The sequence below is a fragment of the Arcticibacterium sp. GJ41-1 genome (assembly GCF_055808875.1).
The window spans coordinates 3639726-3697396 of sequence record NZ_CM147888.1 but is presented as its reverse complement, the minus strand read 5'-3'; the positions used below and the strand labels follow the sequence as shown (position 1 = coordinate 3697396).

39 protein-coding genes (1 of these 39 only partly in view) are annotated in these 57671 nt (G+C 37.0%); 18 read left to right on the top strand and 21 right to left on the bottom strand.

The features are described 5' to 3' along the window. From AC0L6O_RS15365 to AC0L6O_RS15315, 11 genes are all read right to left on the bottom strand, one after another. Positions 1–4056 carry the start of a choice-of-anchor Q domain-containing protein gene (locus AC0L6O_RS15365; RefSeq protein ID WP_473303568.1) on the bottom strand. The gene continues 5475 nt to the left of window position 1, outside the view, so the window shows 4056 of its 9531 coding nt (coding positions 1–4056); the start codon lies at positions 4054–4056; its stop codon lies off the left edge, out of view. A gap of 50 nt (positions 4057–4106) precedes the next feature. Then, positions 4107–5669: a phage tail protein gene (locus AC0L6O_RS15360; RefSeq protein WP_473303567.1), complete on the bottom strand. Its 1563-nt coding sequence runs from the start codon at positions 5667–5669 to the stop codon at positions 4107–4109. 365 nt (positions 5670–6034) lie between these two features. Next, the gene (locus AC0L6O_RS15355) at positions 6035–9943 is read right to left on the bottom strand and encodes an ATP-binding protein (RefSeq protein ID WP_473303565.1); all 3909 of its coding nucleotides are present in this window, start codon (positions 9941–9943) and stop codon (positions 6035–6037) included. 151 nt (positions 9944–10094) lie between these two features. Then, the gene (locus AC0L6O_RS15350; RefSeq protein ID WP_473303564.1) at positions 10095–11633 is read right to left on the bottom strand and encodes an SDR family NAD(P)-dependent oxidoreductase; all 1539 of its coding nucleotides are present in this window, start codon (positions 11631–11633) and stop codon (positions 10095–10097) included. Between the two features lie 96 nt (positions 11634–11729). Continuing rightward, positions 11730–12314 carry a CHRD domain-containing protein gene (locus tag AC0L6O_RS15345; protein ID WP_473303562.1) on the bottom strand — a complete coding sequence of 195 codons (585 nt, stop codon included), beginning with the start codon at positions 12312–12314 and terminating at the stop codon, positions 11730–11732. A gap of 248 nt (positions 12315–12562) precedes the next feature. Continuing rightward, positions 12563–13657: a hypothetical protein gene (locus AC0L6O_RS15340; protein WP_473303561.1), complete on the bottom strand. Its 1095-nt coding sequence runs from the start codon at positions 13655–13657 to the stop codon at positions 12563–12565. A gap of 77 nt (positions 13658–13734) precedes the next feature. Further along, complete coding sequence (locus tag AC0L6O_RS15335) at positions 13735–14775, bottom strand: Gfo/Idh/MocA family protein (protein WP_473303560.1); 1041 nt, start codon at positions 14773–14775, stop codon at positions 13735–13737. 14 nt (positions 14776–14789) lie between these two features. Beyond that, positions 14790–16040, bottom strand: coding sequence for an MFS transporter (locus AC0L6O_RS15330; protein WP_473303559.1), 1251 nt, complete (start codon positions 16038–16040; stop codon positions 14790–14792). A gap of 2 nt (positions 16041–16042) precedes the next feature. Then, the gene (locus tag AC0L6O_RS15325) at positions 16043–17437 is read right to left on the bottom strand and encodes a four-carbon acid sugar kinase family protein (protein ID WP_473303558.1); all 1395 of its coding nucleotides are present in this window, start codon (positions 17435–17437) and stop codon (positions 16043–16045) included. A 1-nt stretch (position 17438) separates the two neighbouring features. Further along, positions 17439–18089, bottom strand: coding sequence for a cyclase family protein (locus AC0L6O_RS15320; RefSeq protein WP_473303557.1), 651 nt, complete (start codon positions 18087–18089; stop codon positions 17439–17441). Then, positions 18090–19148, bottom strand: a complete 1059-nt coding sequence (locus tag AC0L6O_RS15315; protein WP_473303556.1) for a tartrate dehydrogenase — start codon at positions 19146–19148, stop codon at positions 18090–18092. 153 nt (positions 19149–19301) lie between these two features. Between AC0L6O_RS15315 and AC0L6O_RS15310 the strand changes: the two genes are divergently transcribed. After that, entirely contained in the window at positions 19302–19937 is a 636-nt protein-coding gene (locus AC0L6O_RS15310) for a GntR family transcriptional regulator (RefSeq protein WP_473303555.1), read from the top strand. On the opposite strand, the gene AC0L6O_RS15305 is transcribed toward AC0L6O_RS15310, so the two are convergent. The 4 genes from AC0L6O_RS15305 to alaS form a co-directional block, all read right to left on the bottom strand. Further along, on the bottom strand, positions 19934–20344 hold the full coding sequence (locus AC0L6O_RS15305) for a PH domain-containing protein (protein ID WP_473303554.1): 411 nt from the start codon (positions 20342–20344) through the stop codon (positions 19934–19936). The genes AC0L6O_RS15310 and AC0L6O_RS15305 overlap by 4 nt on opposite strands. Positions 20345–20472: 128 nt before the next feature. After that, positions 20473–21276, bottom strand: a complete 804-nt coding sequence (gene proC, locus AC0L6O_RS15300; RefSeq protein WP_473303552.1) for a pyrroline-5-carboxylate reductase — start codon at positions 21274–21276, stop codon at positions 20473–20475. Positions 21277–21288: 12 nt separating this feature from the next. After that, positions 21289–21753 carry a GNAT family N-acetyltransferase gene (locus tag AC0L6O_RS15295; protein WP_473303551.1) on the bottom strand — a complete coding sequence of 155 codons (465 nt, stop codon included), beginning with the start codon at positions 21751–21753 and terminating at the stop codon, positions 21289–21291. Positions 21754–21768: 15 nt separating this feature from the next. Beyond that, a complete protein-coding gene (gene alaS, locus AC0L6O_RS15290) occupies positions 21769–24441 on the bottom strand; it encodes an alanine--tRNA ligase (protein WP_473303550.1) in 2673 nt (890 codons plus the stop codon). Positions 24442–24667: 226 nt separating this feature from the next. Between alaS and AC0L6O_RS15285 the strand changes: the two genes are divergently transcribed. The 3 genes from AC0L6O_RS15285 (at position 24668) to dprA (ending at position 27562) form a co-directional block, all read left to right on the top strand. Then, entirely contained in the window at positions 24668–26065 is a 1398-nt protein-coding gene (locus tag AC0L6O_RS15285; protein WP_473303548.1) for a leucine-rich repeat domain-containing protein, read from the top strand. Positions 26066–26140: 75 nt separating this feature from the next. After that, on the top strand, positions 26141–26449 hold the full coding sequence (locus AC0L6O_RS15280) for a MerR family transcriptional regulator (protein ID WP_473303547.1): 309 nt from the start codon (positions 26141–26143) through the stop codon (positions 26447–26449). A 3-nt stretch (positions 26450–26452) separates the two neighbouring features. Continuing rightward, complete coding sequence (dprA, locus tag AC0L6O_RS15275; RefSeq protein WP_473303546.1) at positions 26453–27562, top strand: DNA-processing protein DprA; 1110 nt, start codon at positions 26453–26455, stop codon at positions 27560–27562. A gap of 1 nt (position 27563) precedes the next feature. On the opposite strand, the gene AC0L6O_RS15270 is transcribed toward dprA, so the two are convergent. Together AC0L6O_RS15270 and AC0L6O_RS15265 are read right to left on the bottom strand one after the other, a co-directional pair. Beyond that, complete coding sequence (locus AC0L6O_RS15270) at positions 27564–28424, bottom strand: hypothetical protein (RefSeq protein WP_473303544.1); 861 nt, start codon at positions 28422–28424, stop codon at positions 27564–27566. An 11-nt stretch (positions 28425–28435) separates the two neighbouring features. Beyond that, positions 28436–29623, bottom strand: a complete 1188-nt coding sequence (locus AC0L6O_RS15265) for a THUMP-like domain-containing protein (protein ID WP_473303543.1) — start codon at positions 29621–29623, stop codon at positions 28436–28438. A 66-nt stretch (positions 29624–29689) separates the two neighbouring features. Between AC0L6O_RS15265 and AC0L6O_RS15260 the strand changes: the two genes are divergently transcribed. The 13 genes from AC0L6O_RS15260 to AC0L6O_RS15200 all read left to right on the top strand — a co-directional run bounded on the left by AC0L6O_RS15260 (position 29690) and on the right by AC0L6O_RS15200 (position 49959). Then, positions 29690–29998: a hypothetical protein gene (locus AC0L6O_RS15260; protein WP_473303542.1), complete on the top strand. Its 309-nt coding sequence runs from the start codon at positions 29690–29692 to the stop codon at positions 29996–29998. Positions 29999–30077: 79 nt separating this feature from the next. Next, complete coding sequence (locus AC0L6O_RS15255) at positions 30078–31646, top strand: SulP family inorganic anion transporter (RefSeq protein ID WP_473303541.1); 1569 nt, start codon at positions 30078–30080, stop codon at positions 31644–31646. A gap of 19 nt (positions 31647–31665) precedes the next feature. Further along, positions 31666–32301, top strand: coding sequence for a carbonic anhydrase (locus AC0L6O_RS15250; RefSeq protein WP_473303540.1), 636 nt, complete (start codon positions 31666–31668; stop codon positions 32299–32301). Positions 32302–33039: 738 nt separating this feature from the next. Continuing rightward, positions 33040–36030 carry a SusC/RagA family TonB-linked outer membrane protein gene (locus AC0L6O_RS15245; RefSeq protein WP_473303538.1) on the top strand — a complete coding sequence of 997 codons (2991 nt, stop codon included), beginning with the start codon at positions 33040–33042 and terminating at the stop codon, positions 36028–36030. 80 nt (positions 36031–36110) lie between these two features. Next, on the top strand, positions 36111–37856 hold the full coding sequence (locus AC0L6O_RS15240) for a RagB/SusD family nutrient uptake outer membrane protein (RefSeq protein ID WP_473303537.1): 1746 nt from the start codon (positions 36111–36113) through the stop codon (positions 37854–37856). Positions 37857–38056: 200 nt separating this feature from the next. Continuing rightward, positions 38057–38320 carry a DUF4212 domain-containing protein gene (locus AC0L6O_RS15235; protein ID WP_473303536.1) on the top strand — a complete coding sequence of 88 codons (264 nt, stop codon included), beginning with the start codon at positions 38057–38059 and terminating at the stop codon, positions 38318–38320. 3 nt (positions 38321–38323) lie between these two features. Next, on the top strand, positions 38324–40021 hold the full coding sequence (locus tag AC0L6O_RS15230) for a sodium:solute symporter family protein (RefSeq protein ID WP_473303535.1): 1698 nt from the start codon (positions 38324–38326) through the stop codon (positions 40019–40021). A gap of 312 nt (positions 40022–40333) precedes the next feature. Next, positions 40334–43141 carry a hypothetical protein gene (locus AC0L6O_RS15225; protein ID WP_473303533.1) on the top strand — a complete coding sequence of 936 codons (2808 nt, stop codon included), beginning with the start codon at positions 40334–40336 and terminating at the stop codon, positions 43139–43141. A gap of 170 nt (positions 43142–43311) precedes the next feature. Next, a complete protein-coding gene (locus tag AC0L6O_RS15220) occupies positions 43312–44667 on the top strand; it encodes an ADP-ribosylglycohydrolase family protein (protein WP_473303532.1) in 1356 nt (451 codons plus the stop codon). 171 nt (positions 44668–44838) lie between these two features. Next, positions 44839–46740: an acetate--CoA ligase gene (acs, locus tag AC0L6O_RS15215; protein WP_473303530.1), complete on the top strand. Its 1902-nt coding sequence runs from the start codon at positions 44839–44841 to the stop codon at positions 46738–46740. A 110-nt stretch (positions 46741–46850) separates the two neighbouring features. Next, positions 46851–47594: a LytR/AlgR family response regulator transcription factor gene (locus AC0L6O_RS15210; RefSeq protein WP_473303529.1), complete on the top strand. Its 744-nt coding sequence runs from the start codon at positions 46851–46853 to the stop codon at positions 47592–47594. Positions 47595–47617: 23 nt separating this feature from the next. Beyond that, positions 47618–49531 (top strand): tetratricopeptide repeat-containing sensor histidine kinase, encoded by a 1914-nt coding sequence (locus AC0L6O_RS15205; protein WP_473303528.1) that lies wholly within the window; start codon positions 47618–47620, stop codon positions 49529–49531. Then, positions 49528–49959 carry a hypothetical protein gene (locus AC0L6O_RS15200; RefSeq protein WP_473303526.1) on the top strand — a complete coding sequence of 144 codons (432 nt, stop codon included), beginning with the start codon at positions 49528–49530 and terminating at the stop codon, positions 49957–49959. The genes AC0L6O_RS15205 and AC0L6O_RS15200 overlap by 4 nt, the downstream gene beginning before the upstream one ends. A gap of 7 nt (positions 49960–49966) precedes the next feature. Here the strand turns inward: AC0L6O_RS15200 and AC0L6O_RS15195 are convergent, their stop codons facing one another. After that, complete coding sequence (locus AC0L6O_RS15195) at positions 49967–51316, bottom strand: neutral/alkaline non-lysosomal ceramidase N-terminal domain-containing protein (RefSeq protein ID WP_473303524.1); 1350 nt, start codon at positions 51314–51316, stop codon at positions 49967–49969. A 78-nt stretch (positions 51317–51394) separates the two neighbouring features. Here AC0L6O_RS15195 and AC0L6O_RS15190 point away from each other — a divergent pair, with 78 nt between their 5' ends. Further along, entirely contained in the window at positions 51395–52216 is an 822-nt protein-coding gene (locus tag AC0L6O_RS15190; RefSeq protein WP_473303523.1) for a mechanosensitive ion channel family protein, read from the top strand. Here the strand turns inward: AC0L6O_RS15190 and AC0L6O_RS15185 are convergent. From AC0L6O_RS15185 to AC0L6O_RS15175, 3 genes are all read right to left on the bottom strand, one after another. After that, complete coding sequence (locus AC0L6O_RS15185; protein WP_473303521.1) at positions 52213–54831, bottom strand: T9SS type A sorting domain-containing protein; 2619 nt, start codon at positions 54829–54831, stop codon at positions 52213–52215. The two genes, AC0L6O_RS15190 and AC0L6O_RS15185, sit on opposite strands and share 4 nt — an antisense overlap. A gap of 426 nt (positions 54832–55257) precedes the next feature. Further along, the gene (locus AC0L6O_RS15180; RefSeq protein ID WP_473303520.1) at positions 55258–55494 is read right to left on the bottom strand and encodes a DUF3850 domain-containing protein; all 237 of its coding nucleotides are present in this window, start codon (positions 55492–55494) and stop codon (positions 55258–55260) included. Positions 55495–55701: 207 nt separating this feature from the next. Beyond that, positions 55702–57333: a CTP synthase gene (locus AC0L6O_RS15175; protein WP_473303518.1), complete on the bottom strand. Its 1632-nt coding sequence runs from the start codon at positions 57331–57333 to the stop codon at positions 55702–55704. Positions 57334–57671: the final 338 nt, after the last annotated feature.

The following is a 57671-nucleotide window of genomic DNA, read 5'->3' as shown; positions in this document are numbered from 1 at the left end:
TATGACCAAATTTTTATCAATCAAAATGTGCCCAGTAGTAAGCTTAATAGTATCGCCATCGATGGTAGGGGAGAAACGAATAGTGTCGCCAGAGAAGGCATTTTCTACAGCAAATCTTAGCGAGCCACAGCCATTGTCATTTGTGGTAGAAACTAACAATGGGTTATAATCTAGGTTGATATATTCATAAGCTCCCATATCTAGGAAGCATCCAATTAGTCTATCAGAGCCAATTAAATCTTCATTTATACCATCGGGGATAGCTGTATTTAGCCCCGCATCAATTGCTACTGAAATTGCCTGCAAACCAAAATTATTGTCCGCATTTATAAATAAAGGGTTTTGATTAAGGTTTCCAGTGCCCGTATATCCGTTTTCAATAATAGAATAGGAAACATTAAGCCCACTTGTAGGATAAATATCAGAGGCTGAAGTATTGAGATTGTTCCAAAAAATAGAATTTGTAATGGTGGGTGAAGTACCATCTACATAAACAGCGTCTCCTACAGTCCCATTATTTTTACTAAAAGTACTGTTCACAAAGGTCATATTGCTGTTTGAGCTATGAATAGCCCCGCCATTGGTAGCAGCTGTGTTATTGACAAAAAGACAATTGGTAAATGAGCAAGAATTATTGGAGCCAGCTACTGCACCACCATCCGTTAAAGCCGCATTATTTTTAAAAATGCAATTGATAATCTTAGAGCTACTGGCACTGCTTAAAAATATTCCCGCTCCGCTTACAGCCGAATTAGATTCGACGGTACAATTTTGAATAATAGCCTTAGAGTTTAGTCCTAATATTCCGCCACCACTGGTAATAGTTGCGGCGGTTTGTGCATTTCCATTCTTAACAATGAAGCCGTCTAAAATAGCGGTTTGGAGTATGTTTTCACCTTTAACTACATGGTAACTATTGTCTGAATTATCGTTTATAGTACCCAAATCACCACTTAATATGGTAGGATAGTTCGTGATATTTCTTTGAGAAAGGGCAGTTTCAGTACCTTCAAAACCTCCATAAATAGCCAAGTTGTTTTTGAGTTCGAAAGAAATGGATTGGTCGGAACCTGATGTAGGATAATAGGTTCCTTTGGCCACCCAAACTTGATAGTTAGCACAGTCTGACTCAAAAGTTTCTAAGGCGGATTGAATATCTGAATATGCATTTGTCCATGATGTTCCATCTGCTAATCCTCCCACTACTGCGGAGTCTACATAAATAATGTTTTGAGCATTAAAATTTGTAAAACTTAAAGCCGCATTTGACTGTGCATGCAAGTAATTTGAGATATTCTCCACTGCACTACTTGAAATGTTAATATTCCTTTTGCTAGCATCAAATTCGGTACGGTTTGGTGCAACAGCCGGAAAACCATCCACCACTACGGCATTACTATAGACAGACTTAGGATTCTCTTCGGGTGTTAAAAAACCTCCTGTATGATTAGATGGATACGTGCCACCAGTATTAAAAACGGCATGAATTTGTGTAATGCCATTTGTTTGGTCTTCATCATCATCTTCATATACATGGTAACGCGTACCGATATCTAAAAAGTCAAAGACATTTCCACTACCAATTATAGTAGCTGTACCGCATTCAGGGAGGTCAGAAGTATTGTTACAATTTACAGTCAAAGGCCCATTCAAGCCACCAGTAATGGTTAATACAGTTCCTTTAAGAATACAAGTATTCGGGGTAACCAGTTTGTATTTTCCGCCGCTTTCAAAAGTAAGGCTACTCTTGTCAAACTGATTTCTTAAAAAATAGAATGTTGAATTGGCCGGAATATTATCCATAGCCACCACAGACATGCTGGCGGGGCTTAAGTGATTAATGCCAATGATGGCTAGTTTTGACGTGGCATTATTAGCGTCATCATTCAAAATATTTACACTTGCATTTCCCGGAGAACCGCCATCGTAGCCTATACCTGAAGTAATGCTTATTAAAATATCCTCGGTTTTTTCTAAGGTGGCATCGGTCACAGGATTTATGGTTAATTGTGCTGAAGAGGCTCCGTTGGGAATGGTAATGCTGCCCACTGATGAAGTATAGGAATTGGCACCAGAAACGGTATAATCTGAAGGAAAAGTGGCAGTACCTGCTACTGAAAAGTTAATGGTAATATCAGAAGTGGCCGTCCCATCTAAACTAAATGTATAAACAGATGTTTCTGAGTCTTCCAAAATGGATGCAGAAGTAATTGTTACTGTAGCTTTTGGATTTGCAGAGCCTTCGCTAACAATAATATTATTAAAGGGCACAGGAGATAAATCTTGCATTGCTTCTGCGTACAACCAATTTGCTGGATTTTCAAAACCGGCTTGGTCTACCGTAGTGGCTGGTCTTAAAGTAGGTTTGTATTCTAACCTCTGAGGTGAAGTATTGGCAAAGCCATCTACCAAAACGGACCCAGGGTATAGTGTTGATAGGTCTAAGGAAGCTGGCATATTTCCACCAAAATTGGGTGATGAATATGTGAAAATCTGGCTATGTACAGCCGTAATGCCATTATATGGATTGTTGTCAGTATCTGTATGAGCTCTGAAAAAACCTTCATATTGAGAAATATAAAAGTTCTTTGAAGGGCTTAATTTTATTACTGTTCCAGCCGATGTAGCAGAACCATTTCTAGTTACTGTAAATGTATTGTGAGCCGTTTTTTTAACCACTATAACATCACCACGTGCTATGCCTCCTGTAGGAACTGTCCATTTTAATTCTGATGGGTAGGTGGAAACATTGGAAAAGAGTAGCGTGCTTTTGTTAAAGGGATTGCTAGAGAATACATACGAAGCTCCGGCCGATAAACCTTTTAAGGCTGTAAAAGAGAATTCGCTAACACCATCTTCATTATCTGTATAATGTCTGGTGCCTGTAATGGCAACATCAGGTACCACTGTTAATACATCATCATTTATAATAATTGAGCTTGCAACACTTGGACTACCAGCCGTATATTCTGAGCCAGGGGTAATGCTCAGTTGAAGTGTTTCATCAGGTTCTAAAACAGAATCTCCTGTGGGATTTATGACTATGTTTTTTGACGTAGTTCCAGACGAAATAGTTACGGTGCCAGAAGTGGAGTTCATTGAGGTAGCTCCTGTTTGGGTATAGTCTGTACCAAAATTTGCAATGCCGTTTGCCGAACTTCCATTTACTGAAAAGTTGACAACTAAATTACTTGTGGGTGCTACATCTACTTCAAATGTATATGTGAAATTACTGGAGCTGTTTTCATTTAACTGGCTTAAATTTCGGGTAAGTGTAACAACAGGTTTCGAGCCTACAAGATTAAAATTTGTAAATTTGGTGGTGGATAAATCTTGGTCACTGCCAAACATAACATAGTTGCTAGAGTTTTCTAAATCTACTTTTGTTACATCTGTTCTGTCTAAAACGGAGGTTTTATATTCTACTCTATTTAGTCCGTCATCATACGGAGAAACAGTATAATTTTGTTCAGGGAAATTATGTACCACTATAGCATTTGCAAAATCTGGGCTAGGGTTTTCTGAGGCGGGCATAGGGCCACCACTTAGGTTAGTGCTTGTTAAAGTTCCCGCGAAAAAAGCACCATGAATCTCCGTAACACCATCAGCAGGGTCTTCATTATTATCAGTATAAACGTATATAGATTCTCCAAATTTACCTAAAGAGTAGGAGCCACTGGTAGCAACATGTACCGCTGTTACAGCACCAGAACTAGGAGTAACAGATGCTGTAAAAAAATTACTGGAACTCGGTGCTGATTCTTTGAAATAGATAACACTTCCCTTTGGAATAGCAGTTGTAACCGTAATTTTCACTACAGACTCTTTTATTGGACTGCCACCACCATCTAATTCATATACAAATTGGCTGCTGGTGTTATTATAATTATTATCTGTGAAATAGTAAATCTGCCCTACAGCCAAATTATCTAAGGCTAGAATTGAAACACCATCTTCAGTGCTATTTAAGTGTTTTGCTCCTATAATGGCCACTTTTTGGGCATTAGCGGTATAAAAACTTATGCTTAAAAGTAAACTCAGTATTACTTTTTTCATTTTAATAATTATTAAAGTCCTGTTCCAGAATTATTGAAGTATGCTGCCTTTTAGTGGGTAGGTCTTATTGGGAAAGTACCATTGATACAAATGAGATAATTGATACCTAGAAAGGGGTTTCGTATATCAATTTCTTCACCCACAAATTCATGTTCTTTTATACCGGCTAAATAGGTATCGTCAGTTTCTTTGGTACTAAACATACCTGCATCCTTATTAAGAATACTATCTGAAATATTTACTCTTCTACCATCTGCCCCATGGTTAGCTGCTAATTGCACATTATGATTATGTGCAGGCAAGTTTTCAGAAGTTAGTTTTATAGTATTAGCTCCGCTAGATTTACCTACTTCATTAAGCTTAGTAGCACAAAGTGGTATTTTGTTTCTTAAATCTGGTAAATCAAAATCTGAACTTCCGTTTCCGCCATAAGAGGTGCCTAATAAACTAAACAAAGCCTGATTTGACGAAATATTTATTTTCTGCCCGCTACATAAAGTGTAGTTTGAAAATGAAGTTCGGAACCCCGCGAATAATATAATTTCACCTAATACATCCTCTCCACCTCCGTTTCTTCCTGCAGATGGGAAAATACCTTCCGTACAAATAATATAATTTAGCCCTAAAGAAAAATTTGTAACATCAATATCTTCATAACTGCCTTTGTCTTCTTGGGAGATTCCTCCCAGAGTGGCTAAGGAAGATATTTCCTCACTAAATGTTCCAGCATTACTATTAATGAAAGCATTGTTTGGCATTTGTGAGTGAGGCGTGCTGTCAGCATTATTATTTACGCCTAATTTTACCGAATGATTATGTGGAGGTAAATTGTTTTTATCTAATCTAATGTTGGTTTTACCGCCAGTTGCACCTACTTTTTCTGGCTCCGTGACTCCAGTAGCAAAGCGGTTTCTGAAATCTGGTAGTTTGAATTCGTTTCTAGCTATACTTCCTCCATAATGGTAGCCAATTATACTATACAAAGCTGAATTTTGGGAACTTGCCAATAAATCTCCATTACAGAGTCTCCAGCCATTAGGTATTGCACCAAGGCTGCCATCTGTTTTGTCATTAGGCCAGATTTTAATTTCGCCAATAGTACCTTCATAAGGATCATTTTGAATGCACATGACATATACCATTTTCACATGTGCATTTTTTATTTGTATGGGCTGAGAGTTTCCTACATTGTTTTGAGAGATACCAGCCAAAAAGGTATCAGTAGAAGGTTCTGTGCTAAAAACACCAGCTTGATTATTCAGAAAAGCACCTTTGGGCGAAATAACGGGCTCACTGCTTCCACTTATATTGTCTACCTCTAATGACACATTATGGTTGTGTTCGGGCATTTGTTCCATAGACAAAACAATTTCATCAGCCCCCTTTTTTACTCCCAATCCGTTACTTGTTTCAGGTTGAAGTACAAAACGATTTCTTAAATCAGGTATGGCAAAGGTAGTATCATCGTTATTGTCATAAGTGTATTTATCACCTACAATAAGGTGTAGTTGATGATTACTTGTTTTCTTTAATCTTCTTCCATCACACAACACATAGTTAGTAGGGATAAAGTTAAAAGCTACTATTTTAATTTCTCCAAGATGTCTTGTCATGATTCTTTTAGTTTAATTATTGAAAAAAAGTCTTTTTTTAATATGACTAAAACAATCAGCTAGACTTGACTATAGGTTTCCCTATAGTTTAAGAAGTAAATGTTTTATTCATGGCTATATAATTCCTATATCAGTCTCGATGCAACCCGTTTTGCTGAATTATGAAAGAAAATGGTTTGACTTTATTGGTTAAGTTGTCTCGTTTTCTAAATATCGTTTTTGATATAGATTAAAGGTAGTAGGGCTATGAAGGAGGCCATAGAAATACTGTGGGACAAATGTGACATTTCTCCGGAAATTTGTGACAACGAATGTTAACTTGCTTATAGTAAGTTTAGTAATTGGTGTTTGAAGGGAGGTGGGATTTAATTTAGCTTTGTGCCAAATCGGTTAAAATAAAGTTTCTTGAAGTATCTTACTTCACGGAATCCCACTTTTTGAACTACATCTTCCAATTGCAAACTCTCGGTTTCTAGCAGTTGTCTAGCCACGTTTAGGCGTATCTCTGAAATGTATTCTTGTGGATTTAGACCAATCTCTTTTTTTACTAATCGTATAAAATGTCTTCGACTTAAATTCATTTTTTCTGCCAAAAATGTGGTTGAAAACTCTACGTTACCTAAATAAGTTTTAACCAAGAATTCCAAGTTTTGGGCAAAATCAAAGTTAGAGTCAGGCTCTTGGCTTTCATCTTCTTTGTGAGCAGCTAAGCGGTTTAAATAGTTTTTATAAACAGCTCGTAATCTAAAAACGAGCTCGTCTTCGTCAAAGGGTTTAGTCAAGTAATCGTCTACACCTATACGGAAGGCTTCTAGCTTGCTTTGCTCATTATGCTTGGCAGTAAGGAAAACGAACGGAATGATACGCAGCTTAGGGTCTTGCCTAACGTGGTTTAACAGTCCCACACCGTCTAACTCTGGCATCATGATATCTGACAAAATACAATCTACCTGGACATTCTTTTCCAGAATTTTAATAGCTTTTGCTCCGTTTTCAGCCTCGATGATTTGATACTCTTTTTCTAGAATGCTTTTTACATAAGCTCTAAGTTGAGGATTGTCTTCCACCAATAGTAAATTCGGTTTTGACTGGTTCTTTACATGTTGTGGAGTTTCTTCAAGAGAGTTTTGAGAATGTTTCTCCTCTAAGGTTTCAAACTTTTCAAAATCAGTAAATTCAACATTTAATAGAACTTCAAAAAAACTTCCTTTTCCTTCCTCACTTTCTATGTGTAGTTGCCCATTCATCAAATCTAAATACTCTTTTACCATGGTTAGGCCTATTCCTGTTCCAGGATTAGCCATGGTGTTGTCTTGTTTTACTTGATAAAAACGGTCAAATATTTTCTGTTGATTTTCGTCACTTATCCCTATACCGTTATCCTTAACCGAAAAACGTAGTTCCGTATCTTTTAAAGTTGCTTTAAATCTCACGAATCCATATTCTGGTGCAAATTTAAGTGCATTGGATAGCAGGTTCTGGATGATTTTGCCAAGTCGCCGTTCGTCTATTTTTAAGTAAACCTCCGGTACATCTATTTCTATTTGATAATCAATGTTCTTTTTTTCTGCTAGCGGAATGAATATTCGGCTATTCTTTTTTAGTAATTCTGGTAAAAAGACAGTTTGACGACTGAGTTTAACTTTGTTGGCTGTTAATCGGCTAAGTTCCAGCATTTCCGCAATCCTGTCTTTTAGGATTAGACCATTCTCATGCATGAGGGTCAAATGCCGAGGGATGTCCTTTTCTGGGATTTTTGATTTTAATAGCCTTTCCAGCGGAGATATAATAAGGGTTAATGGAGTGCGAAGCTCATGAGAAATATTGGCAAAAAACTGATTTTTTAACTCATCTAATTCACTAAGTTTGAGGGCTTGGTTTTCAATGGTCTCTTTGTCTTTTTTTAGTTCATCTGTACGTTCAGCTACCGTAACTTCTAGCCTTTTGTTTTCTGTTTTTATTCTTTTATACCAATAGTATATAACGCTGATAGCAATCAAAGCTAGTATCAAAATAAACCACCATTTTTGATAATAAAAGGAATCTACGTTAATGCTAGCTTTAAGGATATTAGAACTTTTAGTGTTTTCGGAGTTTTCGGCATATATCTCTATTTCATGCTTTCCAGATTCAAGAAAAGGGAATAAAAGCTCGTTTTGTTTTCCATTGTCTATCCATGAACCATTATTTATTCGATAAAAATAATTTAGATTTTTATTATTAACAGCTGAGCTGGCCGAATACCGAAGTCTCAAATACCTTCGTTGTGCTGGTATTTCTAGGTTAATATTATCATCAAAGTACCCACTTGATTCTGCATATTCCTCTTGGTCTTTTTGACTTTGTGAAATATTGCTGAAAAACAATTGAAAGGCTGAATTCTGGCTTTCAAATTTATCGGTTTGAATAATACTTAATCCGTCCACCGTTCCAATGTACATTTTGTGGTAGGTCTCATCATAAAAAGATGAAAATCGGTTACTTTCTGGGTGACTTAAACTGGATTTATCCAGAAAGCTAAAACCTTTTGTGATGGGGTTAAAAACTGCAACACCTTCGAAAGTGGCAATCCAGAGTTTACCATCTGGAGATGCTGTGATGGTGGCTACACCACTATTTAAGTTATAGGCCTCCAGTTCTTTTAGCTCTTTTCCATTCCATTTATTTCGGCTTAGTTTTCCGTTTTCATACCCAAACCAGAATATATCCTCACTTTCCTTATATCCTGAAATTACGTCTTTAGTAGTAGTGTCTACAATGCTTATGGAACCCGCCACATCATCGTATAATAAAAAGCCTCCATCGCCAAAAAGTAAAGCTTTATTTTCATCTTTTAGCGTAATCTGGCTTTGAATATAGCCGAATGATGGATAAACGCTGGTGCCTTTTCTTACCCTAGTTATTGGGTTTATACTAAGCAAATAGTTTTTATCAATAACCGCTATAATAGACTTATTTGCCATACGGAAAGCATTACGTAAATTCTCTATTGGGATACTTTCTTTACTTTTAAATCCATCATAGAATATCGAGAACCCTTTTAAACTACTAATCCAAATGTTTTCTTTTTGGTCTTTGTAAAAACCTCTGTTCTGCGTGAAGATATCATCTGCCTTGAATTCCTCCAGAAACGCCTTCCCTTTTCCCGTTTGGCGGTCAATAAGAAAAAGGCCATCATGCTCAGAGCCCACCAAAACTTCTTCGTCGTTTAGTGGGTAAATAGCTCTTAAACTGGCACCTCGGAATAAAGTTGTAACGTAGTTATTCTCAAAACTAACTTTGAAAAGGCCACCTTCATGGCCTATCCAGACATTTTTATCAAAGTCCGTAGAGGCTAATGACAGCGGAGTATTAGGCAGTTTATGTTCTACACATCTACCTTCCTGAGATTTGAAATAAAACATTAAGTCATTGTCACAAGCGTTTTTTCCAACGGTTTGACGAACAACGGAGTTTCCATGATTATCATAGTACCATTGCCCATAATTTTCGCCTAGAGAAGCATTAAATGCTTCAAAATCCCCTGTTTCGGTATTCAGAACCTGTACAGATGGAATAATATTTTCAAAATTTAAGACTAGTTTTCCTTCCACAATTTCTTTTGTTTCAAAAAAGAAATCCGGCCTTTGATAGCGATGTTCATCTAACTGAATATTGCTCTTATTTAATTCTCTGACCTTTTTTCCTTTTAGATCAAAAACCTCTAAACCGTTTTTGTTTTTGAAAGTGTATATAAGTCCGTTGGCTTGTGCTATGTTTTGATATTGACCTGTTTTTTCAAACAACAAATGCTGTTGACCATCACGGTATTCATAAAAACTTGTCTTACCTGATTCTGAATTACCAATTGAGAAAAGGCCTTGGCTTGAAGGATGAATGGCATTGATATCCATCGTTTTTTCTCCTACTTCACTAAGAGTATTCGTTAGTATATCATAGATGTAGAGGTTAATAATTCCTTCTTTAGAAATGGCGGGATGGAAAATTAGCAGTTTGTTTTTTTTGTACGGATAAATAGAAAAACGAACTGAGGAAGGGAATGAACCAGGTAAGTTTATAAGTTCGTAAGAATGGTACCCATCAAAAAAGTTTAAGGAAGCTGTGATTTTATACTTTTTAAAAATCCTTTTTTCTAATCGGGTAATGTAATAGATTTTCCCTTGTTCGGTAGGATGAATAGCATATACCTGACTTTGGTCAATTAACTCCGTGCTGACTTGTCCAAGAGCAGATAAATTAAGGAAAACAAGACAAGCAAAAAATGAAAACTTCATTGGCATAATATAGACTCATCTTATTCTAAGCAAGAAACCAAGGGAAAGTAGAGAATTAAATCCTTAATCGGAATAACTTTCTAAAGAGATTGGGCTATTTGAAATATGCTGAATAAGGTATTTCAGTCAAGATGGTAATGTATACTGTCTATCACCAATCCGTAGGTTTATAATCTTTCAGGAACTTGCCACACCAATGTTTGCCTGTATTTATTCCATCAAAAAGTGGGTCTAAGACTCTAGCCGCACCATCCACAATGTCTAACGGAGGTTGAAAATCATGCAGCTCTTGTTTTCTTTTTGCTAGCAAAGCAGGGTCTTCGTCTGTTACCCAACCCGTGTCCACTGCATTGGTATATATGCCGTATTTAGCAAAATCAGAAGAGGAAGTAAGTGTCATCATATTCAATGCCGCTTTGGCCATATTGGTATGTGGGTGCCTGTCTTCCTTATGCCATTTATGAAATTTACCTTCCATGGCAGATACATTGATGATGTGCTTCATGCCGGTATTCTCCTTTTTCATAATATTTACCAAACGGTTGCAAAGCACAAAAGGAGCTACCGAATTAACCAATTGAACTTCTAGCATTTCATTGGTATGAATCTCGCCAAGTTTCAGTCGCCAGCTATTGGTTTTTCTTAAATCTACCTGCTGCAAATCAGCATCTAATTGACCCACTGGGAAAACCTCATCCGTTGGCAAGGAATCATCAATACTATATGGAATTTGCGAAAGCTGAGCAGAAGCACTTAGGCCTATACCAAGTTGTTTTCCATGCCAACTTACGGGCAAATTCTTTTGTTCTTTATCGGAAAAACTAGTGCTCAATGTTCTTAACTCACTTAGGCAAGCGTTGTGGTCAGATAGTAGTGACTGAGCTAAAAGTGGTAATTCATCTGTTGGCAAAAGTTCATTAGCCATCATGTGATGGTAAAAACCTGCTGGTCTTCTTACCGTTTGAGCAGCATTATTAATGAGAATATCTAATCTTGGATATCGCTGTTCTATAAAATTACAGAATATTTCCACACTAGGAATATGCCTAAGGTCTAGGCCATGAATTTTAAGGCGGTCGCCCCATTCTGCAAAATCAGGTTCTTTAGCAAAACGTATGGCAGAGTCTACCGGGAAACGGGTGGTGGCTATCACGGTGGCACCTGCACGAAGCATAATGAGCGTGATGTGATAGCCTATTTTTAGACGAGAGCCTGTTACTAAAGCAAATTGCCCTGTAAGGTCTGCGGTTTGAAAACGTTTAGCATAGTTGAAATCGCCACAGTTAGGACACATGGTGTCATAAAAGTGATGAAGTATGTCAAAAGGCTCTTTGCAAACGTAACATTGTCTAGGCGTATCTAGTTTTACTTGCTGCGTTTCTTTGCCCGTTAGGGCTATCATGGTAGGGGCAATGAAAATACTGGCTTCCCTCGCTAAGCGAATTCCCGTGGTTTTTCTTGCTTCCTTGTCTTTTTGTTTTGCCCGCTGTTTGTATAGCTTTTTGGCCTCTTTTTTTCTTCGAGAAAGCTCTTCTTTATCTGGCAGTGCAAATAAACCTGCAGCCTTAATGAGAGCAAGGCGTTTATCTTCAGGAATGTCAATAATCTGTGTAGTGTTGGTATTTAGTTTTTGTAAAACCGCCAAACACTCCTCTATCTGCTCTTGACTTACCTTTTCTGTATCGCCCATTATCTATATAAATTGAAAGGCAAAATTAGGGATAAATATGATTTGAACCTTTGAATATAACGGAACGACAGATATTTATATTCAAAGGCCTTTTCTTTAGGGACAAGCTAAAGCTGTGGCAGTTAATATACCTGCATCGCTCACTTGTATTCTAAAGCAAGAGCCATTTGGTGATTTTAGTATTACACCTCTTGTGCTATCTTTTACAAAAAAATCGCCAGACGCTACTTCTAGTTCTTTACTGGCAGCAGGAGGAGGTAGCGTTAATGCTAATTGACCTCTAATTTCACCACCGGGATAAATGGAGGTATGTAAGTTGATGTAAACGTTTCCTGCAATAAGGTCTGGTTCATCAGTTTCTGAGACCGTAAATGTCCCAGAAATCGTTCCTGATTGATTTCCCGTGGTAGGATTAAGATTTATTATTACTCCACCATTTAAGCCTGTCGGAGCTTTGTGTAAATGAGCTGAGGAAAGGGCACTGGTTAAGTTAGCGTATGTGGCATTAATAGTGATTTGATTAGTGGTAGCATCGTATGTCCCTGTCAAAGAGCCCGAACCTTCAGTTTCGGCAGCAGGCACTTCATTGTTCCCATTAACATTGGCTGTGATAGAATATGTTTGTGACATAAGTTGGAAACTCAGAAGTAATAGAGATAAAAGTAGATGTATTGATTTCATATTTGGTTTAAGATTAAATATAACGGTTTGAAATATACGCTATATGAGATATTGATGGATACTTTTTTTAATAAATCCTTTGAAATATTTATTTATGATGATGTTTTTTTATTCACCTTTTTTAGATTAACGTTTGCAATAATGTGGTTTCTAGTGGTATTGAACTAGGCTGATATTAAAAAGTCGTATAACAAAAAAAGCGACCTAGGTAAAACCTAAATCGCCTTGTTGTATACTGAAGAGTACGTTTACTCTTGTGTAATTTCTTTCATTTTATTGAAGAAAGATTTCTTTCTTTCTGAGCTAATAGCCCAGTCAACTGGTACACTTTGGAAACCATTTTCAAAACCTTCGTTTTCCATTCTGAAATCAAAATAACCCCATGATACATAATTATTAGTAGCTGTTACAAAATTGCAAGTGTCAGACTCAAAGTTAAAATGGTCGTCTTCGTTTATTACGATAGGCTTAGGTGTTTTCACTAAAGCCTTTACATTTTCAATAAAACCAAGCATTTTGGTTTGTGTTGCTACGCCGTTTCCGTGAATTAAGATAAAGTCAGATATGTCGGCAACCGCTTGCGTAGGTACTTTTCCGCCAGAGAAAGAAGTACTTACCAAAAGTTTTTGACCATTAATTTCTGTGTCTTGCACACGTTTTATCAATTCATGCACTCTTGCTGCTTGTAAAATTTCGTGGTCGTAATGAATATCAGTTTCATTATTAAGTTCAACGATAACATTGGTATAACCATGCTCCAAAATCCATTTGGTAATATTATCTACAGCGTTTATCACGGCCGCTTCGTCGTCTAAAAATTGGTCTTGACCAAAGTAGAAGTAACCAAGAATAACCACCATGTTAAGTTCGTCTGCTTTGTTTAGAATACGCTCTAGTCTGGTGATATAATCAGCTTTGAGCTCACCTTTTGCATCAAAAGTGGTGTTTATCCAGCCTTTGTTTCCGTAACCTAGTGGGCTCCCGCCTTGAAGGTTTAGTGTAAATGCATCTAGGCCATGTTCTTTCCATGAAGGCATAGCGGCTATAAACTCATTGGTGTTTCTGTCGGCATCCCATGTTTTTGTATCTGGGTAAACAAAATTATCCTTGGTCTCAGGATTGGTGTCATTAAAGATTCCCTGTACCATACGAGAGTTAAAAAGCAATCCTTCAATTTTTTGGTCTTGCCATTCGCGACCCTTATGCGTTAGTTCACCATTGATAAGAAATTGATTTCCTGAGATACTTACAGTAGTGTTTTTCTTGGCGGTAGTGCTTTCTTGAGAGTCTACACAGGAAAAAATAAAGAATGGGAGGAGAAGTAATAAAAGTGTTTTTTTCATTTGAATTGTAATTTACTAGAGTTGAATTTATTTGGCGACTAGCACCTTTTTAGAAAGATTAATTTTAAAAAGAGGTTTTATAAATGACTGGACGAAATATCAATTTCTTGTTTTGTTTTTGAGCTGAGGTAAATGGCTTCTTGTACCTGCAAATTTTTCAAATAGTCTTTGGCATTGGTTTCAAACTGATTTCCCGATATTAAGCTATTTATGAAATGTTTTTGAGTAGCGTATACGCAGTCTGACGCAAAGTTTTTATCCTCATGCTTGTAGTCAATTTTCACTTCATCTTGACCCAATTTTTGAAGATAAATGGAGCCATCTAGTTCTAGCCTAATAGAACCGCCATTCCCTTCAATGAGCATTTCACCAAAAGTGTATCTTGGGTTTTTACTTTTTGATTCGTTATAACGATTCCCATCAAAAACACCTTGACAACCATTTTCGAAATCAAATAGAATTAAGCCGCTGTCTTCACCCGCAATATGCTTGTTAAGCTTTCTAAGTCTTGAATAAATGCTTTTAACATCACCTAATAGAAAACGGAATACATCAACAAAATGAATTCCAGTCTCATGAACAAGCAGTCTTGGCATGCTTCTAAAGTAAGGTTGTCTTTCAGCATAAGCGTTGTCAGACCAGCCATCTCCCATACGCATTCTATGGTTGATTGAAAATATTTCATCACCAATAGCTTGCTCATCTAAAAGCTCTTTGATTTTTCTGTACCATGGCTGAAACCTGAAGTTTTCATGAATCATGAATCTGGTCTTAGCAGCATTCATGGCCGTAATAAGTTCCTGAGCTTCTTCAAAACTAGGCGATAAAGGCTTTTGACAAATGATATGTTTTGCTTTAGCCGAAGCTTCTGTACACAGGTTTAAATGCGTGGCAGGAGGGGTAATAATATCTAAAATATCAAAGGATAAATGCTCATAAAGCTCCGCTGTAGAGGCGAAAACCTGCTTTACATCAAATTGGTCGGCTAGGCTCTGAGCCTTTTTAATGTCTAGGTCACAGATGGCCACTAGCTCTACCTCTGGCATTCTTTTCCAGGCTTCTACGTGGTATTTTGAAAAATACCCTGCACCCACACATACTACTTTATAACGTGTCATTAATCTTAATTACTTTAATAAGCCAAACCTCGGTCTGCTTTGGTTTTTGACCATAAATACATGGCTATTACATTTAAAATGGCCGCTATGTAAAAGAAGGAATCGGAGGAACCCGTCCATGCTGCCAAATACGGGAATGCAAGAGCCGTAAGAAATGAGCCAATGTTTCCTGCCATATTCATGGTGGCAGAAGCTGCTCCTGAGCTTTTCTTTCCTATGTCTACACAGAGTGCCCATGATGGTGATATGGTCATGTCTACACCTAAAATGGCTATACTTAACATTATCACGGCGGAGAGGGGAGTGGTCATGAAGCTACATCCTATTAAGCCGACAGCTGCCATTCCAAAACCGATGATGGCTGGTAGGCTACGAGATTTGTTCCAGTTCCCTTTAGAATAAATACGGTCAATGGCGGCACCCGCTATCCAGTTGCCAAAAGCACCAGCTATAAAAGGAGCTATGGCATACCAGCCTGCTTCCATGGTATTAAGTGAATAGGTTTCTTTTAAATAAGGGAAGAGCCATGTCAAAGCAAAGAAATTGGTGAAGTTGCTACTGAAATACTGCACAATGGCAATTTTCATGTTTTTGGACTTTAGCAATTCTCTCAAAGGCACTTTTGATGATACCGTTTCATCTACCTGCTGGCGTCCTGCTAATATTTCTGATTTTTCGGCATCACTTATTTTAGCATGTTCTTCTGGTAAATCGCGGAACGCCATCCACCATAATACAGCCCAAATTATGCCTACTACGCCTAAAATTATAAAGGCATTTCTCCAGCCGTAAGAGGTAATAAGCCAAGCCACTAAAGGCAGGGCAAATGCGGCTCCAATGCGTGAGCCTGAAAAATTAAGCCCCAAAACTAAACCTCTTTCTTTAATAGGCATCCAAGAAAAAACGGCTCTAGACATGCTAGGGAAGGCTCCTGCCTCACCTGCACCAAAAAGAAATCTTACGGTTAATAATGAAATGGAATTCCAAGCCATTCCGGTGAATGCCGTAAAAACGGACCAAATGGAAACTATGCTAGTCAAAACTAATCTAGGACCATATCGGTCTGCAAGTCTACCAGATGGAATTTGGAAAAGTGCATAGCCTAAAGCAAAGGAAGAAAGTACCCATCCCATGGTTTTATCGCTTAAGCCAAGGTCAGAGCCAATGGCGTCTTTTGCCACAGAAATGCATACACGGTCAATGTACAAAAGGAGGGATAAAATAAACATCCCAACCACCACATAATGCCTTCCTTTAAATTTCATGCTTACGTTTTTAATATTTCAATAACTTGACTAAGTCCAGATTCATCTCCTACGTTTCCTGGATAAACTATAAAAGGCATGTACGGAAACTTACTTCCTTCAAATGTCTTCCAAACGGGCACTCCAGGTATCATTTGCCCCATGACCATAGCTCGTTTTATGCCTAGACTTTTTGTTGCCAAGTCGCTAGAGGTAATTCCGCCTTTCCCTATCACGTACTTTGGCGTAACTTTTAAGGCGGCTACTATGTCTGTTAAAAAAGTAGATACCACAGAGCCAATATTCAGATTGTTTTCTTTTTCAGTGGAGCTTATCAGTTTACGACTGGTGTATAAAATGACATCTTTACCAGCCGAAATTAGCTTGTCAATTTTCTCCGCAAAATCTTGAGAACTATTTACCGTATTATTCAAAAGGCTTTCAATGTCTACCTCTATAGATTTTATTTCAATGTTTTCTAAAACATGTGTGAGTTGACTTGTTGATTTTGGCACGTAAGAGCCTAAAACAGTTAAACCACCATTTTTAGAATCTAAAGGCAAGTCTTTATTCGATATTAGTTTGGGTTTTTGACCAGCTAAAGCTGCAATTAATGAGGCCGCAGACCTAAAAAATGGATAAACATTGGATGAGAATATGCAATAGATGGATTGATTAAGGTCATCATAAGAGGCAGCATTTATAATACAGACATCGCCAGACTGAAATTGATTAATTTTCTTTATGGTTTGGCGACTTGATACGTTTTGTAATTCATCCAAAGAAATAGTGTGAATTTGCGAGTCTTCTATTTCCGAAGTATACTTTTCTTTTATCCAATTTTTAAGGTTGCTGGATTTGAAACCAAAGACTTTATCTTGAGCGAAAGGCGTATTTGCTGCAGGTATCATTTGCTCACCTTCACGTACATAATGCACATTATCAATGGTGTATCGTCCTCCTTCAAAAAACGCAGGAACTATAAAATGGACACCCTTTTCTTTTTGGAATACCTGACTTAAAACGTTTATTTCTAAAGGGTAATGCCCCCTCAAAGTACTGTCTGACCTACTAATTACTAAACAGTTTTTGTTAAGGTCGTCTTGTACATGCTTTATGTTTCTAGCTATTTCTAAACCAAGTATTTCAGCCTTTTCAGCGGGTAAGGCCCTAGAATTGGTCAGAATGTAGAAAAGCTTGGTGCCGTTTAAAAGTTCGTTTGCTATTAACGTTTCAGACCATTCTGTCAATACGGGAATTTCATGAACTGTCTGAGTACCCGTAGGGTCATCATCTAAAACTATAATGGCATCAAAGGCTTCATGCACTTTTGTACTCAATTCCTCTTTGGAGTAAGAAAAGTGAGAAGTCTTAAGACTTTCCGTTAGTTGATGATATGTAAGTACGTTTTGTTCCAATTTATCTTTCTTCAAAGGCGATTACTCTGGCAGGAGCACCGTCTCCGTTTTTGATTTTTAAAGGCAATGCAATTAAAAAAACACTTTCCGATTTGATACTATCAAGCTTATTCAAGCCTTCAATGATGGTGACATAGCCACCCAATAATATTTGATGAATTTTGGTCACTTCGGCTAGGTCTTCCACATCTGCTACAGATAAGGGTTCTACGCCTAGCATTTTTACTTTGTGCTTTACGCACCAATTGGCCAGTTCTTCACTTATTCTGGGTAAGTCTGGTTTGAAATTGCTGTCTTCATACATTTTTGACCAGTCGGTTCTAATAAGTAAACTATCTCCACTTTGGAAATTACTTAACTGACTGATGATATCTTCCAAAAGAATTAATTGTTTGGGCTTTGTTACCGAAATATCAATTATCCATGCCTTACCCATAAATTCGTCTGGACGATACTGGTCAATGGTATGCTCGCTAACACCAAAGTGAAAGGGAGCATCAATGTGCGTGCCAGCATGTGAATAGATAGTCAGCGTTTTTGCATTCCATCCATCCGCAGAGAGTGTACGAGCGGGCTGGTCTGAATAACCCGCTATTTTCTCGTCAAGCGTATGCGTGAGGTCATGGATAATATATTTGCTAGGGTCAAACATTTATGCGTTTAAAGCAGCTATTGTTGCTTTTGTGATTTCTTGAGTAGAGGTATTTCCACCTAAGTCTTTGGTTTTTAAACCAGAAGCTGTCATTTGGTGAATAGCTCTCATTAAATCTGCTGCAGCCTCATTTTCTCCTAAATGCTCAAGCATCAAAGCCGCAGACCAAAACTGACCAATTGGGTTAGCAATGTTTTGACCAGCAATATCTGGTGCAGAACCATGAATAGGCTCAAACATAGAGGGGAAATCTCCTTCTGGATTAATATTTCCTGAACCACCTAAACCTAAACTTCCCATGATAGCACCACCCAAATCAGATAGAATATCTCCAATCATATTGGTAGTGAGAATGACATCAAAGTACTCAGGATGAAGTACAAAGCTTGCAGAGGCATTGTCTACATACATTTTTCTATACTCCACGTCAGGATATTCTTTTGCCACTTCTTCAATAACTCTATCCCAATAAGCTAGGGAGTGAATCAAGGTATTTGATTTGGTGACGTTTGTCAGGTGTTTTCTTCTTTTTTGAGCCAGTTGGAATGCATAATGTGCTACTCTAGTGGTACCTGCTCTAGTAAACATACTGGTGTCTGTAGCAAAACCCTCTGGGCTGTCGGCATACATTTGACGGCCACTCTGCACAAATTCACCTTCATTATTTTCACGGATAATTACAAAATCAATATCCTCTTTACCTTTATTAGCCAACGGACTAGCAATGCCATCCCAAAGGTGTACAGGTCTAAGGTTTACGTATTGTTTAAACTGCGTTCTGATATAATTAGTAAACAATTTAAAAGGAAGTGTATCATCAACTTCTGGAAGTCCTACAGCTCCAAAATAAATGGCATCGTACTTTTTCATGGTCTCTAAACCATCTTCAGGTAAAAAGCAACCATGTTTTTGATAGTGCTCTGCACCAAAATGATAAGTGTCTGAAGTGATAGTGAAACCATGTTTTTGAGCCACGGCTTGCAATAACTCCATTCCTGCAGGTACTATTTCGTTGCCAATACCGTCACCATTGACAGCTGCTATTTTGTAATTTTTCATTATTTAATTTGACATTAAGAACTTAAGAAGATACTATCCCTTCTGGATATCATGTGACAAACCTATGTTTTTGTATTTTGAATTCAAAATACAATTTGATATTTTTTGAAAAGATGTAATTTGCGTCCTTAATTAGAAATAGAACCTTTTAGCGTGGAGCACTTAGAACTAGTAGACCGTATATATTCGGAGGTGAAACAGATGATTTTTGACCAAAGGTTAAAGCCTGGGGAGAAAATCATTCAAGAGAAAATTGCTGCTCAATTGGGAATAAGCAGGAGCCCGCTGTTAAAGGTATTGCAGCGTTTACAAAATGAAATGCTGGTGGAAAGTATTCCTAGGCGTGGAATGTTTGTGAAATCCATTGATATCAATGAGCTCATTGACATTTTTGAGTGTAGAGCGGTATTGGAAGGTTTGTCTGCCAAACTTACTACAGAGCATATTGACGCAGCTCAAATTGAAGTTTTAAAAACTTGTTTTAAGCCGTTCATTAATACTACAAATATTGATTCAGAAGCCTATGCAGAGGCGGATAGGAAGTTTCATGCCTACATTCTGGAGTGGAGCGGAAATAAGGTGATAGCTCAATTAGAAATGCTAAGCAATGTACATCTGAAAGCTTTTCAAGCGGGTCTATTACGTAAACCAGAACAAACCTTAAAAGAGCATTTGGCCATTATTTCAGCCATGGAAGAAAAAGATGCTGAAAAGGCGGAGACTCACATGCGAAACCACATTCTGAAATCATTGGAAGCGTTTAGAGCTAAAAATACAGCGGACGCTTAGTCTACTTGTGAAATATCGATTGCCGGATTAATTTTCTTGAGTTCTGCCAGGAACAAAGCTCGATTCATTGGAGAAATCAATACAGAGCCATATTTGCCATAAGCAACTTCTAATCTGTCGAGCGAAAGGGCAGGGGAGCTTAGTATGCTTTTACTCGGCTTAATGGTTTTTATGTTTGATATGGGGATTTTGATATTTACCACAAAACTCGATTTAACGATAAGGTCAGTTTCCTTAATTTGATAGGAGGTGCTTGCATAAATATGAAAGACAAATCCACATGTAAGTAACATGACTATTATAATAGGCCAGTTTTCAGCCATTATAGTCATCACAAGTGAACCTAATAGAACCACTGCTAGTGGGATGGCCATACCCCAGCTAATTTCAGATTTATATGTTTTCATGTTTGACTGTGATTGTCTTATAAATCTACAAAATAAATTAGAGAAATTTCGCTCATAAGCCAGAGCATAAAAAAAACATGGTTTCCAAAAAGGAACCATGTTTTTGTCTCAAAGTCTAAAACCTAAGCCTAAATCTTACTCAGCTCAATAGCCCTATCATAACAAGCAATAGCTCCTTTCTTGATGCCCTCTCTTACGTTTTCTTCATCAAACTTATTAAGAGCTGCACGCGTAGTTCCACCCTTAGAAGCCACTCTGTCCATCCATTCTGTAGGAGTGAAAGTTCCTTGTTTGTATTGCTGCACGGCACCTTCAAAAGTCTGTGTAACTAATAGTTTTGCGGTAGCTTCATCGTAACCGTAATGTTCTGCTGCATCCATCATGGCTTGCATGAAATAGAAAATATAGGCAGGTCCACTTCCGTGAATGGCTGTGGAGGTATTGATGTCGTCTTCTTTATCCAGTTTTAAAGATTTACCAGTTGAGCCTAATAGTTTACCCATAAGCTCTTCCTCTTCTTTTGATACAGATGAGTCTGAAAAGTAAGTAGTCATACCTAAACCTAACTGTGCAGGCAAATTCGGCATTGCTCGCACTACTTTAGAAAGACCCAAAGCATTTTGCATGCTTTCAATGGTAACCCCTGCCATTACTGATATAATTAAAGCATCAGCTTTTAAAAGAGGTTTCATTTCTTCAAAAAGACCATCTTTATGCTGCGGCTTAACTGCCACCATAATCATGTCTGCGTTTGGCAAACAGTCAGGTAATTCTTCAAAAACCTCAAAAACACCGTCGGCTCTTAGTTCCGCAAGTTTTTCTGGGCTTTTGTCCAGAATCATGATTTTATCATCTCCTAAAATTCCGAAATCGTTGATGGCTTTGGCATAAGTCAAACCCATATTTCCGGCTCCAATCACTAGTAATTTCATATAATATTTAATTTAGTCCAGGCCGAGTCTCATTTCTACAATGAGTTTCTCAAAACCTGCTTTTTCATAAGCTTTTATAGCAGCTTCGTTTTCGGTGTAAACGGTTAGTCTGGCCTCTGACAAGCCTTTGGCTTTCGCCCAATTTTTAAGCTCTGCTATAATGCCTTTATTCAGACCCCTTCCTCTAAACGCTGGTTTTACAAACATGAAACCGAGGTAGGCATACTTTTCATGTTTGAGATATGGCTTGGCATCTTTAATTAAGACACTAGCCGAACAAACAATTTCATTATCAATAGTTCCAACAATAACTTCTGAGTCATCCGCTTCAATAATGGCTTTCAGGTCATAATAATTAATATGACCTTCTTTCAGCGTGCTATTGAAGGGCCTTTCGGCTTTTACAATACCCTGCTCAAACTCCAAGAGCGTTTCGAGGTCATCTGTAGTAGCTGTCCTGAATTTAACTTCTTCCATTATTATTGACAGGTTTTACTGTATAAAACTCTTTGCTTTAGCTATTGCTTTATCCAGTCCACCTACATCACTACCACCAGCAGTAGCAAAATGTGGTTGACCACCACCACCGCCACGCATTTCTTTGGCGGCTTCTTTCACTATTTTTCCTGCATGCAGGTCTTTGGCTTTCATTAAGTTTTCGTCAATGATTACCGCCAAAAGAGGTTTACCGTTAATTTCAGCTCCAAGAGCAATAAAGGAGTTGTCCATTTTAGCTTTAAGGTCATAAGCCAATTGCTTAAGTCCATCTGCATTAGGCACGCTCACTTTTGCTGCTATGAGTTGAACACCGTCAATGGTTTCAATTTTTTGAAGCAAAGCGGTTTTAACACCCTGAAGTTTTTCATTTTCTAATCCTTCTACTTTTTTCTGTAAAGCAGATTTCTCATCCAATAAAGTCTTAACAGAGGCTACCACATCAGTAGAGCCCTTCAGTATCTCTTTCAAGGTATTTAGGGCAGTTTCTTGCTCACGCATTTTTTCTAATGCTTTGATGCCCGTAATAGCTTCCACACGCCTTACACCAGCAGATACAGAACCTTCGGTGGTGAATTTGAAAAGACCTATCTGCCCAGTAGAACTTACGTGAGAACCCCCACATAGTTCCAAAGAATATTTAGGGTCAAAGATGATGACTCTTACAAAATCGCCATATTTCTCCCCAAAGGTAGCCGTTGCTCCCAATTTCATGGCTTCGTCAATCGGCACATTTCTACGCTCATCCAGAGCAATGTTTTCTCTGATTTTTTGATTGACAATGTCTTCTACTTGCTTAAGCTCTTCATCGGTCACTTTTGAAAAGTGAGAGAAGTCAAAACGAGTGAGTTCATCATTTTGATAAGAACCACGTTGTACAATATGGTCGCCCAATACTTGTTTCAATGCAGACAGCATTAAGTGCGTAGCAGTATGGTTTTTCTTGATGTTGCTATGTCTGTCGCTATCAATTTTGGCCGTAACTTCCGCTGCTTTTAAGTCTTCCAAAGTATAGTCATCAAAAGGAGCTTTCTTGGCTATATGCACATGAAGCCCAGCTTCTAACTGGCAGTCGCTAATGGCTACCGTAAAACTACCTTTAGGTGTTTCAAAAGTAAGCTCACCAGTATCTCCAACCTGACCACCCATTTCGGCGTAGAAAGGTGTTTTCTCTAATATTATTTGATATTCACTACCTTTTTTGGTCTTAACCTTTCTGTATTGAACTAGTCCACTAATGGCCTCTTCGTTGTCGTAGCCTACGTATTCAGGATTGTCTAATTCGTTTACGGTTATCCAATCTGCCGCTTCTTTGGTGGCATCTTTACGGCTTCTAGCTTTTTGTTTTTCTAGTTCTGTTTTGAAACCAGTTTCGTCAATTTCAAAACCTTTTTCTTTGGCAATTAAAGCTGTCAAATCTACTGGAAAACCAAAAGTATCTGATAATTCAAATACGGTTTTACCGTCAATTACCTTTTTAGCATTATCACCTTCAAAGATAGTTTCCAATCTTTTCAGACCTTGCTCTAGCGTTTTTAAGAATGATTTTTCTTCTTCTTCTATTACTTTTTTGACAAACTCTTCTTGAGATTTTAGTTCTGGGAATACGTCTTCAAATTGTTTAGCCAAAACAGGTACCAGCTGGCACATGAAAGGCTCTTTGAAATTTAGGTAAGAGTATCCGTAACGGATGGCTCTTCTTAAAATCCTTCTTATTACATATCCCGCACCTGTGTTAGAAGGTAACTGCCCATCAGAAATAGCAAAGGCTACGGCTCTAATATGGTCAGCTACCACTCGCATAGCTACATCGCTGTAGCTGTCGGCGTTTAAGGTGCCGTTTACACCATATTTAAGGCCGCTCATTTCTTCTAAAACCTGAATAGTGTTTTGGAAAAGGTCGGTGTCGTAGTTTGATTGCTTTCCTTGAATAGCCATACAAAGACGCTCAAAGCCCATTCCGGTATCAATACACTTGTTTTCCAAAGCGATAAGTGAACCGTCAGCTTTACGCTCAAACTGCATGAATACATTATTCCAGATTTCCACTACTTGTGGATGGTCTGCATTGACCAACTCTTTACCTGAAATTTTGTCAACTTCAGACTGCTCTCTCAGGTCAATATGGATTTCAGAACATGGCCCGCATGGTCCCACATCACCCATTTCCCAGAAGTTGTCTTTCTTGTCTCCGTATATTATTCGCTCGTCAGAGCCTAAAATCTTTTTCCAAATGTCAAAAGCTTCTTGGTCAAAAGGTACACCGTCGGCCTCATTGCCTTCAAAAACAGAAACATAAATTCTGTCTTTAGGAAGTTTATAAACCTCGGTCAATAATTCCCAACTCCAGTTTAACGATTGTTCTTTGAAATAGTCTCCAAAAGACCAGTTTCCTAGCATCTCAAACATGGTGTGGTGGTAGGTGTCAAAACCCACTTCTTCCAAATCATTGTGTTTTCCGCTAACTCGCAGACACTTTTGCGTATCTGTAATTCTTTTTGACGGTGGCGTGGCGTTGCCTAAAAAGTAGTCTTTAAACTGTGCCATTCCAGAATTATAGAACATTAAAGTGGGGTCGTTCTTTGCCACCAATGGAGCAGAAGGAACCACCAAGTGTTCTCTAGAGCTAAAGAAGTCAAGAAATGCTTTTCTTATTTCGTGCGAGGTCATTCTAAAAGAGTTTATTGCCTTAAACAGATATGTTTGAAAAATTCCTGCAAAAGTAGGGTTTATATCATGTTTTTGGAAGGAAAAGGTGAACCTATTTCAATTGAAATTTGAGCCGAAGGCTATAAAAGAATCTGCATTTTCTTTTTAAAAGTAAGGTCAAAAGATTATTTCAAAATAATTGAACTAAAATTATAGTTATTTAACTAAAGTTCTCTTATTTAGATGTATGAAACATATCCTAACACTTTTACTACTTATTAGTATGCCCAGTTTAGGGCAAATACAAGTACTGTCTGAACTTGACTTTCAGGCTCAATATGGCAAAAGTCTAGCTGAGGTGTTCCTAGAGGAGGGTGCTACACCTCATTCTAATGATGGTGCAGTTATAGCCAGAAAACAAAGGCTTCAGTATGTGCTAGAGGCTCAAATGAAGGAAAACGGTCTTTTTCTAGCTGATATAAATGGCTACTTAAGTATGACTTTTGGGTATAGTAAGCAGCAAAATTTAAGCTTGGCGACTTTTACAGTTATGCGATATGGCATCTCAAAAGAGACTGGAAACTATGAAAGAATTATAGATACATTATCTCTTAAATCCATTGCTCCAAAATTGAAGCCAATTATTGAAACGTTTTATGTTAGCCATATAGATGAAATGAGAAGCTTAGGGGAAGGTCCTAATGGGTTTAGTTTTTTCAATGATGACAAACTAGGAAGTACTAGCTTAGCCATTTTAGAGAATAAGGACACGCTAGGCACTTTAAGAAGCTTAGATTTATCAAACCTAGGTCTTACTAAAATCCCTAAAGCAGTTTATAAATGTAAGAACTTAGAAAAGCTTGACTTATCAAATAATGCCTTGAAGAAGGTGCCAAGGAAGTTATGGTCGCTTAAGAATTTGAAGACTGTGACTTTGACAAAAAACTTATTGACGGATAAGTCTATAAAAACCAAGCGACAGGATTCTTTGTCATTGCTAAATCTTCAGTTTAATAGAATTACTAAAATGCCTAGGTCATTGAGAAAGTTTGGTAGCTTAAATGATTTATTTCTGGGCAATAACTATTTGTCAAATTTCCATATCCAGAAATTTAAAAAGCTTCCGCCTATTAAGAACCTGAATTTATATAATGGAGGCTTAAAGGCTTTTCCAGAAAATATAGGGTCATTTATTTATTTGGAGGAGTTGGATGTTTATTATAATGAGTTGCGTGCATTATCGGGTAATATTGGTCAGTTGAAAAATATTAAAACATTGGCGGTAGCTAATAATGATTTATGGGATTTGCCTCAGGAGCTAGGTCAATTGGAGAAGCTCGAAACGCTTTATGCTCATCATAATAAACTTGATAAGTTGCCTGAACTTCCAGTTTCTATCAAATTACTTGATGTAGGGTATAATCAGTTTAAGTCTCTTCCTGAGCAAATATTGTACTTGAGTCATTTAAAAGAGTTGGATATTTCTAATAACTCATTTGAGAAGTTGCCGCAAAATTTACTAGAAATTCAAAACTTAGCCGTGCTTTTTATGGCAAACTGCACGGTTCCGCTGAGAGAATCAGAAAAAGTGGAGTTGGAAAATTTGAAAGAGAATTTAGAAAGCAAGGGAGTGGAGGTTCGCTAAAAATTTTAGCTAAATTGCTATTAGCATATTTGATGCTTTTTAGATTGATAAATTGAGCATACTTTTGAACCTACAATGAAAGATATCAAACTGTTTTACAGTACCGAAGAGGTAGCACAGCACTTTGAAGTAGCCCCTTCAAAAATTCGTTTTTATGAACGAGAATTCAATCTGAAAATTCAGACAAGAGGAAAGAATAAGGCTTTCACCAAAAAGGATATTGAAAAGCTAAGCGAGATTATTGCTTTGGTAGATGAAGATAATTACACGCTTCAAGGTGTTAAAGACCAACTGAAATCGAAAAAAGTAAAGCGAAATTCTAATCAAGATGTGATTGATAGGCTTACTTATGTAAAAGAGGTTTTGGTTAAAATTAGAGGATAGGCTATGCAGGAAGATTTAGTGTATAAGCTGGCTCTAAAAGAAGCAGATGGCATTGGTGGCGTTCTTTTTAGGCATTTGATAAGCTATTTTGGTTCTGCCAAAGATGTTTTGGAGTCGCCGGAAGGCAAGCTCCTAAAGACGCCAGGAATAGGCCCAGGTACAATTTCTAGTATCAAAAAAGCCAGAAAGGGATTGCAAGCTGCAGAAAAACTCATGGAAGACTCTGTTAAAAAGAATTTCCAGATAATAAGTTTTCAAGATGACAACTACCCTCAAAGGTTTAAAGGACTTTATGATGCTCCGCCAATAATCTTTTGTCAAGGTTCAAAAGACCTGAACTATACTAGAACCGTAGGCATAGTAGGAACTAGAAAAGCTACGGACTACGGAAAAGAGGTTACAGAAAATATAGTGGCTGAATTGGCCGAATACGGTGTGGCGGTGATAAGTGGCTTAGCGTATGGAATAGACATAGCTTCACATAAAGCGGCATTAAAAAACAATCTTCAAACGGTGGCAGTGATGGCAGGTGGATTTGACTTTGTGTATCCTGCAGCTCATAAAAAGTACGTTAAAGACATCACCGAGAACGGAGCTTTACTCACGGAGAATAAGAACGATGTGAAGCCTATTGGTCCTCAGTTTATTGCCCGAAATAGAATTATAGCTGCATTAAGTGATGCCGTAATTATAGTGGAGTCGGCTAGGAGAGGAGGTGGCCTTGTTACAGCAGAATACGGGAATAATTACCACAGAGAGGTTTATGCTGTGCCCGGTGCATTGGGAATGACCTATTCTGAAGGTCCGAATACATTGATTAGGTTAAACAAAGCTAAAATTTTTACCTCGGCCAAGAATATTATTGGAGACCTGAATTGGACCTTGGATGGTGAGCCTACTTATGAACAACCTAAGTCAGAGTTAGACTTGTCAAGATTTACAGACGATGAAAGCAAGGTGCTCTCTTTGTTTATGCAAAAAGGGGAGATGCAAATAGACGATTTGAGTTTTGAAACCAATATCCCTCTAAACAAACTGGCATCACTATTACTGAATCTTGAGTTTCAAGACCTCGTAAAAGCAATGCCAGGTAAGAAGTTTAAGCTGAAATAGCCTATTTCTTCTTTAAATCTTGAATCACAACTTTCTTACTTTCGAATACTTGCGTAGCTTTTTCAAGTTCTACTCTTGCAGCTAATAATTCGTCGGTTAAACCTTCAAATTGGTCTTCAGCTTTTTTAAGTCTGTCAGCATTTTTTTCTTCCAAGTTTCTAGTTTTGATGATTTTCTTTTCCTGTTTAGAAAACTCTTTGTCAAGTTCATCAGGCTCAGTTTCTGTACTATCTGCCACATTGACATCACGCTGAAGAATTTGCTGATACACTTCATTTTTGTCTTTGATAATTTCAGCTAGTTTCTCTGGAGATTCAGTAAGCTTTTTACCGTATTTTTCCTGAGATCTTAAGTTTGCAGCTAATGCTCTTTCAGCTCTAGACTTAGATTTTTCAGCATTGTCATGAAGTTTCTCCGCTAATTCTAAATCAGTATTGGCCATTCTTAACTCTTCATTATAATAGGCTAGGTCGTAGAAATCATAAAGTAACCTTTCTAATGCTTCTGGGTTAACTTGGTTATTGGCTAAAGAGCGACCGTTTTCGTCTAATAATATGACATGAACTGCAGAGAATTCTTTGTGGTCTACTATATAACTGATAATAGTTTTCAAATCACGGCTAATATTGCTAGAGTTTACCTTTACGGTTAAAAGGTCTTTATCATCAGAAACACTTCCTGTTTTTGATAAATAGGTTTTCCAGTCTTTTTCTAAACCTTTAGCATCAGATCGTATAAAGATATAATCTGTAGTAAACACTTCCCCTTGATATAGAGTGGAGCTTTTAAGGATGTGTTGGGCAAATGAACTTGAGGCTACAGTTAGGCAAACAAGTAATAAAAATGCTGTTATTTTTTTCATAATATTTTTGGTTAAAAGGAACGTTGGCAAGATAAAATTATCTTTTCGTTTTTATGATTTTGGGTAAAGATTAAATAAGAGTCTCCTCCTGTATTAAGATGGTGTTTCTTGCAAATGGTCACAGGATTTAGAGGAAAATTTCTCGCCAACACGTTAAATTTTTGCTTTGCCAAAGGCTTTAAAGCCTTTGTGCTATAAGACAACACTTTTTCAATGATAAATGTTCTACCAGGGAAATCTTCAACGAGAGCCTCAGAGGTATAATAATGGCTATGCTGAGCTATCTTAGCGACCTCATACTTTAGAGCTACACTTTTAAATGCCCCTGCTTTCATAATGGCAGCATTAGGTTCATATAGATATTTTTGAGGTTCTTGAAATGGTGTGAAAGCTTCGTTTTCTTCTTCAATAGTATGGCTAAAAGTTTCGGTCTTATCTTTCTTAATGTTCGTGGAGACGATTTTGACTGGGGTTTGTTCTTCCGAATCGGTAATAGTAAGTAGAAGTTCTTTTACCTCGTTTTGAACAGCTACGATTTCTACTTTTTTGATATTGCTAAGTGTTTTTAATACAAGCTGGATATCTAAAAGAGGAGAGTATTTGACAATGATGTTTGAGCTTAGCTCCAAAAGCTTGGGTAATAAGTCCACCAAATTTGGACTACAGTCCTCGAGTAAAACGAGTTTTTTATTGTTTTCACCTCGCCTGTCGGGGTCTAGGTAAATCAAATCAAACTTTTTAGTGCAGTTTTCTATGTAATCTTCCGCTTTTTGATTGACGAAGTCAACATTATTAACGCCCAACTTTTCAAAGTTATATTTGACAATGTTCTGTAAAGACGATATTGCTTCGCAAGAAATTAGTTTGTCAAACTTTTTAGCAAAAAAATAGGAGTCAACACCAAAGCCACCAGTGAGGTCTAGGGCTAAGTTTCCGGCGTAAGCCTCAAACTTATGTTGTCCTGTTTCTTCAGAAGAGCATTGTTCAATATTTATTAACTCAGCTCCAAGAACTCCTTTCTTCTCAAACCAGGTAGGTATTTTAGTTTCTAGCTTTTGTAGGAATTGATATTGTTTAAGAACCGCTCTAAGAAATTCAGAATCCCACTTGTTTGGGTTTTGTAATGCATACGCTGTGATATCTATTTTACCTAAGCTTACTGCTTGATTATGAGCGTCTATTAGCTTGTTTAGTAACATTGATTGAGAATTTCTTTCGTTTGATGGAACTTTTTAGTCCGTTTTTTTGATTCTAGTACAGGAATTATGATGTTAAAAAAAATCGGTAGAAATATTGCTCTGCTCTTATTCTTGTTGACCTTTTTGGGTGGACAAGTGTATGTGCTTCGCGTACTTACCGAAGTTAATATCAGTACTCTGCTTCAAAGTAATGAAGAACATGACAATGAAGACGACTCTCGTGACGAATTAGATGCAAAAAAGTTAACAAATGTCACTTTAACAGATGAGTTTTTCTATTTCATTGGTCAAAGTTCTTGTTATAATACAGAAAGCCCATCTTACTATGATGGCGACTTTGCTTCTATTTTTGGGCCACCTCCCGACTGCATTTAAATTTAGTTTATTGTTTGGTTAGATCTGTCTTGTTTAGCGAGCGGTCTATTCTTTTTTAATTCTCAATCAATTATATTTTATGAAAAACGAATTTTCGTTTAAGAATGTCGGTGGCGATCTGTCGGCAGGTTTGGTGGTGTTTTTAGTAGCACTTCCGTTATGTTTAGGTATTTCTTTAGCCTCTGAGGCTCCTCTTTTTTCTGGAATTATAGCTGGTATTATCGGTGGTGTGGTAGTTGGGGCTATTAGTGGCTCTAAGCTAGGTGTAAGTGGGCCAGCTGCAGGTTTGGCAGTAATTGTTGCTTCTGCCATTAATGAATTTCAGATATATGAAATTTTCTTAGCCAGTGTGGTGATAGGAGGTTTTATACAGTTAATCTTAGGTTTTATTGGTGCTGGTAAAATTGCCTTTTATTTCCCGTCATCTGTAATTAAAGGAATGCTTGCGGCTATTGGTATTACCATAGTTTTAAAACAAATTCCTCATGCTTTCGGTATTGATACAGACCCAGAAGGGGACTCTAGCTTTATTCAAAGTGATGGAGAAAATACTATTTCTGAGCTGTTTAATCTAGGTAATTTTAATACAGGTGCCCTTGTTATTGGGGTAGTTTGTTTAGCTATTCTTATTCTATGGGATAGAAAATGGGTAAAAGAGAATAAAGTTTTAAGTATAGTTCCTGGACCGTTATTGGCAGTTTTTGCAGGTATATTTATTAATTTCTTCTACCCTGAGAATTTATCTTTAGCAGCTGAGCATATGGTTCAATTGCCTGAAACAGAATCTGCAGCAGGCTTTTTAGAGCTTTTTAGATTTCCCCAATGGTCGGCTTTTACTAATATTAGTGTAATTAAAACAGGTTTTTTAATTGCCATTATTGCGAGTTTGGAAACGCTTCTTTGCGTGGAAGCTACAGATAGATTAGACCCAAGAAAAAACATTACTCCTACTAATAGAGAGTTAGTGGCTCAAGGTGCAGGAAATATGTTGTCTGGTTTAATAGGTGGTATTCCTATTACGCAGGTTATTGTAAGAAGTTCGGCAAATATTCAGGCGGGTGGTAAAACTAAAACTTCTGCTATTTTTCATGGTATTCTTTTATTGGTTTGTGTAATGTTCATTCCAAACCTTTTAAATATGATTCCTCTTTCAGCTTTAGCGGCTGTTTTAATCATTGTAGGTTATAAACTTGCTAAGCCAGAAATGTTTAAAAGAATGTATTCAGAAGGACATGATCAGTTCATTCCTTTTATGGTTACTATTGTTGCTGTATTGTTTACAGATCTTTTAGTGGGTATTTTGATTGGTTTAATGGTAGGTATAGGTTATGTACTTTATACTAACTTTAAGTCGGTTATTAAACCTTCAAAAACGGGGAATCATACTATTATAGATTTCCAAAAAGATGTTTTCTTTTATAATCGTGCTGAACTGGTTAAAAACCTAAGTAAATTAGAGGAAGGTGATGAGTTAACTTTAGATGGTAGAAATATTGACTTTATTGACCATGATATTTTCTTAACTATCGAAGACTTTGTGAGGGATTCCGCCAAGAAGAATATTAAAGTAAATGTTTTGGACATAAACCGAACCAAGCTGAAGTTTGGAAAAGGAGATGAAAAGATAGGTTTAGAAGAGACAATTTAATTAAAAAAGAGATTATATAATGGAAACATATAAGAAACTATTATCAGAGAATAAAGAATGGGCTAAAGCTCAAAACATAGTAAACCCTACCTTTTTTAATAAAATGGCCGAAGGCCAAAGTCCAGACTTTTTATGGATTGGCTGTGCAGATAGCCGTGCCCCAGCAGATAGAATCACGAATACGCAGCCAGGTCAAATCTTTGTTCATAGAAACGTAGCCAACTTGGTAGTTCATACAGACATTAATATGTTATCTGTATTACAGTATGCTGTAGAGGTCTTAAAAGTAAAACACGTAATGATAGTTGGTCATTATGGCTGTGGTGGTGTGAAAGCTGCCATGTCAAATGACAATATTGGTATCATTAATAAGTGGATAAGACATATTAAAGATGTCTTTGTAAAGAATGATGCAGAATTATCTGCTATTGAAGATAAAGACGCCAAGTTTGATAGACTATGTGAGCTTAACGCCATAGAGCAAGCGAAAAACTTGATTAAGACATCTATCATCCAAAAAGCTTGGAAAAATGGTGATGGCCCTCATGTTCATGCTTGGATATTAGAATTAAAAACAGGTTTGATAAAAGAACTTTTTGAAGCTCAAACAGGCGATACTTCTTCAATTGAAGATATTTATAAGTACGATCTGTAAAAAGTAAATAGTTTTTTTCTTCGAAAAGGAAGACGGTGAGTTTGAGATATTAAATCTTGACTCATTTGTCTTCCTTTTTTGGTATATATAGTTTGGATTTGACCCATTTCAAGGGCGTCTTTCTTTTCTTTTTTTTTGATTTTTTAGTTTAATGATGAGTAACTATGACTAATATTTCATTTTAAATCGTCTAAAACCATTAGTTCACAGTGCGATAAAATCCCGAAATATTAATAGTCCTACTTTGTCAGAATTAGCCATTACGAAGTTTGAATTTGGGTTAATATTGTATTATAAAGTAGTGGGTGCTTAAGCTATATTTTTATCCTTTTTATAGGTCAGTTTGGCTTTACTTTTTGAGTCATGTTTTAGTTTATTTTGTTAAAAATAAGACTTGCTTAATTGTTTAATCGATTCAGCTAACTGCCCGTTTATTAACTAAATGTTATCATTTTCATCAAGTGTTTTTCCTGCTTCTGGTAATCTATACTTTTGCTGCTCATCAATGAAGTTTACTTTTTTTGGGACAGTCCAGGCAAGATGAAATTGTCATTGTAATATACCATGTTTGATAGCTGGTAGGTCAAAATAGCATTAGAAATAGGTGGGACAAAAAAACTTATTTAATTATAGCAATTCATGAAATATTACCAATATTGCAAATGTTCTTACACCAGAGAACTTAATTATTCATTGATAAAAGATCATACTTTAAACTAAACTCAAAATTTAATTACTATGAAAAAACTCTATTTTAAGCTCACGTTGTATCTAGGGCTATGTGCAGTACTCATGTCAAGCATGAGTTATGCAGCACCCTTGGTAATAAAAGTTAGCGGGCAGGTAACTGACGCTGCTGACGGAACGGAAATGATAGGATGCTCTATCAGTGAAAAAGGTACTACAAACGGGGTTCTTAGCGACGCAAGTGGTAACTTCAGTATTAATGTTAAAGACCAAAACTCTGTATTGGTATTCGATTTTATAGGATACGCAAGACAGGAAGTGGTAGTAGGAAGTCAAACTACTATCAATATCCAACTTGTGCAGGAGGCTAATCAATTAGATGATATTGTGGTTTTAGGTTATGGTACACAAAAGAAATCTGATGTAACGGGTTCTGTAGGAACCGTTAAAAGTGAAGACTTTAATAAAGGAGTAGTTTCTAATCCTGGTCAATTACTTCAAGGTAAAATTGCTGGTGTAAATGTAACATCCGTAAGTGGAGAGCCTGGAGCTGCCCAAGATGTAGTAATACGTGGAGTAGGTAGTTTACGCTCTGGTACTACACCACTTTATGTGATTGACGGATTTGTACTTGATAACTCTGGCAATGGCTTTGCTAGTAATCCTCTTAACTTTATTAATCCTCAAGATATTGAGTCAATAAACGTTCTTAAGGATGCATCAGCAGCAGCTATTTATGGAGCTAGAGCCGCAAATGGTGTAATTGTGATTACAACTAAAAAAGGTAAAGAAGGTAAGTCGGAAGTTAATTTATCAGTTTCTACAGCCACTTCTACTTTAGCTAATAAGATTGATGTTTTTAGTGCTGCAGATTTTCGTAAGAATGTAGTAAGTGCTGGTGGAACGCTATTTGACGCTGGTGGAAATACAGATTGGCAAGATGAATTGACAAGAACTGCTCGCTCTACAGCTACTAACTTGTCAATGAGTGGTGCAGCGAGTGAGAAATTTTCATATTTCGCTTCTCTTGGTTTAGACAATCAAGAAGGTATTTTGAATAACAGTAGTCTGAAACGCTATTCTGGAAGACTTAACTTAAACCAAACTGCCTTGGGTGGAAAAATGAAAATAGCCTATAATTTTATAGGAGCCCAAACAGAGAATTCAAGACCAGATGGAACTAACATGGTAACGGACATGCTGAGGTTAAATCCTACCATTCCTGCTCGAACCAATGGAATGCCAACTCTTTTAGATGATATCTTAAGCCCTGTAGCCAGACAAGATTTGTATTCTGACGATGCTGTGAATAGCCGTATAATTGCAAACATTTCTCCAAGCTTAGAACTATACAAAGGCCTTACTTACAAGCTTAACTTAGGTGTAGATTTCTCATCTACAGATAGAGCTGTTCAGACAGTACCTTACGCTTTATTAGAAGGTTTAGATTTAGGTTCTTTGAATTCTATTTATTCAAAAAATAGCAACAGTCTGATTGAGAATACATTGAATTATGTATTTGCTAAAGATAGACACAACATGAGCTTTTTAGCGGGGCACTCTTTTCAGAAGTTCTTTGAGAATCAAACTTCTTTTCAGCGTACAGGCTTTGCCAATAATGACATCGAACCTCGTTATCAAGACCAGTTAAGTACCACGGAGCAGCCTACCATAGTAAATACATATGCCACAAAAAATGAGCTTCAATCGTTTTTTGGTAGAGTAAATTATGGTTTTGCAGATAAGTATATGGTGACCGCTACTTTTAGAGCAGATGGTTCTTCTAAATTTGGTGCAAATAACAAATATGGTTACTTCCCATCTTTTGCAGCAGGTTGGAACATCACAAACGAAGACTTCATGTCTGGTTCTACTTTTACCAATTTAAAGCTTCGTGCCAGTTGGGGACAAACAGGAAATCAAGAGATTCCTTCTAAAATTACGCAGGCAAACTTTAATGATAGCCGTGCAGATAATGATACGTATCCTTTAGACCCAAATGCTAATACGCTTGACGACTATCCTTACGGAACTATCTATACTAGATTGGCAAATCCGAATATCCAGTGGGAGGTTTCTACTCAAAGTAATATTGGTTTAGATTTTGGCTTGTTTAGTAACAAATTGACAGGTACTGTAGATTACTTTAACAAGGCATCTACTAACATTTTATTAGAGGCAGTTCCTGCTGACCCAATTCAGCCGACACCTACTTTCTGGACTAATGTTCCAAACATGGAAATTAGAAACTCAGGACTTGAATTAGCTCTTGACTTTCAAAACGGTAGCCAAAGTGGCTTTTACTACAATGTTGGTGGTAACGTAACTTTTATTAAAAATAAAGTGGTTGACTCTCCTTATGCGGTTCTAACTACTGGTGCCGCACAAGGTGCTGGTCAAACGGGAGCTACTATCAATGGTTATATTAATGGAGAGGCTATAGGGTCTTATTTCATGAAAGAATTTATTGGAATAGGTGATGATGGACTTAATCTATTCAAAGACCAAAATGGTGACGGCCAAGTGATAGAGAATGACAGAATAGTGGTAGGTTCTGCTTTGCCAAGTATGCTTTATGCCTTCTACACCAACTTTGGATATAAGAATTTTGATTTGAGTCTTAATTTTAATGGTGTTTCTGGTAATAAAATTTACAACCATACGGCCATGTCCATTTTCAATAAAGGAAACCTAGCGTCTTCTTTTAATACTACAGACTTCGCCGTTCAATATCCTGAAGAAGGAATTACTAACTCAAACGAGGTTTCAACAAGATATTTAGAAGATGGCTCATACCTAAGAATGAACAATGCAACCTTGGCTTATAAGCTAAGTCCTCAGAAGCTAGGTATTGACAAGTGGGTAAATAATATTCGTTTCTCAGTAACGGGTCAAAACCTATTTGTAATAACAAAATATACGGGTTATGACCCAGAGATTAACTCTGGGAGTTCTATTGGTGGTGTTCAAACCTTCGGTATTGACCGTTTTACATATCCAAAACCACGTACATTTTTACTTGGTTTAAATGTTACATTCTAAATAAAAAAGTGCTCACGAGGTTAATTAACTTTTTCAAGAATTAATCAGAAGGAGCTAATAATATTAAAATATATATTCGAATGAAAAGAAATATTTTACTCGCATTTGCAATCGGATTACTCACAGTGATAGACTGGAGCTGTACCGATTTAAAAGAAGAAGTGTTAGACGAATCCTTGTTTGGTCAAGGACAGGCGGAGGTTATTAGTGGAGCCATAGCCCCTGCATACGGTCAAGTGTCGTGGACATGGAGACATACAAACTATTATGGTTTACAGCTAATCTCGGGCGATGATGCTATTTTACCTTACCGTGGAGGTACAGATTGGTTTGATGGTGGAAAGTTTTTAGATACACACCGACATACCATTACTCCAGGAAACGACCTTGTTGGTAGTTCATGGAACGAGCTTACGCTAAATATTTCTAGAACTTTATCGGCTATTGAAGTGCTTCGCCCTTTAGTGGCTGCGGGAAATACTGCGGCTCAAGGCCCTTTAGATGAGATGGTAGCTCTAAGAGCGTATCTTAATATGATAATGTTAGATGGCTGGGGATTGGTTTTTAGAAAAGAATCTTCAAACGAGACCTCAGAAGTAATAAGAGGGCAAGTAGCTATTGATTACATCAAAAGCGAACTAGAATCAGTAGTAGATCGTATGGGAACCAGTGGAGGACCAGGAAGAATTACACAAGGTGCTGTGTATGGTTTCTTAGCAAGACTTCATCTAAATATGGCGGTATATAAAGACCCTTATGGTACACCAGATTTTGCTAAAGCAGATATGGATAAGGTGATAGAATACACCGATAAGATTATCAATTCAGGTAAATATGATTTATCTCCTGAGTATTTTGAGCTGTTTAATGATGAAAACAATTCTAATGCGGAGTTAATTTTTGCTCTTGACCAAAGAGGTGTTTTACAGAGAGAGCATAGCCGTTGGGCATATTGGTCAATTGCAGGTTCGCAATGGGGTAGGTTAGAGTACCCTAGTTCTGATGGTACAGATGGTCCTGCTATTACATCTGATTTTTATCAAACATGGGTAGATAGTTATGGCAATGTAGACCCTGCTGCTGACGCTAGGTTTTACCAACATAATATCAATGTTTCAGAAGAACTTGCAAACCTAGAAGGTAAGTCTCCATTAAATGATGAAGATAATTATATCTGTATGACTCCAGAAGAGTTTGAAATGAACCGTGGAATTATTAGAGGAACACCTTGGGGGCCAAGAAAAAACTCTGATGGACAGTTTATCACATGTGAAGGTGGTTACAGAATTTATCCTGTGAAACAAATTAAGGGTAATGGCCCTGATAAGAATGTGGCTTATGTAGATCATACATTACAAGTTGATTTCACAAACGAAGGAAGATTGCACAAAACAGGTTATAGAGTTGCCAAATATCAATTTAGCCGTACATCACCTAATGCTAACAACTTCAGTAGTGTAGATTTAGTATTGATGAGACTTGGTGAAATATACCTTATGCGTGCTGAGGCAAAACTGAGAAATGGAGACAATGCGGGAGCTCTTGCAGATGTGAATACATTAAGAGCTTCTAGAACGGCTCGTCCTGCTCAAACACCACCAGCATTACAATCTATTAATTTAGAAAGTTTATTGGCTGAGAGAGGGTTCGAACTTTACTGGGAAGGTTTCCGTCGTACCGACCAAATTCGTTTTGGAACATACGAGGATTCTTGGACAGAAAAAACAAATTCAGATCCAAAAATGAGATTATTTCCAATACCTCAAAGTGCAATTGATGGTGCTTCTAACATAGAAGGCTACATTGTTCAAAACGACGGGTATTAATATTTAGACAAGCTTATAATAGGGGTGGGGGAGCAGTATTGTTCTCCCACCCTTTTTTTGTTTAAGATTAAACATTCAAATCAGGGTTTGCCCTAGTTTGTCTTTGTTTTAATTTAAAAAATGGATGTCATTCTTCCGATGAGGAAAAATTATTACTAGTTTGCTTTCTATAGCTAATCTATAATAATCAACCCTTTATAATGACACCCAAAAATTTTGATAAAACCGCCTATTGGCGTAAAAACCTAAAGTACTTAGGAATCTTACTGAGTATCTGGTTTTTTGTTTCCTATATGTGCGGCATTGTGCTCGTAGACCAACTAAATACCATCAGGATGGGTGGTTTCAAATTAGGCTTTTGGTTTGCCCAGCAAGGGGCAATTTATGTATTTGTAATTCTAATTTTCGTGTACGTCAGATTGATGAACAAATTGGATAAGGAATTTAACGTAAACGAAGATTAAGAAATGAGCATAACTATATGGACCTACATTTTAGTAGGGGTAACTTTCGCATTATATATTGGTATTGCTATCTGGTCAAGAGCAGGTTCTACCAAAGATTTTTACGTAGCTGGTGGAGGTGTTTCGCCTCTGGCAAACGGTATGGCTACAGCCGCCGACTGGATGTCTGCAGCCTCATTTATTTCCATGGCTGGTCTTATTTCGTTTATGGGCTATGATGGCTCCATTTATCTTATGGGCTGGACAGGTGGATATGTTTTACTGGCTTTATTACTAGCTCCTTATCTTAGGAAGTTTGGGAAATTTACTGTTCCAGATTTTATTGGTGATAGGTATTATTCTAACACAGCCAGAACCGTTGCCGTAATTTGTGCATTGTTTGTCTCATTTACCTACGTAGCAGGTCAAATGCGTGGTGTTGGTGTTGTTTTTTCTCGTTTCTTAGAGGTCGACATAAATACAGGGGTAATCATTGGAATGGCAATCGTGTTTTTCTATGCCGTTTTAGGTGGCATGAAAGGTATTACCTATACACAGGTAGCACAGTTTTGTGTCTTGATATTTGCCTTTATGGTGCCTGCATTCTTTATCTCTATTCAAATGACAGACACCATCTTACCGCAGTTAGGTTTTGGTGCTAAAATGTCTGATGGCGTTTATTTGTTAGATAAATTAGATGGCCTGCAAAAAGAACTAGGCTTTGCAGAATACACCTCGGGTTCAAAATCTAAATTAGATGTCTTCTTTATTACGGCCGCTTTAATGGTGGGTACGGCAGGTCTTCCGCATGTTATTGTTCGCTTTTTTACAGTACCTAAGGTGAGTGATGCCCGTAAGTCTGCAGGATATGCTTTGGCTTTTATAGCTATACTTTATACTACGGCTCCAGCTATTTCAGCTTTTGCTAGAACTAATTTGATTCAAACGGTAAGTAATACAGCATATGCTGATTTGCCTGCTTGGTTTGGTAATTGGGAAAAGACAGGCTTAATAGGCTTTGAAGATAAAAATGGAGATGGTCTGGTTCAATACGTTGCCGACCCTAAAATAAATGAATTAAAAATTGACCAAGATATCATGGTGTTAGCCAATCCTGAAATTGCCAATTTACCTAATTGGGTAATTGCTCTGGTAGCTGCTGGAGGTTTGGCGGCAGCATTAAGTACGGCAGCAGGACTTCTTTTGGTTATTTCTAGCTCTGTTTCGCATGATTTATTAAAGAAGCAGTACATGCCAAATATGAGTGATAAAGCAGAGTTGCTTGCAGCCCGTTTAGCCTCTTTTGTAGCAGTATGTGTGGCTGGTTATTTTGGTATTTATCCACCTGGCTTTGTAGCATCTGTTGTTTCCCTCGCTTTTGGCTTGGCAGCAGCGTCTTTCTTCCCAGCCATTATTCTTGGGATATTTAATAAGCGAATGAATAAAGAAGGAGCCATTGCCGGAATGATAACAGGGCTTCTGATTACCATGTATTATATCGCCAGATTTAGATTGCATTGGATAGGAGACGAAGCCACAGCTACAGAAGCAGATTGGTGGTTTGGTATTTCACCAGAAGGTTTTGGTACGGTAGGTATGATAGTCAATTTTACAGTGTCTTTAATCATATCAAGGTTTACACCAGCACCACCAGAAGATGTTCAAGAAATGGTAGAAACCATCAGAATTCCCAGCGGAGCTGGGGAGGCTACGGGGCATTGATAAATAAAACTGGAGAGTTTGATTTTTTGAATAAAGTTCACCTAGTTTTATATGGGTGAACTTTATTCGTTTTATAGTTTATTTATCAGCTTCATATTAAATTTATCATGTAAACTCACAACTAGAAAATGGAAATGATACTTAATCTAAACCAAGCATTGATAATTTGGCAGATTGCCAACTTTAGTGCCATTGCTCTCTTAATTTATGCTAGCTCAAAGATTTTCCAAGGTTCTATGTTATCATACTTGTTGTAATAGGTACCTATTTAGGTTTGAAAGAATAGGACTTTAAAATATTAAAAAAAAAGCAATGAATATTTCTATTGGAGTTTTGGCTTTAGAATTTACAATACTAATTCTACAAAATTTAAAGAAATCAAGAATCCTTCTGGTTTTTGTTATACTTTCAAATAGTTCTTTCTCTCAAAGCTTTAATATGGTTGCTGATGTACAGATAGTGGAGGAGGATTCAGAATATGGCGAGAGTATCGTTTTTAAAAACAATTTATATTTTGTTGGATATCAAAATACAGTAGGTTATTGCCTATTCAAAACTGATGGAGAAGCGAGTCCTTCTGTGGTGTACAATTTTGGAGAAATTAAAATAACAAATTTGGCTCAAAATAGTAACTACTTGGTTTTTGTTAAAGATGACGAGTTATGGAAGACTGATGGTACACCGTTTGGCACTGAAAAAGTTTTGGAATTGTTATTTCCTTTTTCGAATAGGTTCCTTTTTCAAAATGATCAGGCCTTCTTTATTACAAATCTGGCTTCAGGCTTTCAATCTATTAATCGATTAGATCTTATTTCGAATGATACACTGACGCTAAAGTCGACACAGAATTTGAGAAGTGTAAAGCCTATTGGAGAGATAGATGAAAAAACATTTTATGCTGGGTATTTTGGAGACTTTGGATATGAGATATTCTATAATTCTGTTGGTAGTGATTCACTTTTTTTACTAAAGGATATTAGCCCAGGAATTGCAAATGGTTTAGATGGTAACACCCATATGGCTAAGTTCGATAACAAAATTTTCTTCATTGGAAAGAGTATAGAATATGGAAATGAGCTTTGGGTAACGAATGGTACTGAAGCAGGAACATACATGTTGAAAGATTTATATTCGGGAGCTGGTAGTTATAATTATATTGGTTCTCAAATGTTTTCAGTCAATAATGGGATTGTTTTTAGAGCTAGTAATTCTATTTTTGGTTCAGACGGAACAGTAGAAGGAACAAAACTTTTGGCTAGTATTAATGTGCCTATTGGTGCTTGGCGTAAAGGAGGAGAGAGGATCTTTATAAATACTGGATATAATTCTAACTCCTATGTTTATATTGCCTCCGCAGCAGGAACCTATGGTAAACGAATGGGCAATAGGATAAACGAGATTACTTTTTTTGAAAATAAGTACATCTATTCTAGCTTAAACGAATCGCCAAAAGGGTCAGAGTTATTCAAATTTGAAGAGGGAACCGTTTCCCTATTGGAAAATATAAATAAGGAACCTAATGGAAGAACTGGGTCGTCCCAAAATTCTTCTTTCCCAAAACAGTTTAGAGAAGTTAATGGTAATTTATTATTTCTAGCGACCGATGGATTTAATGGTACAGAATTATGGAAAACTAAGAATGATTCAACATACTTATTTTTTGAACTAAATAAAGATACAATTCAAACTCCCAGTTCAGAACCTACAGGTTTCTTTGAATTTAATGGCTTTATTTATTTTCAGGCTTTTGAGAAAGAAGGAACGGTGAAATGTCTTTTTAAGACGAACCCTGAAAATTATGAAACTGTAAAAGTATTAGAAACGGCTAATCCAATAGACCAAATTGTTCTTTTAAATAATCGGATTTATATAAACGCATCATACGAAAGACTTATTTCTGATATAGGGGGTGATTCTTTTTCTACTGTGAATCCAAGCAATGTATTATATGCAGCCTCCAATATTAAGAAAGATTCAGTTTTTTCGACATACAATACTATTTCTAAGATATCTTCTGACTTGAACGTGACTCATTTCACCACACTTGAGGCTGGTAATGAAGTAACAAAGGGTTCTAAATACTTAGTCAATGCTCAAGGCAATTATTTCGTAGCGGCCGAAACGAATGCTTACGGTCGAGAGCTTTATAAGTTAAATCTAGAAACGCTAAGTATTGAGCTTGTTAAAGACATTTCTGCTGGTGGGGCTAATACTAACATAATTGATATTAAAGCATTTAACTCAAACGTTTTGTTTGTTGTTGAATTGGATTATTATACCAGAGAATTATGGTTTTCGGATGGGACCGAATTAGGAACAAATAGAATAGGCACTTATTCATACGGTTACGGTGCCCCAATTTCGTTAGAGAATAATGCAATTCTTGGTGATTTTTTCTATTTCTCTGCCAATTTTTCAAATATGGGATTTGAGTTGTTAAAAACAGATGGAACATTTGAAAATACAGTATTAGTTAGTGATATGGCCAATGGAGAATGCTCAAGCTCCGACCCAGGTAACTTTTTCTTTAATAACGGAGATTTGTTTTTTGAGGCTAGGGTGGGATGTAGTTATAAATTATTTAAGATTAATGAAAACTATCCGGAATCTATAATATCCTTATCCGAAAAGCCTTATAATTCTTTTCAATACCTTCCTTGGGATATACATAGAATAGAAAAAATGGACTCCCGAAATGTTATTTTTAACGCCAGTGATGGTAGTGAGGGTATTTCTGGATATGAGCTTTGGGTTTCGGATGGAACAAAAGATGGGACAAAATTATTTTATGATTTAAGAAGGGGACTAGGGAGTTCTAACCCATCTGGATTTTTTCGTTTTGAAAATAAAATATTCTTTAGTGCAAATGCTAATTCAAAAGGCTTTGAGCCTTGGGTTTTGACTTTGCCAAATTGTCCGGATGATTTATTTATTAATTCAAATCTTAAGGCGGACTTAATTTCAAATTCTAATTATTCCACTGTCATTGAGAGTAAATTAACTGAAAATGTAAGTTCTGAGGTTTTTTTATATTCCAATGGGAGTATTCTTCTGAAGCCTGGCTTTGAGACTGAAAATTTTAGAATATTCAAAGCTGCAATTAGTTCTTGCCCAAATTGAGTTTTAAATCGAGTTTCCAAAGTGATAGCTTTCGATATATCCCAAAGGAAATTGATTTTCGCTCCAAAAAAAGACAAAACAGGTCAATACTTATAAAAACGCTGTGTAATTTAGATAAGCAACTGTTCAGATGAGCAGTTTACGTTTATTAATATTCAACCTAATCACTCATGAAATTCTCCCCTTATTCACTCTTACTATTAGGGTTAGCCTTTACTTCGTGTCAAAAAACAGAACCTAAAAGCCTTCAAAATTCAGATTTAGTTTATGCTGATTATCATCCTAAAGAATCTGATTTGCCAATTTCAAGAACTGCTTATAAAAACAAGCTAGAAGGGTTTTGGCTAGGACAGTGCATTGCTAACTGGACAGGTTTGGTGACAGAGATGGATAAGATTGGTAATATAGGAGCTATTAAAACTGGCGATTTCTATACCAGAGAAGACTGGGGTAAGCCAGACTTACCAAGTATTTTCTCAGAAAACGGGGAGACTAGTAAATGGTCACCTACACTGGATTTTGTATTAGAAGATGAAGGAGGAATTTGGGGAGCAGATGATGATACGGATATTGAGTACATTTATCAGGAATTACTTTTAGCAAACAAAACAAGTGTACTTTCCGGTGAGCAAATAAGAGACGGCTGGTTAAAGCATATCAAAAAGGAAGAAGAGAATTATCTGTGGGTCTCAAATCAAAAAGCACTCGATTTAATGAATGAGGGTTTGGTTCCCCCTGCCACCGGTGCTCCTGAAAATAATCCGGAATATGAGATGATTGATGCTCAGCTAACCACAGAGATATTTGGGTTTTATGCCCCTTCGAGACCTGATGCCGCTATGAAACTATCTCTCTTACCTATTCAAACAGTAGCAAGAGGTGATGCCCAGTTTATTTCTGAGTTTAACGTAATTATGTATTCTTTGGCTTCCAGTATTGATGAGTCTAAACCAATAGCAGATAATATAAAATGGATGGCAGAGGAAGCTCGTAAGCACTTGCCAAATGAAACCTATTCGGCTAAAATGTATGATTTTGTCAAAGCTCAATATAAGGCAGGTAAAACCTGGGAAGAGGCTAGAGATGCTGTATATGAGCGTTATCAAGTTAACCAAGAAGATGGTTATGAAATGACCTCACGGAATATATACTGCAATGCCTGTTTTGCTGCAGGAATTAATTTTGCAGCTAGTATAGTGAGCCTTTACTATGGCGAAGGAGATCTTAAAGAAACCATCAAAATTGGATCTCTTGCTGGCTGGGATTCAGATAACCCTACGGCTACTTGGGGAGGTTTGATAGGTTTTATGATAGGAAAAAATGGTGTAGAAGCAGCTTTTGGAAGAAAATTTGCCGACAAGTTTAATATTCATAGAACCCGTGTGGGCTTTCCAAATAATGGGATTGATTCTATTCCTAACATGGCCAAGAAAGGCATTTATGTGATTGACCGAGTAGTGCAAGAAGAGCTTGATGGAGGTATTGACCTTGAAAAGGATTTATGGTACATACCTGCCGCTAAATAATCGCCATCTAATTGATTATCAATTTTAGAAGAACCGTTTTAGACTTTTGAGCACTTCAGTGAAGTATGGTACATTTGTCTTAATTATGCCATTTTCCTGTCTTTTTGTAGCTTAAAAGCACTTATTCGCTATATTTACAGACCAATTTAATTTTAGACTCGACCCATTGAAATGAGAATTAATACATTCGAAGAATACGAACTAGCCTATAAAAAAAGTGTAGAAGATCCAGAAGGATTCTGGGGTGAAGTAGCTCAAGAGTTTGAGTGGAAAAAACCTTGGACCAAAGTGCTCGACTGGAATTTTGACGAGCCTAATGTCAAATGGTTTGTTGGTGGTAAAATGAATATTACCGAAAACCTTTTAGATCGCCACGTACGCGAAAGGCCAAATCAGCCAGCCATTATATGGGAACCTAATGAAAAGGATGATGAATCTGTAACACTTACTTACAGAGTTTTGCATGAACGCGTGAGCCGTTTTGCAAATGTTTTAAAGAGTCATGGTGTAGTAAAGGGAGATCGTATTTGCATTTATATGCCTATGATTCCAGAACTAGCTATTGCAGTATTGGCTTGTGCTAGAATTGGAGCTATTCACTCTGTGGTTTTTGGTGGGTTTTCGGCCAAGTCTATTGCAGACAGAGTCAATGACGCCAATTGTAAAATGATTATCACTACAGATGGTTCTTTTAGAGGTAAAAAGAGAATACCTATGAAAGAAACCGTGGACGATGCTTTAATTGGCTGTCCAATGGTAGAAAAAGTTATTGTAGCTACCCGTACCCGTACGCCGATTTCTATGATTAAAGGGCGTGATTACTGGTGGGAAGAAGAAATTAAAAAAGTAAGTGCAGACTGCCCAGCCACTGAAATGGATGCTGAAGACCCATTATTTATTCTTTATACTTCAGGCTCTACGGGTAAGCCTAAAGGTGTGGTGCACACCTGTGGAGGTTACATGGTTTATACCACATATTCTTTCACTAATGTATTTCAGTATAACCCTGGCGACATCTATTTCTGTACAGCAGATATAGGTTGGATTACAGGGCATTCCTATATTATTTATGGTCCCTTAGCAGCAGGAGCCACATCTTTAATGTTTGAAGGAGTTCCTACTTATCCAGACGCTGGTCGTTTTTGGGATATTGTAGAACGTCATAAAGTAAATATTTTTTATACCGCTCCTACCGCCATTCGTTCATTAATGGGTTATGGGAAGGAGTTTTGGGAGAACAAAGATCTAAGTTCTTTAAGAACCTTAGGCTCTGTAGGTGAACCTATCAATGAAGAAGCTTGGCATTGGTATAATGAAAATATTGGTAAAGGAAATTGCACTATTTGCGATAGCTGGTGGCAAACAGAAACGGGAGGAATAATGATTTCGCCTTTGGCCAATATTACGCCTACAAAACCAACTTATGCTACTTTGCCTTTGCCTGGTATTCAGCCAATGCTGGTAGACGATAAAGGAGAAGAAATTAAAGGGAATGGAGTTAATGGTAATCTTTGTATCAAATTTCCATGGCCGTCTATGATAAGAACTACGTGGGGGGACCATGAGCGATGTAAACAAGTTTACTTTTCAACCTACCCAGGAAATTACTTTACGGGAGATGGCTGTGTAAGAAATAAAGATGGTTATTACAGAATTACAGGTAGGGTAGACGATGTTATCAATGTTTCTGGTCATAGAATAGGTACTGCCGAGGTAGAAGACGCTCTTAATTCTCATACTGGGGTAGTGGAGTCTGCAGTGGTGGCTTATCCGCATGAAATTAAAGGTCAAGGAATTTTTGCCTACATCATTATGGAAAGTCAGGTGCATGAAGAAGACTTAACTAAACGTGATATTTTGGCCACGGTTACCAGAATAATTGGACCAATTGCTAAGCCTGACCAAATTCTTTTTGTAAGTGCTGTACCTAAGACTAGGTCTGGTAAAATCATGCGTAGAATATTGAGAAAAGTAGCAGAAGGAGATGTATCAAACTTAGGAGATACGTCAACGCTTCTTGACCCATCTGTGGTTGACGAAATTATAGAAAAGGCTGGCTTAAAACAGTCTTAAGGATTGCATGGTAGTATTTTTTGACCAATTATAAAGAAAATACTACCATGTACACACTTTTTTCATGTAATTAGAAGCTTTCCCGTAAATTGTGGACTTAGCATTCTACCATGATAAAAGTTGTAATAATTGATGATGAGCCTAAGGCTATTGAAGGTCTAAAATGGGAGCTAGAAAACTTCTGCCCAGAAGTGGAAGTGGTAAACTCTTTTACAGACCCAAGAAAGGGCTTGCTCTATTTTGAAGAAGAACAAGACGTTGATTGCGTATTTCTAGATATTGAAATGCCGCAAATGGACGGTTTCCGTTTTTTAGACCAACTTCCTGAAAGAAATTTTGCGGTGATTATCACCACCGCCTACGACCAATATGGCATTAATGCCATTAAAGAAAGAGCCTTAGATTATTTACTGAAACCTATTGATTCTGATGACCTCATGGAAGCCTGTAATAAGGTGAAAGAGTTTCAGAAAGAACATTCTATCAAAGATAGGTTTGAAGAAACGCTCATGACAGTGATGTCAAAATCGAGTAGTGGAAACAACCGGATAGGAATTAATATTGATGGTAAAATAGTCTTTTTAAAGCCTGACGATATACTTTACTGCGAAGGAGACGGCAACTATACATCTATTTATTTGACCGACGGAGAAAAGCTCTTTATCACCCAAACCTTAAAGAAGCTGAGCGAAAAGCTAAGCGATATTGAGTTTTTTAGGGTGCACAATTCCTTTATTATCAATCTTTCAAAGGTCAAAGAGTATTTAAAGACAGATTCTTATATCATCATGGAGGATGGAAAGCATATTCCTGTTTCAAGAAACAGGAAAGCCGAATTTCTTAATAAATTTTAGTGCTTAGAAAATTAAAAATATTAATGGTACTGTCCGTCATGATTCTGACGGCATTTCCTTTTGTCTCCTTCGGACAAAAAAAGCTAAACGCGGCGGAGGTTATAGAAATTAATTCAAAAGATTATGCAGAGATAGATAGTTTGCTTCTATCGATAAGAAGAGACGAAAGCATTCTTGATGATTTTATAATTGAGTTTGAAAAATCAGACTATTATGAAGGCTTAACCTATGCCTTTATTCAGAAAGGCCTCATGCATAGAAATGTATCAGAATATCCAGAAGCTCTCAAAAGCTTGAATCTGGCTATTAAATATGCAGACCTCTGTGAAAATGTAGATTTTAAGGTTATTGCTCTTAATATGATGGGCGTGGTTCATAGACGCATGGAGGAAGTTAGAGAAGCTTTAGATTATCATAAAAAGGCTTTAGAATTAGCAGAATCGGAAGGCAGTGATAGCAAAACTGGAATGAGGAACATTGCAGTAGCCAGGAATAGTATAGGTAATATTTACATCTCTTTAAGACAGCCCGAATTAGCCGAAAAGGAATTTGTGGAGTCTACCAAGATTGAAGAAAAAACAGGGAATGACCTAGGCTTAGCCATTAATTATCAGAACCTTGGGAGTATTTATGAAGAACGTGGCAAACTAGACACTGCCCTGATTTTTTACAGGAGGTCTATGGATTACAACATAAAAATAAACTCGAAGCTGGGTAAGGTTATCTGTAATAATAGTATAGGGCAAATTTACTTAAAGCAGAAACGATTTAAAGAAGCATTAAGCATCATTAAACCCACCATAAAGCAAGCTGAGGAGATAGGTGACCAATACTATTTGGCTATGGCTAACCTGAATTATGGCTGGGCTTTAGAAGAAGAAGGAAATATTATAGAAAGCAGGAAATATGTGGATAGAGCCCTCTCTCAATCTAAAGAAAGAAATATGGGTTATTTTGTGGCAGAGTCCTATCGTATTTTGGCAGAAATAAGTGAGAAGGAAGGGAACTACAAAGAGGCCTTGAAATTCTCTAAACTGTTTAGCGAAAACGAAGAGAAATATTTGAATGAGGCTAACCAACGCTACGTGGCAGACCTCATTTTGAAATATGATTCGGAACGTAAAAGGAATCAAATTGATATTCTAGAAAAGGAGAATGAAATTGCCAATTTGAAACTGGAAGATAATCAGAAGATATTTATTATTGCGGCTATTTGTTTGACGCTTCTAGGGGGTATTTTCTTTTTTGTTTATCGCCAAAATCGCTTAAAGAGAGAGAAGGAATTCTTAGCACTAGAGCAGAAGATGATGCGTTCACAAATGAATCCTCATTTTATCTTTAACTCGCTAAATTCCATTAAGTTATATATCATAAATAATGAGAAAGATAAGGCTGTTTATTACCTGAATAAATTCTCAAAATTGATAAGAACCATCTTAGCCACCTCCAAAGAAAAAGACATCACGCTGCAAGAAGAGCTAGATACTATGGAGCTTTATCTAAATATTGAAAACATCAGATTTTCAAATAAGATAAAGTTTGAAATGAATGTAGAAGATGGGATTGAAACTACTGGAATTAGGGTGCCTTCTTTAATCTTACAACCATTTATTGAAAACTCTATTTGGCACGGACTATCGTCCAAAGAAGGATTGAAAATTATCAAAATGAAGGTAAGCCGTTATTCTAATAAAGAGTTTTTAATAGAGATAGAAGATAATGGTATTGGCCGTCAGAAATCTAAAGAAATAAAAGCAAACAAAACGCTAAACAATAAATCAATAGGTCTGGATTTGACAAAGCAACGTTTGGATAATTATTTTAAAGATTCCGAGAAAGAACATTCACTAGAAATTGTAGATTTGTCAGACAAAAAAGGGGAGGCTTGTGGTACTAAAATAGTACTTAAAATGCCTCTGAAAGTGAAGGAAACATGAGGTTAACAGTAGTATTTTTATCACTCGGTTTATTCTTAAATTCTTGTCAAAAACAAGATGACTTTTCTTGGTTAGAAGGAGATTGGGTAAGACTAAATGAACAGGGAAATCGCCAAACGTATGAACGTTGGGAAACAAAAAACGGCCTTTATAAAGGTGTAGGCTTAACCATCAGCGAAGGAGATACGGTTTTTATCGAAGATATGGCTCTGGAGAAAATTGACGATAACTGGGCTTTAAAGGTTTCAGGTGTCAACGAATCTCCTACTGTTTTCAAATTTACAGAGCAAACAGCCACTTCTTTTACCTGTGAAAACCAAGAAAATGAATTCCCTAAAGTCATAAAATACTTTATGGCTGGTGATACCCTAAAAGCGGAAGTATTTAATGACCAAATGAGTATCGATTTTGCTTTTATGAAAGAGTAGTCAACTATCAATTACTCATTAAATCTATAATGTCTTTGGTGGCTTCTGTAAAATAATTGCCATTATAAGGGCCAAACCAACTCATGGTGAAGGTTTCATACGTTTCTGTGTCAAAGTGTTCATCAGCGGTTATATAGCCTGCATAGGTTCCGTTAAAGCTGGTAATTATTAGGTTTAATCCTTTTGCTTTGGCATAGTTATCCAGGCTTTCCATAAGTTCTCCAGAAAAATCACAAGGCATACCTACCATCAGATTATTGCCAATTTTTAGCACTTTTATAAAGCTCGGCGAATCGCCAAACAGCCATTTAAAAACCCATGGTCTTAAAGCTAGATTTTTAGTAAGGCGTGGAGATGGTTTTCTTAGGGGCAGTGAAACTTGAAAGGATAATACCTCAGGATTTTCAGAAAGTGACTCAAACTCATTTTCTGAATTGATTTCATGCATAACACCTAGAGCCTGATTATTGACTTCATCAAAATCCGTTTTGCCATTTTCTATTGGGCCCATGCTACCCACAGCACCTGCCATATACATCGCAAAGTTTACAGAGTTCTTCTCTAAAGAATCTACCAAAACACCTGGGTAATCTCTTGAGAGAGCCACCGTACTAGCATTTAAAACGGTAGAGTGGGCGGCATAAGTGGCTAAAAGTGCGGTTTTATCATTTGTTTTAAACCTTAATGACCTAATAAAAGGCTCAACTTTCCCGCCGTCTACTATCCTGTTTCTTATGTCGTGAGCATCTAAGTTCTTTTCAAAAGTCACGGTAGCTGTAGCCATTTCTTTTTCAGCGGCTAAAATGGAATTAACCATGCCGTCTGAAATCATTTGCTCTATTTCAGCGTCATATTTACCAGCAAATAGCGTACCTACTAAAGTATTATACCAAGCTCCTAAACTGTTATGGCTGTGCGTAGCCCCAAAATATATATGGTCAAATGTCAAATCTGTATTGCTAAGTTTTCGTCTGACTAAGTCACTCACAGTTGGCGGTACTATCAATAAATCTACCGATAGTAAGGCTGTTTTTATGCCTCCTTTTTCAAGTAAGATAGTTCTTACAAATACCGAATCATGCACGGCACTATAAGAGGCTCCACGTCTTTTCCCATAACCTGCCAGGGGAATTGGGTTTTTAGGGGTGATATTGATTTTAGCCCAACCTACTTTTAAAGAATCATCGGAACTTGTTTGACTAATATCTAAGTCACTCAAATTTTGTTTCCATGCCTTGTAATAAGGCATTTCTTGATAAGGTGTACGGTCAATATAAGTGACCATAGTAAGCACTACTATTAATAAAAAGGCAATAAGACCAAGAAGTATTTTGGAAACTGTTTTCAGTATTTTCATAACTAGCTATTAAAATTGTTGAGTTTCTTGACCAACAATTCATTATTTTGGAGTCGATTACAAAATTACAAAGCAATAATGAGTATTGATATTAAGGAATACCTTTCTATGGCTACAGATACAGTCATAAAATATGCCCCAAGTTTAATTGGAGCTGTACTAGTCTTGTTTGTAGGTTTTTGGGTAATTAAAAAAGTTTCAAAAATTGCTAATACCTCCTTAGAGAAATCTACGCTTTCACCAGAAATTACTACCTTTTTAATTTCCATGTTTGACATGGTGCTTAAGTTGTCGGTCATTCTCTTCGCCGCAGGTATTGCAGGTTTTGACACTTCAGCCTTGGTTGGTATTTTAGCCGCAGCCGGTTTCGCTATTGGTCTGGCTCTTCAGGGCGGGCTTGGTAATTTTGCGTCAGGTATCATCATATTGGTTTTTAAACCCTACAGAGTAGGGGATTGGATAGAGCTGGATGGGAAATTTGGAAAAGTAGAAGAAATTCAAATATTTAATACACTTTTGGGAACACCTGGGAAAAAGACTTTGATTATACCTAACGGTCAAATAACGGAGAACGTGGTAACCAATTTTTCAAAGAAAGGAGCCATCAGGTTAGAGTTAGAAGTTAGCATGCCTTATGAAGAAAGTTTTCCTAAAATAGAGCGAATCATTCAAGCAGTGATGTCTAAAAATGCTAAAATAATGCCTGAACCAGCACCTTTGGTTGGAATCGAAAAGTATGAGTCACACTTTTTGGTGATAGGGGTAAAGCCCTTTGTTAACCCCGATGATTACTGGGAGGTAACCTATGACCTCAATAAAGAGATAAAGAAGGCTTTCAGTGAAAATGACGTAAAAATGGCTTATTCAGAAGGAGTCGAATTAGGTAAAATAGGAAATTAGAATCCTCTTTTGATAATTTTACGTGTCATAACTTGATTACCAGAAACTACACGGATTAGATAATTTCCTTCTGCCAAACTGCTGATATTCATATCAAGCGTTTTGTCAGTAATAAATCCAGTTTTTAAAACTTCCCCTTTCATATTGAAAAGGTTAACCACGGGTTGTTTTTCAAGCTTATGGCTTAACTCAATTCGTATTTCGTCAATACTTGGATTAGGGTAAACCAAGAGACCTTCCATTCTGTTGGCTTCATTTCCTAAAACCAAAACAGTAATAGTGGCATTGCCAAAAGTCTGACCCGTGCCACAAGGGTTTGTGACGGTTGTTAGACCATATAAGGTTGTTTCTAAAGGGTTCACTTCCCAGAAATAGGGCGTTTTGTTAATGTTGAAGTTTTCTCCCACGGTGGTGCTTAAAACCCAAGGAGCCGAACCAGTTAGGTTTATTTCAAGTTGAGAAGTCGTTCCTATTTGAATAGTTTCTCCACCACTGAGTGTTGCTGTAGGTATTTCGTTATTTGTCTTTATAATTTTAGTATCAGAGAAAGTACCACAGCCTTCTTTTTCTAGCCATACCCTATAAGAGCCAACTTTATCGGCTAAAATCTCAAAGGTATTTGAACTAGTATTTAAGCTGTCATTAACCCACTGGTAGCTATCTACTATGCCGGCTGCGGAAATGTGTGCCACACCACCATTTGGACAAATATTTAAGGTATCGGCTAATGGTAGCAGACGTTTGTTTATTTGTAAAAGCTGAACATTGCTTGTCTCCGTTTCTATTTCACAAGATTGATACTTTAAAGCGACTTTATAGTTGCCAGATTTATTGATAGTCTGACTAGATTTTGTTCCCAATAAGGTTTCATCTATATACCATTGATAAGAGATGTCAGAGCTAAAAAGTAGATCGCCTAAGGCATTCTGTGTCCTAATATTATTGTCACCAATTTGAACAGTAAGTTGACTTAAGTTTTCGGCACATAAACCACTTCCAGGTTTTGATATTTTGGCATCTAGAGCGTTTAAAGTGACTTTTAAAGGCTTTGATTGGTAGGTACATGTACCATCCACCTCTACAGTAAGACTATAATTTCCACTTGATTTCACGGTTAATGCTTTCTGGTTTGAATTCGTAATCACCTGACCATCTTTCTTCCAAGTGTATATTACGGTTGGCCCGTCAATGCCGGTTAGCTTTAAGTTTTTGCCAATAATGGTGGAGTCGGCACATGTTTTAATTTCATCAACATTGGCATATATATCAAATGGAACTGAATTGTCTGCAATATTTACTTCAAGGGTGTCGGAATGCACTATGCAGGTAGATGGACCATAACTTCCTTCTACATGGTAGCTCCCGCTTTCTGAAAGGCTTAGTATATCAAACAAAAATGGGATATCTCTTAAATATCCATTGTCTTTATAAAGTTTGAAGTTATAAGCACTTTGACTAATTGAATTGTTTTTTGAACTGGTGTAAAGACTTACCGTTTTATCTGCACATGTGTTAACTCCAGTAAGATTGTTCAAATTGAAGCCACGCATTTTTGAAGCATTCTGAAGCTTTAAGGGCATAGATAGAGCCTCGCAGTTTCCTTGTTTTATAAGATAGCGGTATTCACCTGGCTCTTTCACAAAAACACTTTTTCCTCCAGCTACTTTAGTACCGTCACGTAACCATGATACAGAAACCTCATTGTTTTGAAGGTAATTAGAAATACTAAGGTTTACGTTTAAATCATGGCAAACAGTTAATACATCATCAATAGCGGCAATAGGTTGAGAAATAATACTTCCAGATTTTAAACCACCTATTCGCACTTTAAAATTGTCTGAAAGGCTAGTACAGCTACCTTGCGAAATAGCTAATTGATAATTTCCTGTTTCATTAGCCTTAAAGTTCTTGGTGTTGGCTCCTGCAATAGGTTTTCCTTGGAAATGCCATTGATAAGTTAGCTGATTAAGGTTAGGCACACTGGCGTCTATATTGACTGAAAAATCGCTACAAACTTCGGCTGAATAAGCTGAGCTTAAATTGGCTTTTCTAATTTCACCTATCACTACATTGGCTTTTCCGCCTACTTCATAAGTACAGTTCCCTCTTTTAACTTTTGCTGTATAGGTGCCAGATTCATTGGCTAAATAAACGCTTCCTTTCGCATTTGCTATTACTTGATTGTCTTTACGCCAAGTGATGTCGTCTCCATTTACCAGCCCAGTGTATATTTCCAGTGTATTAGAAAAGCCTTCACAAACAGGCTCAGTACCATACTGCATAAATAAACCGGTAAACTCATCTACATTCAGTTTAATAGTATCTGAAGAAGTAGCAATAACTGAAGAGAGAATAAAAATATTAGAAGAGAAAGTAGAAGAAACGGGTATACTGTCCAGCTGTGTTCTTCCTATTTCGGTGGTACTTTCATCAAAATTTAGCCTATAGAGAATAAACTCTTCGCTTGCATCAAATACCCCAGTGGTATCAAAATGCAAATAAGTCTCCTGACCGTTACATAACGGAGAATTTGGACTCTGAATGCTGATACTTTGTGAATATAGCTGGGTATGTATAAAAGCTAAAGCACTTAGTATTATTAGGAAGTTTTTCATTTGCTAGGATTAAAATGAGTAGTGGTTTAAACATTAATGCTTTTCCGCTAATCGATCCAAAATTTTCTTTTTTTATGCCAAAAGCCAAAACCTTTAACATAGCACGTTTTTATAGGTAAGTCTATAATTTGATGAGATAACCCCCACCAAAAGAAGCATTTATTTTACTTTTATAAACTTCCCTATTTTATCAATTACAACAAACGATCCAAATATGTTTGATGTCGTCGTCATTCTGTAGTGATATGTCGTGAAAATTAAACTACATGCCTAAGTCAGGATTACTTCTTTGGCTAGTCAAATCCAAATAGAATTCAAATTTGCATGATAAACACTTGGTTAGAGGCTTAGGCTTGTAAATAAAGTTATACAAAGATTAAAAATCCAATTGTTAGTAGAAACCCAAATGTTGTAAAAAAGATAATACTATTTCAATGCCAGTATAACAAAACCATTTTTAAGACCGTACTTTTCAACATCCTTTAGTATGTATAATATTGTTCTGTTGCATTCTCGGCCAGTATATTGATCATTATCAAACTCAAGCAGTCTGAGCGTATCACCTACTTTATAATTTCTATGATCTTCCCTTAATTCAAAGGTTTTGTTTCTATTCTTTACTTCTTCAAAGTACTCTGGTAATATTTTAAGTTCGTGTTCCATATTACGTGTTCTAAAGATTTACAACAAAAGATATAAGTAAGTGCTGTATGACACAATGATAAGCCCCAATTCCTTTTATTTCCATATAGGAATTAGAACCAGTATTGTTTCTTGTGCCCATACTCATATCTATGTCAGTAATTTGAAATCGATTTTTTATCGTAATTGTTTAACAAAATATATCAGCAACTTTGAAAAACTATACCTCTAATCCTTTGCAGATGAGAAGTCCATTGCGGCCTTCACAAAAGAAATAAATAAAGGATGCGGCTCTAGTGCTGTACTTTTTAATTCTGGGTGAAACTGAACACCAATGAAGAATGGATGAGATGGTAACTCAACGATCTCTACCAAATTATTCTCTGGGTTTATACCAGAAACAACAAGCCCTGCGGCTTCAAAATCTTTAGTAAAGGCATCATTAAACTCCCAACGATGACGGTGTCTTTCGGAGATTTTCTTTTTGCCATAAATACTACTGGCTAAGGTTCCCTTAGTCAAATCACAGTTATAAGCTCCCAATCGCATGGTGCCACCTTTATCTTGTACATCTTTTTGATCTAACATCAAGTGGATAACCGGATGTTCTGTGTGTTCAGCCATTTCTGTAGAATGGGCATCCGCCCAACCCAAGACGTTTCTGGCATATTCTATTACGGCCATTTGCATCCCTAAACAAATCCCAAAAAATGGTATACCATTTTCTCTCACATATTTAACGGCAGCTATTTTACCTTCAATACCTCTTTCTCCAAAACCAGGAGCTACTAAAACACCGTCAAGATGACCGAGTTTCTCTTGAATGTTGCTTAGGGTAAAGCTTTCAGAGTGTATCCACTCAATGGTTACTTTACACTCATTAGCGGCACCTGCGTGTATAAATGACTCAATAATAGATTTATAAGCATCAGGAAGCTCCACGTATTTACCTATTAAACCAATAGTTACCTGAGCGATAGGATTTTTCAAACGACCTAAGAATTTCTTCCACTCCGTCATATTAGGAGCTTTGTCGTTATAAATATCCATCATATAAAGCACTCGTTGGTCTAGCTTTTCCTTTTCCATCAAAAGGGGCACGTCGTAAATAGTGCTAGCATCTTTAGCTTCAATTACAGATTTTGGATGCACATTACAGAAAAGTGCAATTTTTCTTCTGATATCAGCTGGTAAAGAATGCTCTGTACGGCAAACAATTATATCAGGCTGAATACCAGATTCTTGAAGTTTCTTTACGGAATGCTGTGTTGGTTTTGTCTTTAGTTCTCCTGCAGACTTTAAGTAAGGAATAAGTGTCAAGTGTATGGTGAGCATGTTTTTCTCGCCCAAGTCCCACTTTAACTGGCGAATAGCCTCAATGAATGGTAAAGACTCAATATCACCAACACAACCACCAATTTCTGTGATAACAATATCGTACTTCCCTTCTTCACCTAAGTTTAAGATGTTTCTTTTAATTTCGTCTGTAATATGCGGAATTACTTGAACGGTTTTACCAAGAAAATCACCTTTACGCTCACGACTAAGTACGTTATTGTAAATCCTTCCAGTGGTAACATTGTTGATTTGAGAGGTTCTCACGTTCAAAAAACGCTCGTAATGCCCTAAATCAAGGTCTGTTTCTGCACCATCTTCCGTTACATAGCATTCGCCGTGCTCATAAGGATTTAAAGTACCTGGGTCAATGTTAAGATAAGGATCCAGCTTTTGAATAGTAACTGAAAGACCTCTTGCCTGTAGCAGTTTTGCTAAAGATGAAGCTATGATTCCCTTACCGAGTGAAGAAGTAACACCTCCTGTAACGAAGATGTATTTTGGTGTTTTTTTGTGCCCGCTCATTGAAAATGGATAAATTCCTTGCTATGATTACGGGATACAAAAGTAGTGGATTTTGTTGAAAGTGACCTTACTTATTTAGGTAAAAAGGAATTTTAAAGTGGATGGCCAATGATTATCTTATTTAGTATAGCGGATAGTGCTTGAAGTTCAGGATAGTATGGTTTTAGATCAGGAAAAAAATACTTTGAATTTCTGATGGATAAAGGACTTGGTGATAAAGTGGCTTGAACTATTTTAAATGTGAGAAAGCTATTATCATAGTGAAGTTCTAAATAATGACGGCTCCACAAGTCTCTAGTAAAATTTAAGAAAACCAATTTAAAAGAGAAGACTCCAAT

Excerpts from the sequence above, each read along its gene's own strand:
- AC0L6O_RS15360 (WP_473303567.1), bottom strand. The coding sequence starts at position 5,669 with ATGACAAGACATCTTGGAGAAATTAAAATAGTAGCTTTTAACTTTATC.
- AC0L6O_RS15355 (WP_473303565.1), bottom strand. The coding sequence starts at position 9,943 with ATGAAGTTTTCATTTTTTGCTTGTCTTGTTTTCCTTAATTTATCTGCT.
- AC0L6O_RS15350 (WP_473303564.1), bottom strand. The coding sequence starts at position 11,633 with ATGGGCGATACAGAAAAGGTAAGTCAAGAGCAGATAGAGGAGTGTTTG.
- AC0L6O_RS15345 (WP_473303562.1), bottom strand. The coding sequence starts at position 12,314 with ATGAAATCAATACATCTACTTTTATCTCTATTACTTCTGAGTTTCCAA.
- AC0L6O_RS15340 (WP_473303561.1), bottom strand. The coding sequence starts at position 13,657 with ATGAAAAAAACACTTTTATTACTTCTCCTCCCATTCTTTATTTTTTCC.
- AC0L6O_RS15335 (WP_473303560.1), bottom strand. The coding sequence starts at position 14,775 with ATGACACGTTATAAAGTAGTATGTGTGGGTGCAGGGTATTTTTCAAAA.
- AC0L6O_RS15330 (WP_473303559.1), bottom strand. The coding sequence starts at position 16,040 with ATGAAATTTAAAGGAAGGCATTATGTGGTGGTTGGGATGTTTATTTTA.
- AC0L6O_RS15320 (WP_473303557.1), bottom strand. The coding sequence starts at position 18,089 with ATGTTTGACCCTAGCAAATATATTATCCATGACCTCACGCATACGCTT.
- AC0L6O_RS15315 (WP_473303556.1), bottom strand. The coding sequence starts at position 19,148 with ATGAAAAATTACAAAATAGCAGCTGTCAATGGTGACGGTATTGGCAAC.
- AC0L6O_RS15305 (WP_473303554.1), bottom strand. The coding sequence starts at position 20,344 with ATGAAAACATATAAATCTGAAATTAGCTGGGGTATGGCCATCCCACTA.
- proC (WP_473303552.1), bottom strand. The coding sequence starts at position 21,276 with ATGAAATTACTAGTGATTGGAGCCGGAAATATGGGTTTGACTTATGCC.
- AC0L6O_RS15295 (WP_473303551.1), bottom strand. The coding sequence starts at position 21,753 with ATGGAAGAAGTTAAATTCAGGACAGCTACTACAGATGACCTCGAAACG.
- alaS (WP_473303550.1), bottom strand. The coding sequence starts at position 24,441 with ATGACCTCGCACGAAATAAGAAAAGCATTTCTTGACTTCTTTAGCTCT.
- AC0L6O_RS15285 (WP_473303548.1), top strand. The coding sequence starts at position 24,668 with ATGAAACATATCCTAACACTTTTACTACTTATTAGTATGCCCAGTTTA.
- AC0L6O_RS15280 (WP_473303547.1), top strand. The coding sequence starts at position 26,141 with ATGAAAGATATCAAACTGTTTTACAGTACCGAAGAGGTAGCACAGCAC.
- dprA (WP_473303546.1), top strand. The coding sequence starts at position 26,453 with ATGCAGGAAGATTTAGTGTATAAGCTGGCTCTAAAAGAAGCAGATGGC.
- AC0L6O_RS15270 (WP_473303544.1), bottom strand. The coding sequence starts at position 28,424 with ATGAAAAAAATAACAGCATTTTTATTACTTGTTTGCCTAACTGTAGCC.
- AC0L6O_RS15265 (WP_473303543.1), bottom strand. The coding sequence starts at position 29,623 with ATGTTACTAAACAAGCTAATAGACGCTCATAATCAAGCAGTAAGCTTA.
- AC0L6O_RS15260 (WP_473303542.1), top strand. The coding sequence starts at position 29,690 with ATGATGTTAAAAAAAATCGGTAGAAATATTGCTCTGCTCTTATTCTTG.
- AC0L6O_RS15255 (WP_473303541.1), top strand. The coding sequence starts at position 30,078 with ATGAAAAACGAATTTTCGTTTAAGAATGTCGGTGGCGATCTGTCGGCA.
- AC0L6O_RS15250 (WP_473303540.1), top strand. The coding sequence starts at position 31,666 with ATGGAAACATATAAGAAACTATTATCAGAGAATAAAGAATGGGCTAAA.
- AC0L6O_RS15245 (WP_473303538.1), top strand. The coding sequence starts at position 33,040 with ATGAAAAAACTCTATTTTAAGCTCACGTTGTATCTAGGGCTATGTGCA.
- AC0L6O_RS15240 (WP_473303537.1), top strand. The coding sequence starts at position 36,111 with ATGAAAAGAAATATTTTACTCGCATTTGCAATCGGATTACTCACAGTG.
- AC0L6O_RS15235 (WP_473303536.1), top strand. The coding sequence starts at position 38,057 with ATGACACCCAAAAATTTTGATAAAACCGCCTATTGGCGTAAAAACCTA.
- AC0L6O_RS15230 (WP_473303535.1), top strand. The coding sequence starts at position 38,324 with ATGAGCATAACTATATGGACCTACATTTTAGTAGGGGTAACTTTCGCA.
- AC0L6O_RS15225 (WP_473303533.1), top strand. The coding sequence starts at position 40,334 with ATGAATATTTCTATTGGAGTTTTGGCTTTAGAATTTACAATACTAATT.
- AC0L6O_RS15220 (WP_473303532.1), top strand. The coding sequence starts at position 43,312 with ATGAAATTCTCCCCTTATTCACTCTTACTATTAGGGTTAGCCTTTACT.
- acs (WP_473303530.1), top strand. The coding sequence starts at position 44,839 with ATGAGAATTAATACATTCGAAGAATACGAACTAGCCTATAAAAAAAGT.
- AC0L6O_RS15210 (WP_473303529.1), top strand. The coding sequence starts at position 46,851 with ATGATAAAAGTTGTAATAATTGATGATGAGCCTAAGGCTATTGAAGGT.
- AC0L6O_RS15205 (WP_473303528.1), top strand. The coding sequence starts at position 47,618 with ATGGTACTGTCCGTCATGATTCTGACGGCATTTCCTTTTGTCTCCTTC.
- AC0L6O_RS15200 (WP_473303526.1), top strand. The coding sequence starts at position 49,528 with ATGAGGTTAACAGTAGTATTTTTATCACTCGGTTTATTCTTAAATTCT.
- AC0L6O_RS15195 (WP_473303524.1), bottom strand. The coding sequence starts at position 51,316 with ATGAAAATACTGAAAACAGTTTCCAAAATACTTCTTGGTCTTATTGCC.
- AC0L6O_RS15190 (WP_473303523.1), top strand. The coding sequence starts at position 51,395 with ATGAGTATTGATATTAAGGAATACCTTTCTATGGCTACAGATACAGTC.
- AC0L6O_RS15185 (WP_473303521.1), bottom strand. The coding sequence starts at position 54,831 with ATGAAAAACTTCCTAATAATACTAAGTGCTTTAGCTTTTATACATACC.
- AC0L6O_RS15180 (WP_473303520.1), bottom strand. The coding sequence starts at position 55,494 with ATGGAACACGAACTTAAAATATTACCAGAGTACTTTGAAGAAGTAAAG.
- AC0L6O_RS15175 (WP_473303518.1), bottom strand. The coding sequence starts at position 57,333 with ATGAGCGGGCACAAAAAAACACCAAAATACATCTTCGTTACAGGAGGT.